The following is a 45,316-nucleotide window of genomic DNA, read 5'->3' on the forward strand; positions in this document are numbered from 1 at the left end:
TTGGCGAGAGGCGACCACCCCGACGAAATCCCGGGCCGCGAGTGCGGCCGGTATGGAGCGCTGGTGGATCCGTGCTCGGCTCCCCTCAGCCCCGCTCGTACGAGACGAGCGGAGGAGGCAACCGGCCGCCGTACCGAAGTGCGGCGGCGAGGTGAGGCTGTGCATGGTCTCCTTCGGGAACACGGGCTCCCGTTTCAGGCGTATGGAGACGTGACCTTTCGGTCTAAGCCCTCCGGTTGACCAGGGGTCCGGGTCCCTCGGCCCGCTCTGTCCCGGGCCCCTTGTCGTGCGCTCGCCCGGTTCGCTGAAGCGACCCGAACGAGAGGAACATGTATTACGTGTCCCTCATCTTGCAGAGAGGAGTTCGCCCCGTCAAGCCCTTCGGCTGTTTGAGTTCTGCGAGCCCCTCGCGCTCGATGTACCTACAGACTGGCGTCGGCGCGGACGACGATCGACTTCGCGGATGTACGACCCAGGTCGTCCTTGGCTACCGTGAAGTCGTACCAAGTCGTCCCACGGAGTCGGAGGTTGGACGTGGCGAACGAGCGACTGCGCGGCGCGATAGTGGACTTGGGCCTGACGCTCGACGAGGTCGCCCAACGGCTCGGGGTCGCGTTCAAGACGGTCGAACGATGGATCAACGAGCCTGAGCGCAAGCCATATCGCCGCTTCCAGTACGCGACGGCCTCGCTGTTGAAGTGCGAGGTGTCCTACCTGTGGCCCGACGAACGCACGTCAGCAGAGGTCACCGCCTCCGGCAACGCGGAGTTGGTCAGGCTCTATCCACACCGCTCCGTGGTGATGCAGACCCTCTGGACAGACCTCTACTCCAAGGCGCGGCGGCAGTTCGACGTGTTGGTGTACTCCGGCTTCTGGCTGACCGAAGATGCGACGTTCCACCGCATCGTGAAGGAGAAGTCAGCCGAAGGCGTGTCCATCCGCTTCCTGATGGGAGAGCCCACGTCGCCGGCGGTGGCCATGCGCGGGGACGACGAGGGGATCGGCGCGGCCATGGCAGCGAAGATCCGGAACGCCCTGGTCAACTACAGTCCGCTCTTCGGCCTTCCTGGCGTTGAGTTCCGGCTGCACAACACGACCCTCTACAACTCGATCTATCGAGCCGATGACGAGATGCTGGCCAACGGCCACATCTACGGCGTCGGCGCCTACATGGCCCCTGTGCTGCACCTGCGACGCGTGCCCGGCGGTGAACTCTTCGACGCCTACGCTGAGAGCGTGGAACGGGTCTGGGAATCAGCCCGCCCGATCTCCTCACCTACCGAATGGGAAGGCGTGCACTGATGAGCCGGATCGACTACTTCCGCGACCCAAGCGCCCCTAAGGCCAACTCGGTAGTCCCCTCGGTCACGGCCGTTGTCCGGGACGACTCGGGGCGGTTGCTGCTCATCCACAAGACCGACAACGACCTGTGGGCACTGCCCGGCGGCGGCCACGACATCGGCGAACGCATCGCTGACACCGTCGTCCGTGAGGTCTTGGAAGAGACCGGCATCGACGTTGAGGTAGACAGCATCGTCGGTCTCTACACCGACCCTGAACATGTGCTGGCGTACGACGACGGAGAGGTCCGGCAACAGTTCTCCATCTGCTTCCGAGCCCACCCCATCGGCGGTTCCCTGCGTACGAGCAGCGAGTCAAAAGAGGTCCGCTGGGTCAACCCAGCGGACCTTGACGGACTGGAGATCCACCCGTCGATGATGCTGCGCATCCGCCACGGTCTCGACGACTCGCGGCGAGAGCCCTACATCGGCTGATCGTCGGCAGAGACCTGCGCCAACCGGCCCTCAACACGCTTCGACGCTGCGTGGATCTCGGGAGCCGCGCGCTGAATGAACCGCCCGACGATCGTGTCCGGACCGTATCGCTGCACGATCTCGTCCAGCCGCTCGGCCGGCGTGGTCTGCGTCCCGTCGGGCGTCGTCGTCATGTCGCAGTACAGCAGGGCGTCAACAAGGTCCGGACGCTCTAGCTCGAACTCCCCTTCAAGCTCCTGCCTCAGTCCGCGCTCTTCGGCTTCCAGCAGGGCGCAAGAGTGGTGAGCCACGAGACGAACGACCCGCTCGTCTGCCTTTTCCTGGTCCCGGAGGAACCGCGCGCCGTCCAGCGGGTGAAAGCCGGTGGTCGCGATCGTCGGCGAGTATCCGATGTCATGCAGCACCGCGGCAGCTTCCAGCAACTCGGCATCGTCGCCCATGATCGGGCCCAAGGAGCGAGCGCGCTTGGCGACCCCCAACGAGTGCGCCCACCGACGCGGGAGCGGATCGGACAGCAGCGATTCGGAGAGCGAGTACGCCCACTCAGTCAGTCCCATGGCGGCCAAGACTACGGCCGGACGGTGGGCGTCGGGAGAGCGCGCACGGTTCGCCCCTTGCCGTGAACCGTGGCGAGCAGGCCGTTTCCCTCCATCTGGGCAAGGACACGACGCACGGCCGTACGAGACGCGCCGAACCGCTCACAGAGCTTCGCTTCGGACGGGTACGTGTCGCCCACCGACAGCGAGTCCTCCGCGATCACGTCGGTCATACGCTCGGCGAGAGACCGGCGGTCCTCACCCCGAGCGACGCGCCACCCAATCCCGGGGGCCGACTCAACAAGGCCGTCGGCTTCGAGGACCTTGAGGGCGCGACGGATCGTGTTGCGGCCGACACCGTGCGACCGCATCATGTCGGCTTCCGACGGCAGGGTCTCGATGCCCTCCCCCTCTTCGATCTCGGTTCGCAGTGCCTCTGCGATGACCAGGTAGGTTCCGCGCGGACTGGCCTCCGGCACTTCCGCTCCTCTCGCGTCGCTCCATCGCTCAACGCCAAGGGTCCCACGGCCGATGGTGCGCAACCGGCCCATCTGCGGGCAACGGCTCCTGCACTCGGGGCATCAAAGCCCTCGCTTCTGCATGTCCGCCCACCTCAGTTTGATGGGAACCATGGTGTTCATCCCAGCCTCGAAACTAACGTCCATTGGTTCAGCGCAGCGCGTTTCTCCATTCTCTCCGCGCTCAACCATTGAAACCAGTTCCGCGTGACGCCCGTCCCGAGTAACCGCGTAGACAGTAAGGCATTCCATCCTGTCAAGACGGTCGCGCGCCGGAAAGAAAACGGTATTCAACTCCTTTTCTTTTGCTGTTTGATTTGCAATCCAAGACTCCCCGATGATCACAATCCCATCCGCCCGCGTCGATTCGACAAGGTCGGCGAGTCTTTCGAAAGTGAGAATCTTTTGTTGCTGGTCATGGAATTCTAGGGCTTGCACTGCCACTTGCTGCTGTCCGCGATAGAGGAGAGCGAAGGTGCCATGAAAACCATCCCGCTCCATCACGGTGCGAGCCATCGCCATAAATCCGGGGACATTCTCGATCGCCCCAGACTCCGGGTATGCAAGCTCTCCGTAGCGGGCGGCCGCAACTTCCAACTTCTCTGGATCAAGCTCAAACGGCTCGGTCTCTTCCTCAATGAAACCGCCCGACATAGAGACATGCGTCTGCAAATCTGACTGCGCGACGTGCATGCAGGGGAGACGCATTGAGCTATCTGTGAGTTTCGACGTAACGCATTCCAAGGACCGATCGGGAAGGTCGCATCGTTCAATACCAAACGCCTCATGAGCGGTCCACAAGAGCCGCTCCAGACGGGAATAGGCCTCAGACGTTGCGGCCAGTAGCTCCCAATCAGGAAGCGCTTTGTCAACCCATCGCCGCTTGAGCGTGACGGTACCCACGGGCGGAACGCCATTACGGTGGAGAGTCATGAGAATCTCGGGCGTGGTCTTCCGCGGAGGAAATGAGGCCGTGCCTTCCGCGCGTTGAAGCCAGTCTCTAATCCAGATCACCCGACAGCTACTAAGGAGCTCTAGATCCGATTCTTTAGTGATCCTATTGCGAGACTTGACGACCCACTTCATGATTTCACTACTTCCTGCGGACTGCTGGAACTGCGGATACCAAGTTCCAAAATCAGGGATGACCGCCTTCTGCTTTTGAAGCAGCCACGTAACGTTCCTCAGATTGGGCACGAGAGAGTTCAAGTTGAGCCTGAACTCGTCCGGGTCGTAATACGACTCATGCAGCAAATGCCACTGCGCGTGGCAATCCATCAGCCGTCTGTGGGCGTCGGGCACCGGGCAGGGTTGAACGGAGTCCTCAGTCATGAATGGAGTATAGGCCCATATTAATGGACCACGAGGGTGATTTGACATTTGCGGCAGATGATCCATGAAACGGTGCATCCGACTCACGCGTTCCGGTCGTCAGGGCAAGGCAGAGCGGCAGCCGTCGCCCCTCGATCGGGCATGAAGGGCACAACAGCAAGAGGCCCGGACAAGATGCCCGGGCCCTCACAGTTCACCTACCTAAACGACTAGCATCTACGCGCGTCGCTCCCCCTGCTGAAGAAACGGCCTCACAAAGAGAGAGACCGTCACCCTCGGCACAGTGCGTAACTTATTGCACCATTCGGGGACTCTCTTGATTTAAGCGAAGCTTCCGTGAGCGAAAGTCGAGGACATTCGCTTGTCCGGCTCCCCCATGTGAAGCAGAAGGCGGTGGAGAGTCCGCCTTCACCTTCTCAGGCGTAGGCGCAATTGAGCGAAGAACCGTAGGAGGAATAGCCAGTTTCTCGGCAGCAGGGACATACGGCTTAACCCCGAATTGATGGGTCAACAGCGTCCACAGGAGAAGTGGCTCTTCCTGGCCAACATGAACAGGCTCTTGCTTGCGCCAGCCACGCTGAGAAAGCTGTACATAAAGTGAACGCTTTCTCGTTTCGTCGATAACGCCGACGGCCGCACCTCGCATAATCAAGGACTGAATAGACACACCCCAATTGGCCTTGAGGCGCGCATATTCAGTCAGTGTCATGCGTTCCGAGATTGCCTCTATTGCGCGCTCACGTGGCACCAGCAACGCTGAGGCGAATTTGTTGGCTTCGCCCTCGGGGTCTCGCACCCGGGGGCGGAAAGTATGAAGCACTAGGTGCCCGACCTCGTGAGCCAGCGTGAAGCGGTCACGGTCACCGTGACTACCTGGGAAATACCCGATGAGAGCCACATCTCCAAGACCGCCCCAATACGAGACGCCGAAATGGTTACTCGTGGTCTGCTCTTCCCCTCCGGCCGGATCGTTCAGCACAATTGGAGCGACCGCAATGCCGCCTCGCTCCAACGCCCGAGTCAGGTGGGGGATAGGTAGGTCTGGCGCCAAGCGAAGCGCTTGCCGCGTCTCATTGGCTAGTTCTTCAATCTCCTCGTCAGTTACTTCGTCTGCCGTAGCGTACGGCAGAGGTGGGGTTGGATACCTCTCAGAGGTCAACATGTCCTCGGAGACTCGATAGCTCTCGCTGTAGAACGCGTGCACGCGCTTGGTCACCGTCCGCTTGGCAGAGGCCAGCTTCCGGAACCGAAGTGAGTCGAGGGGGACAGACTTCGGCTGAACGTAAAAGAATCCGAAGGGCGTCTCAGTCGCGTCGGCGATCATCTGAAGCTTGGTGTCGTCGTGGTCCTTGTAGCCGTTCTCGACCTCAGAAATCCACGACGCGCCAACTCCGGACATCTTCGACAGTTGGGCCTGAGTCAGGCCCAGTAGTTCTCGAAGCGTGCGTAGGCGTTCACCCGGAGATGCCGCCAGCACCGTAGGCATTGCCCTCCTCCTTGCTCGCAGGGATGTCCAGGTGGATACCTGCATCCGTAGGCCGGAACTCCAGATCACTCATGGCAGAGGCAGTCTGGGGCAACGGGAAGTCAATGTCGATCTTCTCCTTCCGACCGTACTTCCACTCGCCGATCGGGCGCACCACGCGGAACGCCGGCGCACCCGTCTCGGCGTCGAGGCGCCACAGGACGAGCAGGCGATCGTTGGCGGGACCCCAGAGGGGTTCCATGCCCTCGAAGATGGACAACGGGTCGTTGGCGTAGAAGGCACGCCGTTCGGCGTTGCGCCCCGGCGGAGGCACGTCCTTCTCCGAAGGAGCGTGCAGGACGCGAGCCCTGTAGCTGCCGTCCGACACCCACAGCTCTCCGTTGCGACGGTGCTTGCCGGTGAGCTTCCAAACTCCGAGTTCCGCCCTGCTCAGGTACAGATGGGCGCGGCCACGGACGTTGTGCGTGGTGAGCCAGACGTAGTCACGGCCGGTCAGATCGTCGTTGCGCTTCTTGTTCTCTTCGCCTGCGCGCGCGAACGCGTCGTGCAGGGGCTCGCACAGATCCGTCATGGCACCGCGGATCCGCTCCACCTCGGCATTAACCATGTCCGCGAAAATATCACGTAGAAAATTAAGGGTCTAGCGGTCGTGGCGCACATCACCACAGGAGCTACCGGGTCCAGTGGAGCAGACGGCACTGACAACGCCGCCCGAGCTGGACGAGCCGACAATGCAACCGCCTGCGGACGCCCCGTGAGCCCCGCCCACGTCCTGCGGTGACGTGCTCGCTGTGTGACTAACTGCGTGACAACGCCCCCGCACATCCACGTACGTCCACGCACGCCGAGGCACTGTCGCAGCAGGTCACTGACACAGTCCCTGCTAGCCCCGAGACCAAGATTGCTTCGGGACGAAGAGGTCGTGGGTTCAAATCCCGCCACCCCGACGCTGTACAGAGGGCCTGGTGTGTAGGTTGCGCCGGGTCCTTTGTCGTGTTCTGGGGGCCGATGAGTTTGGGTGGGGTGGGGAGTCTCTTCTTCGGTGACGCCGTTTCGGCTCGACTGGAGAGGTTCGATATGACCGCCGTTGTGAAGGGTCCCGCCAGTTACTTTCCGTCCATCGAGAAGAAGTACGGGCGGCCGATCCCGGAGTGGATGGGGCTGATCCGGGGGGCTGGGCTCAGTAAGCACATGGAGCTGGTGGGGTGGCTCAAGGCGGAGCACGGGGTGGGGCACGGGCATGCCAATGCTCTGGTGGCGTACGCCCTTGCCGACGGGGACAAGCAGGGTTAGGGGGCTCACGTTTCGTCGTACGGGTCCTCCGGGAGTGGTGTCGGGGTTGCCCTCGTCACCTTCAGGTAGGGGATGGGGGCGCCGTTCACCGGGTCTTTCGTGGTGCGGGGGGTGTAGGTGCCCGTCACGCGTAGCCAGGTGTCCGGGCGGAGTACCGGGGGGACCTGGCCCGTCAGGGCGACCTTGATCGGCTGGGCGTCCGCCGCGCAGCAGTTCAGGGTCATGCGGACCAGGTAGGGGGTGCCGGAGGGAGACAGGGCTACGAAGCCGGTGATCTCCACGCGGCGGTTCTGCAGGGTGCGGCCCTGGTCGTAGACCGCTCTCGCCGCGTAGTCCGGCAGGGAGAGGGGGGTGGGGTCGTGCGGCGGCAACTGTTCGTAGCCGTACGGCTCTTGCAGGGCCGTGCCGGTGCGGAGCGCGCTGTACGAGCCCAGGGCCGGTGGGGCCACCAGGATCAGGGCCAGGACCGGAAGGGTCAGCAGCCAGCTGATGCGGGGTTCCGGGTGGGTGGGCGGCGTGGGGGCCTTGCGTTCGTACCAGACCGTGGCCAGGGCCGCCGCGATCAGGATGGCCGCGGAGAGCAGGAGCAGCGGGCGCAGGCCGGATTTCACGTAACGGAGGTACAGGTCCGTCGTCCCGGCGTGCAGCAGTGACGCGCCCAGCAGGAACAGGAGGGCCGCCTGGGCCTGGCGCTTCACAGGAGCACCGCGCCGGTCGCCGTCGAGACCGCCACCGCCACCACGAAGGTGGTCGGAGCGAAGCGCAGGGCGAAGGCGCGGCCGAAGGTGCCCGCCTGCATCACGAAGAGCTTCAGGTCGATCATGGGGCCCACGACCAGGAAGGTGAGCCTGGCCGTCAGGGAGAAGTGGGTCAGGGACGCCGCCACGAACGCGTCCGCCTCCGAGCAGAGGGAGAGCAGTACGGCCAGCACCGCCAGGGCGAGGATCGCCAGCGGTGGGTTGGACGCCAGCTGCCGCAGCCATGTCTCCGGTGCCGCCGCCTTCAAGGTCGCCGCCGCCATCGCGCCCACCACCAAAAAGCCGCCGGCGTGCATCACGTCGTGCCGGACCGAGCCCCAGAAGGCGGCTCCCCTGGTCTGCCCCTCGTGGGACGAGCGGGTCGGTGGGCGCAGCCAGTCCGTGCGGCCCAGGCGCAGCCACAGCCAGCCCATCGCGCAGGCCGTCACCAGGCTCGCCAGCAGACGGGCCAGGACCATTTCCGGGGTGCCGGGGAAGGCCACCGCCGTCGAGGTCAGGACGATCGGGTTGATCGCGGGCGCCGAGAGGAGGAAGGCCAGGGCGGCGGCCGGGGTCACTCCCCGGCGGACCAGTGCGCCCGCCACGGGGACCGACGCGCACTCGCAACCCGGCAGCACCGCTCCCGCCGCTCCCGCCACCGGGACCGCCAGGGCCGGGCGGGCGGGGAGGGCCCGGGCGAAGAACGCCGGGGGGACGAACACCGCGATCACCGCCGAAAGCAGCACGCCCAGCACCAGGAAGGGCAGGGCCTGGACCATGACCGCCACGAAGACCGTCGTCCAGCTCTGCATCACCGGGGCGGACAGGGCTCCGCGCAGGGGGTTCTGCAGGAGGACGGCGAGCAGCAGCAGCGTGATGAGGAGCAGGGGCGCGGACTGGCGGCCTTCGTCCTGGTCGGGGGGTCGGGGGCGGGTGGTGGTCGCCACGGGCGGTCGCGTCCCTCCGGTGGGCTCTTGCTCGTCTTCCTCCCCTCTTCTACGGGGAGTTGGCGTTCTTTGTTCAGGTGGATGCTGGAACCACCTGTCCCGGTGAGGCAGTCTTTCCCCTCGTGGTGAGCGTTCCGAGTCAGGGTCAGCCGGGTGGTGCGCCGGCCGCGCACATGGTGGTGTGCGGTGACGACGGGCTCGCGCATCGGCTCGCCGCCGAACTGCGGGGCGTCTACGGCGAACAGGTCACGCTCGTCGTACCGCCCTCCGAGCGGGAGGTGCGGCCGCCGGTGGTCGGGCGGGCGCGGGCCGCTTCGGCCGCGCTGCTCGACCGGGTGGTCAGCGCCGCGGTGAGCCGGGCGGCGGGGAACGGGACTGCGGGGAACGGGACTGCGGGGGGCGGGACTGCGGGGAACGGGGCGCCGGTCGGCAGCGCGCGGGTCGTGGAGGCCGCCGAGGTCACGGAGGCGGTGCTGGCGGACATCGGGGTGGAGCGGGCCGCCGCGCTCGCGCTCGTCTTCGACGACGACGAGACCAACATTCGCGCCGCCCTGACCGCGCGGCGGCTCAATCCCCGGCTGCGGCTCGTTCTACGGCTCTACAACCGGCGGTTGGGGCAGCACATCGAGGAACTCCTCGATCAGGCGGCCGCGTTGGCCACGGGGGACGGTGTCTCCGACGCCTCCACCGTCGTACTGTCGGACGCCGACACCGCCGCTCCCGCGCTGGTCGCGACCGCGCTCGTCGGGACCAGCAAGGTGGTGCAGACCGACGGGTTACTGCTGCGGGCGGTCGAGCGGCAGCCGGGCGGGGACGGGCGGGTGGCGGCGGGCGGGCTGGCCACCTTGGCGTTGCTCTCCGGGCCGGGGAACGATGCCGGTGGTGCCGAGAGCGGGGAGCAGGGGCCGCTGTTGCTGCCCGACGGGGCGGCGGTGCGGGAGGCGCGGGGGCGGGGGGCCGTCGTGCTGGAGCAGGTGTCGTACTCGGGGCCTTCCATGTCGGGCGGGCGGGGGGTGGTGCCGGCGTTCGGGTCGCTGTTCTCGCGGCGGCTGCGGTGGTCGTTGGCGGGGCTGGTGGGGTGTGTGTTCGCGCTGGCCGGGGCGTTGACCGTGGCCACGGGGGATCATCCGCTGCACGCCACGTACGAGACGCTGCTCGATCTCTTCGCCATCAATGAGCCGGCGCTGCAGGAGTCGACGGGGCGGCAGGTGCTGCAACTCCTTTCCGGGTTGCTGGGGTTGCTGTTGTTGCCGGTGTTGTTGGCGGCGGTGCTGGAGGCGCTCGGGACCTTTCGGAGTGCCTCCGCGCTGCGGAAGCCGCCACGGGGGCTGAGCGGGCATGTGGTGCTGCTCGGGCTGGGGAAGATCGGGACGCGGGTGCTGACGCGGCTGCGGGAGCTGCATGTTCCGGTGGTGTGCGTCGAGGCCGATCCGGAGGCTCGGGGGATGGCTACGGCTCGGCGGTTGCGGGTGCCTGTGGTGCTGGGGGATGTCACGCAGGAGGGGGTGCTGGAGGCGGCGAAGGTTCATCGGGCGCATGCGTTGCTGGCGGTGACCAGTGCGGATACGACGAACCTGGAGGCTGTGCTGGCGGCGCGGTCGGTCCGGCCCGACTTGCGGGTGGTGCTGCGGCTGTACGACGACGACTTCGCGACCGCCGTGTACCGGACGCTGCGGGCGGCGCATCCGTCCGCCTCCACTCGGAGCCGGAGCGTGACGCATCTGGCGGCGCCCGCCTTTGCCGGGGCGATGATGGGGCGGCAGATTCTGGGCGCGATTCCGGTCGAGCGGCGGGTGTTGCTGTTCGCGGCCGTGGAGGTGGGCGGGCTTCCGCAGTTGGAGGGGCGGACTGTGGGGGAGGCGTTTCGGGCGGGGGCCTGGCGGGTGTTGGCGTTGGATACGGCGGTGGGGGGTGCGGAGGGATCGGGGCCGGGGTCGGGTTCGGGGCCGGGTTCTGGTCCTGTTTCGGGTGCCCGTTCTGGTCCTGTTTCGGGTGCCGGTTCTCAGGGTGGGGGCGGGGATTGGGGTGGGTGGGGGTCTGGGGGGATCGGACGGGCTGGGGGGTCCGGGGGGACCGGGGGGTCTGGGCTGGTGTGGGATCTGCCTGACACGTATGTCCTGCGTGGGGAGGACCGGGTGGTGCTGGCTGCTACGCGGAGGGGGCTGGCGGAGTTGCTGGGGCCGAGGCGGTGGGAGTCGGCGGGGGCGTGAGCGGGGGGTCGGGGCTGGTGGGTTCGGTCGCTTTGTAGGTGCGGTGCGTGCCGGGTGCGTGCGGGTGGCCGCCGGGTGGGACGCGCGGTCGGGTGCTGGCGAGGTGCCGCTGCGTCGGGGGCACCGGCGGGTGGGACGCGCGGCCCGGCGCTGACGGGGTGCCGCTGCGCCCACCCGTGCCGCCCCAGCGGCACGACTGCCCGCAGCTGGGCGGGTAGGGCTGGGCTGCGGCAGCGGCGGGCGGGTGTGGGTGGTCCGCAGCACCGCAGGCCATACGGCGGCGGCTCCCGGGTGCGCCCTCGATGCGGCGGTACGACTGCCCGCGCGGTACGACTGCCCGCAGCTGGGCAGGTACGGCTGGCCTGCGGCTGCGGCGGGTGCGGGCAATGCGCACCGGCGGCGAGTGTGGCTGGTCCGCAGCCCCAGGCCATACGGTGGCCGCTCTCGGGTGCGCCCCGACGCGGCGGCACGACTGCCCGCAGCTAGGGGGGTACCGCTGGCCTGCGGCAGCGGCGGGTGCGGGCGACGCGCAGCCGCAGACGGCCTGGGTGGTCCGCGGCCGCGCAGGTCGTACGGCGGGCGTTGCCGGGTGGGTTCCGCGCAGGGGCATCGCTGAGTGCAGTTACGCGGGTGCGGGCAATGCGCAGTGCGGCGGGTTGGCTGCCCGCGCAGTCCCGCAAGCCGTGCGGCGGCCGCTCTCGGATGAGCGTCGGCGCAGGTTGCTGCCGGGTGGGCGTGGCCTCAGCTTTGCTACTGCCTGCAGGGGTGGCCGGCGCAGGTGGCGGGTGGCGTGGCTGCCTGCGGGCCTCGTGGTGGCCCCGCCCCAGCGGCAGCTCTGGCCGTGGGGCGGGGTGGGGTTGTCAGGGGGTCAGGTGGCGGGCTGCGAAGTCGAGTTCCAGGCGTACTTGTTTGATGCGTTCGTCGACTACGAGGGAGCCGTGGCCGGCGTCGTAGCGGTAGACCTCGTGGGGTGCGCCGCGGGATGCCAGGCGTTGTACGTAGTTGTCGATCTGGCGGATCGGGCAGCGGGGGTCGTTCACGCCTGCGGAGATGTAGACGGGGGCCTTTACGTTGTCCACGTAGGTGAGGGGGGAGGATGCCTCGAAGCGGTCCGGGACCTCCTCGGGGGTGCCGCCCAGGAGGGTGCGGTCCAGGGCCTTCAGCGCTTCCATCTCGTCGTGGTAGGCCGTGACGTAGTCCGCCACCGGGACCGCCGCGATGCCCAGGGCCCAGGCGTCCGGCTGGGTGCCCAGGCCGAGCAGGGTGAGGTAGCCGCCCCAGGAGCCGCCGGTGAGGATCAGGCGGGCGGGGTCGGCCAGGCCGGAGGAGACCGCCCACTGCCGGACCGCCTCGATGTCCTCCAGTTCGATCAGGCCCACCCGGTGCTTCAGGGCGTCCGTCCAGGCCCGGCCGTAGCCCGTCGAGCCCCGGTAGTTGACCCTGATGACCGCGTAGCCGTGGTCGACCCAGGCCGCCGGGCCCGCGGCGAAGGAGTCGCTGTCGTGCCAGGTCGGGCCGCCGTGGATGTCGAAGACCGTGGGGAGGGGGCCGCCGGTGTGGTTGGCCGGCTTCTGGATCAGGGCGTGGATCCGGCCGCCGGGGCCCTCCACCCAGACGTCCTCCACCGGCACCGAGCCCGGCGACTTCATTCCCGGCGGGTCCAGGACCACCTCGCCGGTCGTCGAGCGGACCGTCGACGGCTCGGCCGCCGAGGACCACAGGAACTCGACGGTGCCGTCGGGGCGGGCCGTCGCGCCCGAGACCGTGCCCTGGGGCGTGGGGATCCTGGCCAGCTCGTGGGTGGTGAGGTCGTAGCGGAAGAGCTCGCTGCGGGCCTCGTGGCTGTGCGCCACCAGCAGGCCCGAGCCGTCCGGGTACCACTCGGCGCTCACATCGCCGGGGAGGTCCAGGGACAGGTCCGTCTCCTCGCCCGTCGCCACGTCCCACACCAGCGGTTCCCAGCGGCCGCGGCGCTGGTGGCCGACGAGGAGACGGGTGTCGCCGTCGACCGGGGCGAAGCCCAGCACCTCCAGGCCCAGCTCCACGGTGCCGCCCCGGGTGTCGTCCAGTTCGGCGACCGCGGAGCCGTCCGGGCGCAGGACGCGCAGGGCGGAGTGCATCGCGTCGCCGTGCTCCGTGTGCTCGACGGCGATCAGCGAACCGTCGTGGGAGAGGTCGCCGACGCCCGCGGACTCGCGGTGGCGGTAGATCTCCGCCGGGGGTTCGCCGGTGCGGGCGACATGGATCGTGGTGCCCTCGTCGTCCGTCGAGCGGCCCACGATCGCCGTACGACCGTCTCGGCCGAGGGCCAGGCCCGCCGGGTAGGAGGCGTCCAGGCCCGGGGTCGCCAGCTCGTCCTCGCCACCCGTGAAGGCCTGGCGGCGCCACACGCCGAACTCGTCGCCGTCCTTGTCGTCGAACCACCAGATCCAGGCGCCGTCCGGGGAGAGCACGCCGTCCGTCGTGCCGTTCGGGCGGTTGGTCACCTGGCGCTGCTCGCCCGTGGCGCGGTCCCAGGCGTACAGCTCGTACGTCCCCGTCGCGTTCGACACGAACAGGGAACGGTCCGGGGCGTCCTCCGCCCAGTCCGGCAGGGACACCCTGGGCGCCCGGAAGCGCTTCTCCCAGTCCGGCATGTCCCGGTTCTGCTGCTGATCCGGCGCGGCGGACCCGTTGCTCTCAGTCATGGCCCCATAGTGCCTGGCCGGACCGACAGCGCGCTGGCCCGGTCCTCAGCCTGTGGATAACTTCCGTGGACGGCGCCCGCCGCGGCGTTGTCAGTGGTGGGGTGCACACTGCGGGACATGACCGAATTGCGGAAGACCGTCGAGGGGCTCTGGGCGGCGGCGGAGCGAGCGCGGGCTGATCCCGGGGTCACGGACTTCTGGCCCGAGCCGTACGAGCCGCCCGCGGGCCGGGGTCATCTCGCCGAGCGGTTCTGACCCCGCGGCTCGGGGGGTGGGGTGGTGCCCGTACCGTGGTGGCGTGTACCGGTTTCTGCTGACGCCCCGTTGGTGGGGGATCAACGTCTTCGTGCTGCTCGCCATCCCCTTCTGCATCTTCATGGGGTCCTGGCAGCTCAGCCGGTTCGAGGAACGGGTGGCGGACCACCAGGGGGCCGAGGCGCGGGCCGCGTCGGACAAGCGGGAGGCTGCTCGGCCCCTTGCCGAGATGCTGCCTGTGGACAAGTCGACGGTGGGGAAGCAGGTCACGGCGACCGGGCGGTACGGGACGCAGCTGCTGGTGCCGGATCGGGAGCTGGACGAGCGGCGGGGGTTCTACGTCGTGACGCTGCTGCGGACCTCCGGGGGCTCGGCTCTGCCGGTGGTTCGGGGGTGGCTGCCCGGGGATGCCGATGCTGCGAAGGTGCCGGCCGCGCCGTCAGGAGTGGTGACGGTGACGGGGGCCTTGCAGGCGTCCGAGCAGCCTGGGGAGAACGGGGTGCCTGGGCAGGGCGGGTTGCCTGCGGGGCAGGCCGGGGCGATCAGTGCGGCGTCCTTGGTGAACCTTGTGCCCTACGACGTGTACGACGCGTGGGTGACCCTGAATGAGGGCGACGGGGGGATGAAGGCCGTGCCGGTGAGTGCGCCGGGGGGCTCCGGGTTGGATCTGAAGGCGTTCCAGAACCTCGGGTATACCGGGGAGTGGTTTGTCTTCGCCGGGTTCGTGGTCTTCATGTGGTTCCGGTTGTTCCGGCGTGAGGTGGAGTTCGCGCGGGATGCGGAACTCGGGCTGGTGCCGCGGGAGGATGAGGAGCGGGTAGGCGTGTGAGCGGCCCCGGGGGGCGCTCGCCCTCGCTGGTGGAGTGCCGCTGCGTAAGGGGGACCGCGGGGGAGAACGCGCGGCCCGGCGCTGACGGGGTGCCGCTGCGCCCACCCGTGCCGCCCCAGCGGCACGACTGCCCGCAGCTAGGCGGACACGGCTGGCCCGCAGCGGCGGCAGGTACGGAAACCGAAGTCCCACCGCTAGGCGGATACGGCTGTGAGCGGCAGCGGTGGCCGGTACGGCCGTCCGGCCGGCCTACGAGTCCGCTGCCTGGCGACCCCGCCCCCGGTGGCCACACCGCAAGAACAGCACGGCGGCCGGCTCGGTCGGCCAAGCGAGTGCGGCTCCCTCGCCGCAGCCGCACACCGCAACCCGCCCCGCCCCGCCCCGCCCCGCCGTGAATCCTGCCGCCCCGCCGGAGGCCTACGCCCCGGCCAGTACCCCGGTCCAGTACACCGTCCCCGCGCAGGCCCCCGTGATGGTTGCCTGGGCGGTGGGGGCGCCCGGTTCCGCCGTGTTGGTGACCGTCACCGTGCCGTCCGTCGTGCCGTCCTCGGTGAGGAGCTGGGTGGACATGCCTCCGTCGGTGCCGGTCGCGGTGCCCTCGGTCGTGCCCGTGCCGGTGGACGGGCTGGGGTCCGGGGTCGGGTCGCCGCCCCCTCCGACCGTGCCGCCCGAGTTCTCGCCCGTGGTGGAGCAGGCCTCCGAGGCGACCCAGGCGAACTTGACCTCGTACGACGCACCCGGCTTGAGCAGCAGGGAGGTCAGTTCGAGGGAGGGGTCGGGCAGGGCCGTGGCCGGGTCGCCGGAGATGTGCCGGGCCGTGGAGATCTTCGTCGGGTCCGCCGCGCCGCCCGCCACCGCGCTCAGCGAGCCGGGGTTGGTGACCGTGCAGTCCACGAGGGAGGAGTTGGTGAAGCGGAACGTGCCGTAGACCGTGCCCGCGCCGTCCGGCGCGTCCGCGCCCGCCGCGGCGACCGCCAGCTGCTCCGCCGTACAGAGGGCCGCGCCCGTGCCGGTGGTCACCGCCGGGTCGGCCGAGCCGCCGGAGTCGGCGCCGCCGTCGTCGCCCTTGCCCTCGTTCTCCTTCTCCTCGTTCTCCTTGCCCTTGTCCTCGGTCTTCTCCGAGGAGCCGCCGGCCGAGTCTTTGCCGGTGTCGGGGTCCACGCCCTGGCTGGCGCCGCCCTGTGTCTGGGTGCCGTGGCCCGCCACGGAGGGGTTGGCGCCCGGGCCGGTCGTCTGCGAGACGTGCACCAGCGCCGGGACCGCCGTCCCCACGAAGAGGGCCGCCGCGGCCATGCCGACGAGGGCCTGCCGCTTGCGGGCCCGCCGGGCGGGCACCGCCCGCCGCAGATGGTCCAGTGTGCCGTCGCGCGGCTCGATCTCCTGCACCGCGTCGTGCAGCAGCCTGCGCAGGTCCAGATCGTCCGAGTCGAGCCCGGGCGGGCTCTGGCCGTCGGGGCCGTGGTTCACAGTTCCGTTCCCAGCGTGCGATTGCTTCGGCGTCCGGTCCCCGTCCGGGACGCCCGGGTGACGCCGTCGTTCGTCATGGTCGCCGCTCATGCCGGCGCCTCCATCGCGACCCGCAGCGCCGCGATGCCGCGCGAGCCGTACGCCTTGACCGAGCCCAGCGATATGCCGAGCGTCTCGGCGACCTGTGCCTCGGTCATGTCCGCGAAGTAGCGCAGGACGAGGACCTCGCGCTGGCGGCGCTGCAGGCCCTTCATCGCCTTGATCAGGGAGTCGCGCTCCAGCTGGTCGTAGGCCCCTTCCTCCGCGCTCGCCATGTCCGGCATCGGCTTGGACAGGAGCTTCAGGCCGAGGATGCGCCGGCGCAGGGCCGAGCGGGAGAGGTTCACGACCGTCTGGCGCAGGTACGCCAGGGTCTTCTCCGGGTCTCTGACCCGCTTGCGCGCCGAGTGGACGCGGATGAACGCCTCCTGGACGACGTCCTCGCAGGAGGCGGTGTCGTCGAGGAGGAGCGCCGCGAGGCCCAGCAGCGACCGGTAGTGGGCGCGGTAGGTCTCGGTGAGATGGTCGACCGTCGTACCGGCGGCCGCCGCGTCCTCGCCGTACTCGGCGCCGTCACGCTGACTGGGGATGCGGGTCGGCCGCGCTGCGGGCATGGGCGCGATCACCGGCATGCCGCCGGGCGTGCCGGGCATGCGGGTGCGACGGGAAGGGCGCGGGGGCCGTAGGGCCGTGCCGCGCGTCGCCGCATGAAAGTCGAGTACCTCTGCCACGCCTGTTGGACACGCTTCCCCCCAAGAGGGTTGTACGTGCCGGACGTCACGTTTGTGTCAGGCAGCACGACTGACGGCGCCTCAGATGCACTCATGCGTCCCGCTCTTCCCCTATGTCCCATATGAACGGACGTCCCCACGCCCTGCTCATGGCGTCCCCACGCCAGAAAAAACGCGTCCACACACCCGCCGAAGGGCGACCGCAAAGACGCTCCCCGCCCTCCGCGCGGTTGCGGAGGGCGGGGAGGAAATCCTCGAACGCCGAAGAGGTCCAGTTCAAGTGGTACGGACCATCATCCGGCTCACATCACTCACGCAGATCCTACAAACGATTCGTGGCAGGCCCCGGAGTTTTTCGGCCGGCGGCCTCCGTCACGAAAACTCCGCCGCCACCAGCTCGGCGATCTGCGCGGTGTTCAGCGCCGCTCCCTTGCGCAGATTGTCCCCGCACACGAAGAGTTCGAGCGCGGTCGGATCGTCCAGCGCCCGGCGTACCCGCCCCACCCAGGTGGGGTCGGTGCCGACGACGTCGGCCGGGGTGGGGAACTCCCCCGCCTCCGGGTTGTCGAAGAGGACGACTCCGGGGGCCGTGGCGAGGATCTCGCGGGCCCGGGCGACCGTGACCTCGCCCTCGAAGCGGGCGTGCACGGTCAGCGAGTGCGTGGTGATCACGGGGACCCGGACGCAGGTGACGGCCACGGGGAGCCGGGGCAGTCCGAGGATCTTGCGGGACTCGTCCCGGACCTTCATCTCCTCCGAGGACCAGCCGTCGGCACGCGGCGTCCCGGCCCACGGGACGACGTTCAGCGCGACCGGCTCCGGGAAGGGGCCGGTGTTGTCGCCCACGGCCCGCCGTACGTCGCCGGGGCTGGTCCCCAGTTCGGTGCCGGCGACCAGGGAGAGCTGCTGCCGGAGCGTCTCGACGCCCGCCCGGCCCGCGCCGCTCACGGCCTGGTACGACGACACCACCAGCTCGCGCAGGCCGAACTCGGCGTGCAGCGCGCCCAGGGCGACGATCATCGAGAGGGTGGTGCAGTTCGGGTTGGCGATGATGCCACGCGGCCGCATCCGGGCGGCGTGCGCATTGACCTCGGGGACGACGAGGGGCACCTCCGGGTCCATCCGGAAGGCGCCCGAGTTGTCGACGACCACGGCCCCGCGCGCGGCGGCGACCGGCGCCCACCGCTCCGCGACCTCGTCCGGTACGTCGAACATGGCGATGTCGACCCCGTCGAAGGCATCCTCCGACAGGGCCACCACCTCGACCTGCTCCCCGCGCACGGCCAGCTTGCGGCCGGCCGAGCGCGGCGAGGCGATCAGCCGGATCTCGCCCCAGATGTCGGCGTGCTGCGACAGGATCTGCAGCATGACCGTGCCGACGGCCCCGGTCGCCCCCACGACCGCGAGCGTCGGTCGTCGGGTCATCGCCCGGTGCCGCCGTACACCACGGCCTCGTCGCTGTCGGAGTCCAGGCCGAAGGCCGTGTGGACGGCCCGGACGGCCTCGTTGACGTCGTCGGCCCGGGTGACGACCGAGATGCGGATCTCGGAGGTCGAGATCAGCTCGATGTTCACGCCGGCGTCGGACAGCGCGGTGAAGAAGTCGGCGGTGACGCCGGGGTTGGTCTTCATACCCGCGCCGACCAGGGAGATCTTGCCGATCTGGTCGTCGTAGCGCAGCGAGTCGAAGCCGATGCCGTGCTTGTTCTTCTCCAGGGCGTCGATGGCCTTGCGGCCCTCGGACTTGGGGAGGGTGAAGGAGATGTCCGTCAGGCCGGTGGAGGCGGCGGACACGTTCTGCACGATCATGTCGATGTTGATCTCGGAGTCCGAGATCGTACGGAAGATCGCGGCGGCCTCGCCCGGCTTGTCCGGCACACCGACGACCGTGATCTTGGCCTCGGAGGTGTCGTGCGCGACACCGGAGATGATGGCCTGCTCCACCTTCTTGTCCCCTTGCTTGATCGGCTCACTGCTGACCCAGGTGCCCTGGAGTCCGCTGAAGCTGGACCGGACGTGGATCGGGATGTTGTAGCGGCGGGCGTACTCCACACAGCGGTGGAGCAGCACCTTCGACCCGGAGCTGGCCAGCTCCAGCATGTCCTCGAAGGAGATCCAGTCGATCTTCTTCGCCTTCTTCACCACACGCGGGTCGGCGGTGAACACGCCGTCGACGTCGGTGTAGATCTCGCAGACCTCGGCGTCGAGGGCGGCGGCCAGGGCGACGGCCGTGGTGTCGGAACCACCCCGGCCGAGCGTGGTGATGTCCTTCTTGTCCTGGCTCACGCCCTGGAATCCGGCGACGATGGCGATGTTGCCCTTGTCCAGGGACTCCCGGATACGGCCCGGCGTGACATCGATGATCCGGGCTTTGTTGTGGACCGAGTCGGTGATGACCCCTGCCTGGCTGCCGGTGAAGGACTGGGCCTCGTGGCCCAGGTTTTTGATCGCCATCGCCAGCAGGGCCATGGAGATCCGCTCTCCGGCGGTCAGCAGCATGTCGAACTCACGCCCGGCAGGCATCGGGGATACCTGCTCGGCGAGATCGATCAGCTCGTCCGTCGTGTCGCCCATCGCGGAAACGACGACGACCACCTGGTGGCCGTTCTTCTTCGCTTCCACGATCCGCTTGGCGACGCGCTTGATGCCCTCGGCATCGGCTACGGAGGAGCCTCCGTACTTCTGCACGACAAGGCCCACGTGCGCTCCTCGCTCAGTCCGTGTGTATCGGCTCAGTTTAACGAGCGCGTGAATTTCGCCTTCGCGGTATCGCATGGTGAGATCCGGCGCCCAGGTCAGCGCATGCCCGGAGAAACACCCCGGGAAAAGTGCCGAGCGTCACAGGAGGCCCCTGTGGATCAACGTTCAAGCACCGAGGGGCGGCTATTTGACCTCGCGCAGGCCCAGCGGCCCCGCGATCTCCTCCACCATGACGCGGCCGGCCTCGAACTCCAGGGTGTCGTCGCCCACGGACTGGTCGGTGTCCAGGCCGTCCAGCTCCTCCAGGGGCTGGTTCAGGCGGACGTGGGCGAGCACGGACTGCAGCGCGCGCAGGGTCGCGGACGCGGTGGAGCCCCAGTTGGAGAAGTAGGAGAACTGCCACCACCACAGCGCTTCCGTGGTGCGGCCCGCGCGGTAGTGGGCCATGCCGTGGCGCAGGTCGGTGATGACGTCGGCGAGGTCGTCGGAGATACGGGCCGGGACGGGCGCCTTGCGGGGCTCGTAGGGGTCGAAGACCTCCGAGTAGACGTCCACCGGGTCCAGCATCCGGGCCAGGTTCTCGCGCAGCCCGTCCACGTCCGGCTCCGGGCCCAGGTCGGGCTCGTAGCGCTCGTCGGGGACGATGTCCTCGTGCGCGCCGAGCCGGCCGCCGGCGAGCAGCAGCTGGGAGACCTCAAGCAGCAGGAAGGGGATCGCCGATTCCGGCTCGTCGCCCTTCGCCACCTCGGTCACCGCTACGAGGAAGCTCTCGACCTGGTCCGCGATCTGGACCGCGAAGTCGTCCGGGTCCTGGTTCGTCGCGTGCAGCGTGGCGTCAGACATCTAGGAGTCGTCTCCCCTCGAAGGCGCGGCCGAGGGTCACCTCGTCCGCGTATTCCAGGTCGCCACCCACCGGGAGGCCGCTGGCCAGGCGGGTGACCTTGAGGCCCATGGGCTTGATCATGCGGGCGAGGTACGTGGCCGTGGCCTCGCCTTCCAGATTGGGGTCCGTGGCCAGGATCAGCTCCGTGACCGTACCGTCGGCCAACCGCGCGAGAAGTTCTCGTATACGCAGGTCGTCCGGACCGACACCCTCGATCGGGCTGATCGCTCCGCCGAGGACGTGGTAGCGGCCGCGGAACTCGCGGGTGCGCTCGATGGCGACGACGTCCTTCGGCTCCTCCACCACGCAGATGACCGCGAGGTCGCGGCGGGCGTCGCGGCAGATGTTGCACAGCTCTTCCTGCGCCACGTTCCCGCAGGTCGCGCAGAAGCGGACCTTCGCCTTGACCTCCAGGAGGGCATGCGCGAGGCGCCGTACGTCGGTCGGTTCCGCCTGGAGGATGTGGAAGGCGATCCGCTGCGCGCTCTTGGGACCGACGCCGGGCAGCCGCCCCAGCTCGTCGATCAGATCCTGGACCACGCCTTCGTACAACGGACTGCCGCCCTTCCTGGGGGTTCCTTCACTACGTACGGTAGAGGGCCCGGGGCCGTCTTAGAAAGGCAGGCCGGGGATGCCGCCGCCGAGGCCCTGCGCCAGCGGGCCGAGCTTCTGCTGCTGGAGCGTCTGGGCGTTCTCGTTGGCCGCGTGCACCGCCGCGACGATCAGGTCGGCGAGGGTCTCGGTGTCCTCGGGGTCCACCGCCTTCGGGTCGATCTTGAGGGCGCGCAGTTCGCCGGCGCCGGTGACGGTCGCCTTCACCAGACCGCCGCCGGCCTGGCCGTCGACCTCGGTCCTCGCCAGTTCCTCCTGAGCGTTCGCCAGGTCCTGCTGCATCTTCTGGGCCTGCTGGAGCAGCTGCTGCATGTTGGGCTGGCCACCACCGGGGATCACGATCAGCTCCTTGTCGTACGGCTACTGGAACGAGCCTACGTGGTCTGCCCAGCCATCGCCCCGGCACTCTTTCGAGTGAGTCGAATGTGGGGTCTATACCTGATCAAGGGCCACTTCCGAGCGGAAAAGCGGCGAAAGCCGTCCCTTCGCCACCCATTGGGCGGTAGGAAGTGTCTGCGCATGAGGAACCAGGTAGGGACCACGTAGGGACCAGGTAGGGAGTGCCGGGTGGGTCAGCCGGAGATGCAGCCCGAGTATCCGCCGGGCGATCTGACGGGGCGGGCGTTCCCGCTGGGCGACTGGGGTGAGCCCGCGGTACGGCTGGACGAGCTCTACCAGTGGGTGGAGCGCGGGGCGCTGGAGACGGCGGCCTGGTACCTCGCGGACCGGGTGTGGAAGCGGCGCGGGGCGCGGGTGCTGCGCGCGGGGGCGGCGACCGGCGCGGTGGCGGGGGCCGCGCTGCCGTTGCTGGACCTGACGGGGGCGATGGGCGGGGTGGCGCCGTGGGGGTATCTCGCGCTGCTGCTCGCGGTGGCCTGTGTGGCGGTGGACCGGTTCTTCGGGGTGACGTCCGGGTGGATAAGGGACGTGGCCACGGCGCAGGCGGTGCAGCGGCGGCTGCAGGTGCTCCAGTTCGACTGGGCGTCGGAGAGCGTGCGGGAGGTGCTGGGGCCGACGGACGGGACGGCGAGCGAGGCCGCGGAGCGGTGTCTCGGGGTGCTCCGGCGGTTCTCGGAGGATGTGACGGAGCTGGTGCGCACGGAGACGGCGGACTGGATGGTCGAGTTCCGCACGGGATCGGCGCCGATGGGGATCCAGGGGACCGTGGCGGGGGGTGGCCGGACGGACGGGACGGTGCTCCAGGGACGGTTCCCGCTGCCGCCGGGAGGTCCCGCGCGGCCGAACATGCCGCGGCAGCGACCGCCCGAGGCCAGGTGACGCCCGCGGCCCGGGGTTCCGCCCGCTACGCGGACTCCCGGCAGAGCCGCTCGCCCTCCGGGGTCGAGCACGGGACGTGGTCGTGGGCGCGGATCAGGCTCTCGCCGCTGTTGCGGACGTAGTCGAGGAAGCTGCCGGCCAGGGAGCCGCCGGGCGGGTCGCCGTGGGTGTACGCGTACTCGACGCCGAAGTACGGGTACGGGGTCGGCTCCTCCACCGCCGCCACCGAGGCCGTGGCGCCGTCCAGCGGGACCCTCGTGATGTTCCGCTGGGCCGTGGCGAGGTTCAGCTCGCTGTAGCCGATCGCGCCCCTGATCTCCGCCACCTTCTTCAACACCTCCTGCGTGGAGTCCAGTTCGCAGCGGACGGGGGCCGAGCGGTCGGTGCGGATGTCGCAGTCCAGCGAGGTGCTCGGTACGCCCTCCCAGGTGCCGTCCAGGACCTGGTCCTGGAAGACCTGGCGGGTGCCGGAGTCCGCGTCCCGGCTCACCAGGACGATCCGCCAGTGCGGCAGCTTCGGGTCCAGCTGGTCCCAGTGCGTGAGGTCGCCCGAGTAGATGCGCCGCACGCTGGCCAGGGACAGTCCGCCGGGGAGCTCCAGGGCGTCGTTCACCACCACGGCGAAGACGGAGAGGGCGATCGGCAGGGGGGTCAGTGAGCCGTCGGCCCGCTTGCTCGGTCCGTCGTGGAACGCGATCATCGACGCCCGCTCGCTCCTCGACTCGCCCTCCAGCGCGGCCAGTTCGCCGACGCCCGCCGAGCTGCCGCGGGCCTCCACCGTGATGGTCGAGCCCTCGCAGTCCTTCTCGTACTCCTCGGCGAGGTCGCGGACCACCGGTGCGAAGGCCGTCGAGCCCGTGATCGTGAGGCTGCCCTGCTCGCAGCCGAGCGGGGGCGGGCTGTCGTCGCGGATCACGACCATCGTGGAGAGGGTGAGGACGGAGACCGTGAGCATGATGGTGATCAGCCGGGCCGCCCGGCTGAACAGCGGCGGCTTGTCGTCCGGGGTGGCGCTGCGGTTGGGGTGCACCTCGCCGTCCCGGATGCCGCCGATGAGGCGGATGTCGCAGCCCACGTCGCCGCCCGAGAGCAGGACGAGCAGCTTGAAGTGCTCGCCCCGGTTGAGGGGGACGCGCGGGATGCGGAGGGTGTTGCCGCCGGTGTCGTAGCCGAAGCCGGCGTGCGGGGTGAAGTGGCTCATCAGGTGGTCGGTGCCGGGGGGCTGGGTGACCGAGACGCCGCGGATGCTGCGGTTCGTGAACACCGCGGTCAGGCCGTGCAGTTCGCGGCTGGTGTAGTCGTCGTGGCCGATGCCCTGGGAGCCGTCGTTCTCGATGCGCAGCAGGACCAGGGTCGCCTGGTGCATGCCGGGGGCCTCGTCGAAGAGGCCCATGCGGACGTTGGCACGGCCGGATGCCACGTCGTCGCCGATGGGGTTGTCCATCTGTACGCGGTAGCCGATCCGCTTGCGGCGCGGTACCCGGCGTTCGTACCAGACCATGACGGCCGAGGCCGCGATGCCGGCCAGGGCCGTCGCCACGGCCACGACGTTCTCTGCGCTCAGCAACTCCATCGGGTGCCCCCGCAACTCCCTGGAGCCGGACACGTGTGCGGACACCATATGTTCGACGGGGGCGGAATTCCGGACGCGTCCGCAGACGTTCGCGCAGCGTTCAACTAGCGCGGTACTCCGGCCTGTTGGGTCACTCCTTGACGTACGTCAGTTTCTCGCCGGTGTTCGGGTTGAGCCGTTCCAGGCTGCCGTCTTCGAGGAGGGTGAGTTGCGTCGCGGCGCCCGGGGTGCAGGAGGAGGCCGGTTCGCCGACGGTGACGGTGGAGGGGCCGATCGCCAACGGGCCCTGTTCGGTGGGTTCCCCGGCGAGCTTCGCCTGGAAGACGCAGTGGTAGCCCGCGCCGTCCGCGACGAGCGAGAGCACGGTGTCGCCCACCTCGCCCTGCCGGAGGGTGAGCCGACGGGTGTGGTGACCGGCGTCGTTGTCGAGGGCGGTGGACCAGGTGCCGAGGTAGTCGGAGGGGATGGCTCCGTCCGACGCCCGCGATGCCGTCGGGGACGGTTCCTCGGTCGAGGGCCCCGGTGTGACGGGCCCGCTCACCCGAGGCGTGGACGTACCGCCCACCCCCTCCTCGCCCCCGTCCATGAGCGCATACACCGACCCACCGGCCGCCACCGCGACGACGACGGCAACGGCGAGAAGCAGAACGGTGGAACGCCGCCGGCCGGGCTCCGCCGGGGGCGGGCCGTAGGAGTAGGAGTGGGGTGGGGTGGAGTAGGCGGGTGGCGGGGACGGATAGGCGGAGAGCGGGTGAACGGAAGGCCGCCGACCGGGCTGGGGGTGGCCGTGAGCGGGGTGCGAGGGGCCCGGATGCGCGGGGGCCGAATGGACGGGGGTCGGCTCTTCCACCACTGGGTGCGGCGGTGTGGGGTGGCCGGGCGGTGGGGGGTTCGAAGGGGGGTGGACGGGCGCCGGGGGGCCGGGTGCGGGGTGGACGGGTGCCGGGGGGTCCGAAGGGGAGTGGCCGAGTGCCGGGAGACCAGAAGCGGAGTGGCCGGGCGCCGGGAGACTGGAAGCGGAGTGTCCGGGTGCCGGGGGGACCGGAGTGGGATGGCCGGGCGCCCTGTGCGCAGGAGCCTGATCGGCAGGGCCCGGTTTCCCCAGGGCTGGATGCGCAGGAGCCTGATGACCAGCGCTCGGATGGCTGGGGGGCGGGAGCGCCGCCGCCGGGAGCGTAGGAGCCTCATGGACCGCGCCCTGCCGGCTGGAGGCCGGGAACCCCGCCGCCGGAAGCGTAGGGGCCTCATGGCCGGGGGCCGGGAGCCCTGACGCCGGGGGTACGGGACCCGCTGGGCCAGGAGAGGGCCGCCCGGATGCCGGGGAACCGGGGGCCGGATGGCTGGCGCTCGGGAGCCCCGGCCCGGGATGCGGAGGAGCCGGGTTGTCAGGACCGGGCTCGCCCGACACGGGAAGCGCAGGGCCCTGCTGGGCGGGGTGGGGTTGGCCCGACGCCGGATGCGCCGAGCCCGAACGACCTGGATCCGCCTGGCCGGAGGCCGGAAGCCCGGCGCCCGGGAGCTGCGGAACCGTAGGCCAGGGTGCCGAACTGCCTGCCGCCGGATGCGCGGGACCCTGACGACCCGACTCCCCCGACGCCGGAAGTGCAGGCCCCTCATCGGCGGGACCCGGTTGTCCCGGCGCCGGATCCTGGCGACCCGGTTCTCCCGGCACCCGTGGCCCAGGCGCCTGCTGCTGCCACGGCGCCGGCCGCTCGTCCAGCGAAGGAGGGGCCTCCGTTTCCAGGAGGTGTACCGCGTGGCGGCCGAGTTGGGCCACCAGGGCGCTCGGGAGCCAGGGGTCGTGGGAGCGGCCGTCCGTGACGGTGTCCTCGGCACCCGTACGTTCCAGGATCCGGGCCAGGGACGGGCGCGCCGCGGGGTCCTTGCGCAGGCAGTCGCGGACCAGGTCGGCGATGCCCTCCGGCATGCCCTCCAGGTCGGGCTCCTCCTGGGCGATGCGGAACATCAGCGCGTGGACGCCGCTTCCGCCCGCGCCGAAGGGAAGGCGGCCGGTCGCGGCGTAGGCCAGGACCGACCCCAGGCAGAAGACGTCGCACGCGGGCGTGATGCGGTCGCCCCGGACCTGCTCGGGGGCCATGAAGCCCGGTGAGCCGACGAGCACGCCGGTGCCGGTGAGGCCGGGCTCGGCGATCGTCTCCAGGGCCCGGGCGATGCCGAAGTCGATGACGCGGGGCCCGTCGAGGGTGACGAGGACGTTGGAGGGCTTGAGGTCGCGGTGGACGATTCCGGCCGCGTGGATGTCGCCGAGCGCGTGCGCGAGCCCGGCGGCGAGGATCCGTACCGACCGCTCGGGCAGCGCCCCGTGGTCGTGCCCGACCGCCTGCTGGAGGCTCGGCCCGGCGACATACCCGGTGGCCACCCACGGCACCGCCGCCTCGGTGTCTGCGTCGAGGACCGGCGCCGTCCAGTACCCGCCGACCCGCCGCGCGGCCCGCACCTCCTGCCGGAACCGCGCCCGGAACTCCTCCCGCGCGGCGAGTTCCTCGCGCACCAGCTTCACCGCGACCGTACGCCCGCGCTCGGACCGGGCGAGATAGACGCGTCCCATCCCCCCGGCGCCGAGCCGGGCGATCAGCCGGTACGCCCCGATCCGCCGCGGATCCCCCGGACCCAGCTGGTCCATGCAGGCCCCTCCCCCGAAACGCCCCGTACGACGAACCCACGATAGTGCGGGCATACGGGACGATGAGCGCGCCCGCGTCTACGGTTCCGTAACAGCCGGGGCCGTCTCCTCCAGCACCTTCGACAGCCGTTCCAGCAGCCGTACCGCGTCCGCGAGTTCGGCCTCGCCGAACGCCTGCGCGAGCCGGTCGGCGAACGCCGCGTGCCCGGGGTCGATCCGGCGGACGGCCGCCAGCCCCTCCTCGGTCGGCGCGAGCAGTTTGGCGCGCCGGTGGGCGGGGTTGGGCCGGTACTCCGCGAGCCCCCGCTCCACCAGCAGATCCGCGATCCGCTGCACGCTCTGCCGGGTGATCCCCATCGCGCGGGCGATCCCGGCGACCGGCAACGGCTCCCGCAGCACCGCGCCGAGCACCTGCCACCAGGCCGCGGTGATCCCGGCCGGTTTCGCCAACTCCTCCGCCACGGCGAGGAATTGCCCGTTGAGCCGGAAGACCCCGAGCGCACCCCGGCTCAGCAGGTCCTGCCGCTCCCGGCTCACTGCGCCCCGGCCTTCTCCAGTACGGCGTACGCCTCCGGGTCGGAGTCGTGGAACAGCCGGTACCAGGCGTCCAGCACCTCACCCTCGTACACCCCGAGGAGCCGGAGGACCTCGCGGGCGAAGGCGACGGGTTCGGTGGGCCCCGCGGTGATCAGACGGCCGTCGGTGACGGCATCGGCGTCGACGTAGCGCTCACCGCCGCCGTACCCCGTCGCGGCGAGGTAGAAGGAGACGGCGCTGGTGTGGTCCCGGTCGTCGAGCAGCCCCTCCCGCGCGAGCCCCGCGGTGGCTCCGCAGATCGCGGCGACGGGCACCCCCGCGGCCAGGAACTCCCGCGCCTTGCGGGCGAAGGGCGCGAGGTCGTGGGAGGTGTCCCACAGGTCCGCGCCCGGGAGGATCAGCAGCGCGCTGTCCTCGGGCCGTACGTCGTCCAGGGCGAGGTCGGGCCGGACGCCCAGTCCGCCGATGCTGCGCACGGGTGCGGTGGTGGGGCCGACGGTGCGGATGTCGTGGCCGGCGCGGGCGAGGAAGGCGGTGGCGTACCCGGTCTCCCAGTCGGCGAAGGTGTCGTAGACGGCGAGGTGGACGGGGTTGGGGCTCATGGTGCCTCCTCAGGACCTCGACTGATATGACAGTATCCTGCCGTAACGACAGCACACTGTCAACGACAGATCCCCGCCGCGGAACCCGGCCCCCGCCCCGACCTCACCCCCGCCCCCGCCACGCGACAACCTGTCGCGGAAACCCCCGTCCCGCAGACAGGACGCCGATACCGCTTCCGCATCGCGGACATTTACCCTCGGGCGCATGACCCCTCAGCCAAACCCCGAGGTCGGCGCCGCCGTGAAGGCCGCGGACCGTGCCCATGTGTTCCACTCCTGGTCCGCGCAGGAGCTCATCGACCCGCTCGCCGTCGCCGGCGCGGAGGGGTCGTACTTCTGGGACTACGACGGCAACCGCTACCTCGACTTCACCAGCGGACTCGTCTACACGAACATCGGCTACCAGCACCCGAAGGTCGTCGCCGCGATCCAGGAACAGGCGGCGCGGATGACGACGTTCGCGCCCGCGTTCGCGGTCGAGGCGCGGTCGGAGGCGGCCCGGCTGATCGCCGAGCGGACCCCGGGCGACCTGGACAAGATCTTCTTCACCAACGGCGGCGCCGACGCCGTCGAGCACGCCGTACGGATGGCCCGGCTGCACACCGGGCGGACGAAGGTGCTGTCGGCGTACCGCTCGTACCACGGCGGCACCCAGCAGGCCGTGAACCTCACCGGCGACCCCCGCCGCTGGGCGTCCGACAGCGCCTCCGCCGGCGTCGTCCACTTCTGGGCGCCCTTCCTCTACCGGTCCCGCTTCTACGCCGAGACCGAGGAGCAGGAGTGCGCGCGGGCGCTGGAGCACCTGGAGACGACGATCGCCTTCGAGGGGCCGTCGACCGTCGCCGCGATCGTGCTGGAGACCGTGCCGGGCACGGCGGGGATCATGGTGCCGCCGCCGGGCTATCTCGCCGGAGTGCGTGAGATATGCGACAAGTACGGCATCGTCTTCGTCCTGGACGAGGTCATGGCCGGGTTCGGGCGGACCGGTGAGTGGTTCGCGGCGGACCTGGCCGGCGTGGTGCCGGACCTGATGACCTTCGCCAAGGGCGTGAACTCCGGGTATGTGCCGCTGGGCGGTGTCGCGATCTCGGGCGCCATCGCGGAGACCTTCGGCAAGCGGCCGTACCCGGGCGGCCTGACGTACTCCGGGCATCCGCTGGCCTGTGCCGCCGCCGTCGCGACGATCAACGTCATGGCGGAGGAGGGTGTCGTCGCGAACGCGGCCGGGCTGGGCGCGTCCGTGGTCGGGCCGGCGCTCCGGGAACTGGCGGAGCGGCATCCGTCGGTGGGCGAGGTACGCGGGGTCGGGATGTTCTGGGCGCTGGAGCTGGTGAAGGACCGGGAGACGCGCGAGCCGCTGGTGCCGTACAACGCGGCGGGCGAGGCCAACGCGCCGATGGCGGCCTTCGGCGCCGCCGCCAAGAAGCACGGCCTGTGGCCCTTCGTGAACATGAACCGGACCCATGTCGTGCCGCCGTGCAACGTCTCCGAAGCCGAGCTCAAGGAAGGGCTGGCGGCGCTGGACGCGGCGCTGTCGGTCGCCGACGAGCACACGCGGTAGACGAGTACAGGCGGTAGCCGTCAAGAGCCGGTCCGGTGGCCGGGGTCGCGCCACAGCGGCCCCGGAGCCCGAACGCGTAAGGTGGCGTGCTCGCAGATATGCGTGCATGCCACCCCGCGCGAAGAAGGAGACGTTCCGACCATGCCCGGCTCCAGCGGCAACGCCGCCGTGACCCGTAGCACCCTGCGGCAGCAGATCGCGGACGCGTTGCGGGACGAGGTGCTGGCCGGGCGGCTCCAGCCGGGGCAGGCGTTCACGGTCAAGGAGATAGCCGAGCAGTACGGCGTCTCCGCCACCCCCGTGCGCGAGGCGCTGGTCGACCTGTCCGCGCAGGGGCTGCTGGAGGCGGACCAGCACCGCGGCTTCCGGGTGCACGAGTACTCCGCCGACGACTACCGCGGGATGATCGAGGCCCGCGCCCTGGTCACCGACGGCATGTTCCAGGCGCTCGACGAGGGCCGCAAGGGGTACCGGCAGGCCGGGGACCCCCGGGTCGCCGCCGCCCTGGCCGGCGTCCGCCGCCGCGGCGAGGAGGCGCAGCGGGCCGCCGGCGCCGGTGACCTCACCGTCCTCATTGGCTATGACCTGCGCTTCTGGCGCGAGCTGGCCTCCCTCTTCGGCAATGCCTACCTCGCCGACTTCCTGCACCGCCTGCGCGTCCAGTCCTGGGTGTGCGCCGTGCAGCATCTGCGTCTGCTGACCGACCTGCGCGGCGAGCTGTGGTCCGGCCACACCGAACTCGTCGACGCGCTGTCCGCGCGCGACACGGGCGCCGCGCGCTCGATCATCGCCGCGTACAACAGCCACTCCCTCGCCCTGATCGAGCGACTCGCGCCCTGAGGGAGGGGTAGGGGATCAGGGATGGGTATGGGATCTGCACAGCCCGTGCCCGCGACCGGTACTGGGGGGTTTCACCCCGGGCCGCACCCACTACTCTTCCTTGACCACCGCACTACACCGCCCCGCACCGCGCTACGCGAGGAGTCCTCTTTTGGCCTGTGACCTGTGGCTGGTACCGCTCGTCGACGTGTTGTGCCACACCCCCGACAACCCGTTCGCCGAGGAACTCGCGCAATACAACAAGGTGCTCGCCGAGGCCGGCCTCCCGCCGGTGCCGGTGTACCAGTACATGCCGGGCCTGACCGGCGAGGTCGCCCCGGTGGCCGGATTCGACTACGACGCCCTGCACTTCCTGCGCCGGGCGTATCTCCTCCAGGTGTGCGGCCTGCCGGTGACGCCGGTGGACGAACTCGGCGGCGACTACGAGCAGCTGCTGGAGATGTTCGAGGCCACGGCCCAGCAGGCGCACCTGGTCTGGCACTACGACCACGCCGGGGCGTATGTGCCCGTGGACTTCCCGCACCCCCTGTCGAGCGACGAACTCCTCGCCGGGGGCGGCCCCCTGGGCTCCTCCCAGGCCCTGCTGCGGGAGCTGGAGTTCGTGGCCCCGTCGATCGGCATCGACCCGGCGAACCCCCCGGCGGCCCCGCAACCGCCGTCGGCTCCTACGGAGTTGGAGGAACCGGCCGTCCCGGCCCCGTACGATCCCAGTCCCTTCGCCCGGGAACGCCATGTCTGGCTGGGCCTGCACGCGGCGGCGACCCGCAGCCTGGCACAGGGCTCGATGATCATTTTCAGCTGAGGCGGGAGAGGATCAGCCGCCCAGCTGGGAGAGGCCCTTCTGCAGATCCTCGGCGTTCATGATCGGGGTGAAGGTGACCTCGGCGTTGAGTTCGGTGAAGAACGGTTCGGCCGTCGGCGGGAGTTGGGAGCTGTCCTGGAGGTCCAGGACCAGCCAGCAGGTACGGCGCCCGCCCTCCGGACCGAAGTACGCGGCCTCCGGCCTGAACTTCTCCAGCACGTTCTTCATCACCTCGGGCATCCTGCCGCTGCGGATGGCCTCGTTGCCCTTCTCGGTGTCCATGGTCGCTTTGAGCATCACTCGCATCGCAGCCTCCTCGACCGTGTCCCCGCTTCAGGATATGCCCGATATATCCAGGGTGGCAGGGGGGAAGAGAGCAGTCGGGGCGAGCGCTGCGGACGGCGTGAGCGGACACGGAGGAGGGGCGCCCCCGACGGGGACGCCCCTCCTCACCGCTCTACCGCTCTACCGCTCTACCGCTCTGCCGGTCCGGGTCAGATGAACGAGTTGATCTCGATCGTCTCGTCCCGGCCCGGACCCACGCCGATCGCGGAGATCGGGGCGCCGGACATCTCCTCCAGCGCCTTGACGTACGCCTGGGCGTTCTTCGGCAGGTCGGAGAAGGACTTCGCCTTGCTGATGTCCTCGTTCCAGCCCGGCAGCATCTCGTAGACCGGCTTCGCGTGGTGGAAGTCGGACTGCGAGTACGGCAGCTCCTCGACCCGCTTGCCGTCGATCTCGTAGGCCACGCAGACCGGGATCTGCTCCCAGCCGGTGAGCACGTCGAGCTTGGTCAGGAAGAAGTCGGTCAGGCCGTTGACCCGGGTCGCGTACCGGGCGATGACCGCGTCGAACCAGCCGCAGCGCCGGTCGCGGCCGGTGGTGACACCGCGCTCGCCGCCGATCCTGCGCAGCGCCTCGCCGTCCTCGTCGAGCAGCTCGGTCGGGAACGGACCGGCGCCGACGCGGGTGGTGTACGCCTTCAGGATGCCGATGACCCGGCTGATCTTCGTCGGACCCACGCCGGCGCCGGTGCAGGCGCCGCCCGCGGTCGGGTTCGACGAGGTGACGAAGGGGTACGTGCCGTGGTCGATGTCCAGCAGCGTGCCCTGGCCGCCCTCGAAGAGCACGACCTTGTCGTCCTCCAGGGCCTGGTTCAGGACCAGCACCGTGTCGGCGACGTACGGCCTGAGCTGCTCGGCGTAGGCCAGCAGCTCCTCGACCACCTGGTCCACGGCGATCGCGCGCCGGTTGTACAGCTTGGTCAGCAGCTGGTTCTTGACGTCGAGCGCCGCCTCGACCTTCTGCTGGAGGATGGACTCGTCATAGAGGTCCTGCACCCGGATACCGACGCGGTTGATCTTGTCCGCGTAGGTGGGTCCGATGCCGCGCCCGGTCGTGCCGATCTTCCGCTTGCCGAGGAAGCGTTCCGTCACCTTGTCGACCGTGACGTTGTACGGCGTGATGATGTGCGCGTTACCGCTGATGAGGAGCTTGGACGTGTCGACGCCTCGCTCGTTCAGCCCGCTCAGCTCGGAGAGCAGGACCGACGGGTCGACGACGACGCCGTTGCCGATGACCGGGGTACACCCCGGGGACAGGATTCCGGAAGGGAGAAGGTGCAGGGCGTACTTCTGATCGCCCACGACCACCGTATGGCCGGCGTTGTTGCCGCCCTGGTAGCGCACCACATAATCGACCGAGCCACCGAGCAGGTCGGTGGCCTTTCCCTTGCCTTCGTCACCCCACTGAGCACCGAGCAGCACAAGTGCGGGCACGCGCGTACACCCCTTCCGGGCGGGGCATGTCCAAGGTCGAGGCGTACGGCATACGTACACCGGCGACCTGTGTCGGCCGCGACCCGTCGGACCGGATGCCCCGGAATAGACGAAGCCCCTGGCGCAATAGCGCAAGGGGCTCTTGCACAAAGATGCTACCCGAGGAAGCGAGGCATGGCCGAGGTGGCGACTTTCGCGACGTCCGATCAGCTGCTGGTGGTCATCGACCCGGTCGCCCGGAACACGGACGGGGAGGCCGTGCGGATCGCGAAAGACGTGCTCAGCGCGGGTGCCGCGACGAAGGTGTGCCTGCCGGAGGGGCCCGAGGAATTCGCCCGGATGCTGGCGCGCCGCGGGTCGCGCCGGCCCGTCGTGGTGGGCGACGACCGGGCGCTGATGCGCGCGGTGTCCCTGCTGCACCGCCGGCGGGAGCTGGCCGGATGTGCGCTGTCGGTGGTCCCGGTGGGCGCCGCGCTCTCCCTGGCCGGCGCCCTGGGCGTGCCCACGGGCACGGTGGCGGCCGCCCGGGCGGTCCTGGACGGGGTGGAGCGGCGCCTGGACCTGCTGGTGGACGACAGCGACGGGGTGGTGCTGGGGGCGCTGCGGATTCCCGCCCTGCCGCCGACGGGGAGCGCCGAGACCGTGGACGGCCGCCCCTGGCTGCGCACGTACCAGTCCCTGGTCCGCACCCTCGTCCCGGCCCGCCCGGCCCCGGTGCCGTCGGGCCCGGGTCCCACCCGGCTCCGGGTGGAGGTGGACGGGGTGACCCTGGTGGACCTGGACCAGCCGGTGGAGGGCGTCGCGGTGACCCCGCACGGCTCCGGTACGGCGTCGGTGGAGGTCCGCCCGGTGTCGGTGGGCGCGGAGGCGGCACCGCTGCTGGCGAGGGGCCGCCGGGTGACGGTCTCCGGCGCGGACTTCAGGTACCGGGCGGACGCGACGGAGGCGGGCCCGGTCCGCAGACGCACCTGGACGGTGTGGGAGGGGGCACTGGGCCTGGTGGTACCGGGCTGAGAGATCCCGCCAGGGGCGGCCGAACGGACTGGCAGACCCCCTGCCCGGGGCGGCCGGGGCTGGCAGACCCCTGTTCGGGACCGCCGACGGGCTGGGGCACCCCCCACTCGGGGCGGCCGAACGGGCTGGAACACCCCCTGCCCGAGGCGACCGAACGAGCTGGCAGACCCCCTGCCCGGGGCGGCCGAACGGACTGGCAGGCCCCCTGCCCGGGGCGGCCGAACGCGCTGGCAGGCCCCCTGCCCGGGGCGGCCGAACGGGCAGGAACACCCCCTATTCGGGGCGGCCGAAGCGCTCCTCGCGCTGCCGCCTCCAGCGCTCCATCATCGCCGCCAGCTCGCCGTCGAGGAATTCGAAGAAGGCCAGGGTCTCGGCCATGCGGCGGCCTGCCCGCGTCTCCGGGCCGAGGCTCGCCACGCCCTCGCGCAGGGCGGCCTCCCAGCGCCTGATGATGGCCTCGCGGCTGGTCAGGGCCTCGTACCACTGGTCCCCGTGGACCCGGTAGCGCTCGCGGCGGGAGCCGGGCTCGCGTTCCCGGGAGACCATGTGGGTCTGGGCCAGGTACCGGACCGCGCCGGAGACCGCCGCCGGGCTGATCCGTAGCTGTTCTGCCAGTTCGGCCGAGGTCATCAGGCCCTCGTCGGAGGCGAGCAGCGCGGCGAAGACGCGGGCCGCCATGCGCTGCATCCCGGCCTCCACCAGCTGCGCCGCGAACGACTCGACAAACCTCGACACGGCCTCCGTGTCCCGCCCCGCCTCGGCTGCTTCCGTCATGCGCACATCCTACGGGGCTTCATACGCTTCCTTAACTTCACAAAGTTCTGAAAGAAGCGTACGTTCTGAATCATGACCCACGCCATCACCGTCTCCGGGCTCCACAAGGCGTTCGGCACGACGCACGCGCTCGACGGCCTCGACCTGGAGGTGGCGTCCGGCGAGGTGCACGGTTTCCTCGGCCCCAACGGCGCCGGGAAGTCCACCGCCATCCGCGTCCTGCTCGGCCTGGTGCGCGCCGACTCGGGCGCCGCCCGGATCCTCGGCCGGGACCCGTGGGCGGACGCCGTGGAGGCGCACCGCCGGATCGCCTACGTCCCCGGCGACGTCACGCTCTGGCGGAACCTGTCGGGCGGGGAGGTGATCGACCTGTACGGCCGGCTGCGCGGCGGACTCGACCAGCGGCGCCGCGCCGAGCTGGTCGAACGCTTCGAGCTGGACCCCACCAAGAAGGGCCGCACCTACTCCAAGGGCAACCGGCAGAAGGTCGCGCTGGTCGCCGCCTTCGCCTCGGACGTGGATCTGCTGATCCTGGACGAGCCGACCTCGGGCCTGGACCCGCTGATGGAGGGGGTCTTCCAGCGGTGCGTGGCCGAGGAGCGGGACCGCGGCCGGACGATCCTGCTGTCCTCGCACCTCCTCAGCGAGGTCGAGGAGCTGTGCGACCGGGTCACCATCATCCGCAAGGGGCGGACCGTGGAGACGGGCTCGCTGGCGGACCTGCGGCACCTCACCCGGACCAGCGTCACGGCCGAGCTGGTCGCCGAGCCCAACGGGCTGGCGCGGCTGCCGGGCGTGCACGACCTGGACGTGCAGGGGCGCCGGGTGCGGCTCCAGGTGGACACCGACGAGCTGGACGCCGTACTGAAGTCGCTGGCCGCGGCCGGGGTGCGGTCGCTGACCTCGACTCCGCCGACGTTGGAGGAGCTCTTCCTGCGCCACTACCAGGAGGCGGCCCGGTGACCACGGCCGCCGCCGAACTGGCGGGCACCGGAACCCTGGTGCGGTTCGCCCTGCGCCGGGACCGGCTGATGATCCCGGTGTGGGTCGCGGTGAACGCGCTGATGATCCTGTCGATGCCGAGCACCCTGGAGGGGGTCTACGGCACCCCCGCGGACCGGGCGAACCTGGTGGCGGACACGGCCGCCAACGCCTCCTTCCGCGCCCTGATCGGCCCGGCCTTCGGCGACTCCCTCGGCGCGCTGACGGCCTGGCGGGCCGGGGTGTACGCGGGTGCGCTCGCGGCCGCGGTCAGCCTGCTGGTCGTCGTACGGCACACCCGGGACGAGGAGGAGAGCGGGCGTCAGGAGCTGGTGGCGTCCGGGGCGGTGGGGCGCAGGGCGTCCCTGACGGCGGCGCTGCTGACGGCCGCGGTCGCGAACGGTGTGCTGGCGGTGCTGGTGGCGGCGGGGCTCGCGGGGCAGGGGGCGGCGGGAGCGCTGGCCTTCGGTCTGGGGCTGGCCGGGGTCGGCATGGTGTTCGCGACGCTGGCGGCGATCGTCGCGCAGTTCACGCAGAGCGCGCGGCTGGCGCGGGGCCTGACGGCGGGGCTGCTGGGCGCGGCGTTCGGGCTGCGCGCGGCGGGCGACTCGGTGGCGGACGACGGCTCCTCCGTGCTGACCTGGGTCTCGCCGCTGGGCTGGCTGACGAACCTGCGGTCGTTCGCGGACGAACGGTGGTGGGTGCTGCTGCTGTTCCTGGCGGCGGTGGTGGTCCAGGGCGCGGTGGCCTATGCGCTCGCCGGGCGCCGGGACGTCGGCATGAGCTTCCTGCCCGCCCGTCCGGGACCGGCCCTCGGCCGCCTCGGGTCGGCGGGCGCGCTGGCCTGGCGGCTGCAGCGCGGGGCGCTCCTCGGCTGGTCGGCCGGCTTCTTCCTGGCGGGCGTCGTCTACGGCGGCCTGACGGACGGGGTGGCGGACCTGGTCGGCGACAACGACGACGCGCGGGAGATCTTCGAGCGGATGGGCGGGCAGAGCGGTCTGACGGACGCGTTCCTGGCGTCGACGGTCGGGATGCTGGGCCTGGTCGCCGCGCTGTACGTCGTCGCCTCGACGCTTCGGCTGCACGGCGAGGAGACCTCGATGCGGGCGGAACCGGTCCTGGCGAACGCCGTGGGCCGCCTGCGCTGGGCCGCCGGGCACCTGGTGATCGCCTTCGCGGGCTCCGCCCTGATCATGCTGCTGGCGGGGGCGGGCTTCGCGGTGGGCCACCGCGAGGAAGTCGTCGACGTCCTGGGCGCCTGCCTCGTCCAGCTCCCGGCGGTCTGGGTCGTCGGCGGCCTGGCGGTCCTGCTGTACGGCGTGCTGCCCCGGGCGGCCCTTGCGGCCTGGGCGGTGGCCGGGGCGGTCCTGCTGATCGGCTGGGTGGGCCCGGCGCTGGACGCTCCGCAGGCGGTCCTGGACCTCTCCCCCTTCGCCCACCTCCCGAAGCTGCCGGGCGGACCGATGGAGTGGGGCCCGGTCCTGCTCCTGTCGGCACTGGCCGCGCTCCTGACCGCCGCCGGGCTGGCCGGACTGCGGCGGCGCGACATGACGACCTGACGGAACCCGTGGGCGGTCCGCACGCGTCCGTAGCGGGCATGGGACAACGCACGCAGGCCGCCGGCGGCTGTCTGACCGCGGCGCTGGGGGCGGGCGCCGGATTCGCGGTGTGGTCGGCCGGCGCCCAGGGCCGGTTCCAACGCTTCGAACAGGCCCCCGACTGGAGCGTGCTCTACGCCGAACTGCCGCTGGCGGTGCTCGCCGGCACCGCCGCCGCCCTCGGCGTGTGGGCCCTGGTCCGGCGCCTCAGACCGACACGCTGAGCCCCTCCAGCCCCCGGATCACGAAGTTCGGCTTCCGCTCCGGCTCCGCCGCCAGGCTCAGCGTCGGCGCCCGCTCCAGCAGCGCCGTCATCGAGGCCGCCAGTTCGATGCGGGCCAGCGGCGCGCCGATGCAGTAGTGGATGCCGGCGCTGAAGGAGATGTGCGGGTTGTCGGTGCGGGTGAGGTCCAGCCGCTCGGGGTGCGCGAACACCTCGGGGTCGTGGTTGGCGGAGCCGAAGAGCATGGCGATCTCCGCGCCCCGGGGGATCGTCGTCCCGTCGATCTCGATCTCGTCCAGCACCCAGCGCTCGAAGAGCTGCAGCGGCGTGTCGTAGCGCATCAGCTCCTCCACGGCGGACGGGACGAGGGAGTGGTCGGCGCGCAGGGCCCCGAGCTGGTCGGGGTTGCGGAAGAGCGCGAACCAGCCGTTGACGGTGGAGTTGACGGTCGCCTCGTGCCCGGCGTTCAGCAGCAGGACGGCCGTGGAGATCATCTCCTGCTCGGTGAGCCGGTCGCCCTCGTCGTGGGCGGCGATCAGCCCGGAGATCAGGTCGTCGCCGGGCTCCTTGCGCCGCAGGGCGATCAGTTCCCGCAGGTACTCCGTGAACTCGACGGACGCCCGCACCGCCTTCGTGGCCGTCTCCTCGGACGGGTTCAGCTCGTACATCCCGCAGATGTCGGCCGACCAGGGCCGCAGCGCAGCCCGGTCCGCCTCCGGGATGCCCAGCATCTCGGCGATCACCGCGACCGGCAGCGGCTCGGCGACATCGGCGAGCAGATCGCCGCCGCCCGCCGCGACCAGCCGGTCGACGAGCTCCCCGGCGAGCCGCGTCACGTACGGCTTGAGCCGCTCGACCGTCCTCGGGGTGAACGCCTTCGACACCAGGCGCCGGATCCGGGTGTGGTCCGGCGGCTCCAGATCGAGCATCCCGTGGTCGTTGAGGGTGTGGAACGGCTCGTGCTCGGCGGGCGGAGCGGTCCGCCCGAACTCCTCGTGACTGAACCGGTGCTGGTACGTCCGCCCCAGCCGCCGGTCGCGCAGCAGCGCCGACACATCGGCGTGCCGCGGCACCAGCCACTGGTTCGTGGGCTCGAAGTACTGCACACGGCCCCGGGCGCGCAGCTCGGCGTAAGCGGGGTACGGGTCGGCGAGAAACGCCGGGTCCCACGGATCGAAGGCTCCCATGACCGGACGCTAGCCCGGCGGACCCTCCCCTGACCAGGGGGTCGAGGTCATACTGACCGCACCTCCCGGGAGCCGGCCGGTCACCGGCTGGCTCTGGTCACCGTCCGGACCCTGGACGACGAGCGCCGCAAGGTCCGGCTGCCACGACGGGATGCACGTGTCCGCCTTCACCGACCTGAGCGGCGAGAAGTACGGGCTGACCCCGCTGATCGTCTTCGGTGGCCTCGGCGGCCTGATGCTCCCGCTCGTCCTCACGATGATCCCCGCCGCCCTGTTCGGCTGATCACCCCGGCGTCACCAGCCGCGCCTCGTACGCGAACACCGCCGCCTGGGTGCGGTCCCTGAGGCCGAGCTTCACCAGGACGCGGCTCACATGCGTCTTGATCGTCGACTCGGCCACGACCAGCCGCTCGGCGATCTCCGCGTTGGACAGGCCCTGGGCGATCAGCACCAGGACCTCCGTCTCGCGTTCGGTGAGGTCGCCGTAGGCCGCCCGGGCGCCGGAGAAGGACCGCGGGGTCTCGGAGAGCTTGGAGAACTCCGTGATCAGACGGCGGGTGACCGAGGGGGCCAGCAGGGCCTCGCCGGAGGCCACCACCCTTACCCCGTCGGCGAGTTGGCGGGCGGAGGCGTCCTTCAGCAGGAAGCCCGAGGCACCGGCCCGCAGGGCCTGGTAGACGTACTCGTCGAGATCGAAGGTGGTCAGCACCAGCACCTTCGCCGCCCCGTCGGCCGCCACGATCTCCCGGGTCGCCTCGATGCCGTTCAGTTCGGGCATGCGGATGTCCATCAGGACGATGTCGGGGGCGAGTTCGCGGACCTTGGCCACGGCCTCCCTGCCGTTCACCGCCTCGCCGACGACCTCGATGTCCGGCATCGCGTTCAGCAGGACCGAGAAGCCCTCGCGCACCATCATCTGGTCGTCCGCGATCAGCACGCGGATCGTCATGCGGCACCCTCGTCCGGGGTCACGACCGGCAGGAACACGGTCACTTCGTAGCCTCCGTCGTCCGTCGGGCCGGCCGTCATCCCGCCGTTCAGCATCGTCACCCGCTCACGCATGCCGGTGATGCCGTGTCCGGCCCCGGGCGACGGCTTGACCAGGGCGGGCGCCGGGGGCGGGGTGTTCACCACGCGCAGGCCCAGACCGCCGAGGACGTAACCGATCTCGACCTTCGCACGCGCGCCGGGCGCGTGCCGCAGGGTGTTGCTCAGCGCCTCCTGCACTATTCGGTACGCCGACAGCTCGACGCCCTGCGGCAGTTCCCGCACCGCCCCGGTCACCGTCTTCTCGACGCCGAGCCCGGCGTCGCGCACATTGGCGAGCAGGGCGTCGAGGTCGCCGAGGGTGGGCTGCGGGGCGTCGGGGGCCTCGTAGTCCTCGGCGCGTACGACGCCCAGGACGCGGCGCAGTTCGGTCAGGGCCGCCACCGCGTTCTCCCGGATGGTGGCGAAGGCGCGCTCCAGCTCCGGCGGCGGGTTCTGCACCCGGTAGGGGGCGGCCTCGGCCTGGATGGCGACGACCGACATGTGGTGGGCGACCACGTCGTGCAGCTCGCGGGCGATCGTGGTGCGCTCCTCCAGCAGGGTGCGCCGGGAGCGCTCCTGCGCGGTCTCGGTCTGCTGCGCGGTGACCTCCTGCTCGGCGTCGCGGCGGATGTGCCAGACGGAGACACAGAGCAGCACCAGCGCGGAGACGACCAGCATGGGGCCGGTGTTGGTGCTGTAGTAGTAGTAACTCGGCCCGAAGCCGGAGGCCTCCGCCATCAGGCCGTACGCCGCCGTCAGCACCCACATCCACCCCGCCGTGCGCGGCCTGGTGCGCACGGCCACCACCGTCAGCACCGCCAGATGACTGGCGAAGGCCCCGGCCGTCCACGGCCAGTCGGCCCAGCTGCCGCCCAGCACCCCGACGACCGGGGTGGCGGCCATGGACAGCCAGAACGCCCCGACGGGCCGCACCATGGTCAGCAGCACGGGGAGCGCGCAGAGCGGACCGGCCAGCAGCCACGGACTGCCCGTGTCGATGGTGCCGAGGGGCAGGGTGAGCAGGGCCGCCGCGACGATCACGGCGTGCGGGAGCCAGGCCGCGTACTCCCGCAGCGGGCCGGGCAGCCGCCGGGTCAGCGGGCCGTCGACGCGCATCCGGGGCAGCGGACGGTAGGCGAAGGCGTCGTGGAACAGGTCCCGCCGCAGCCCGCGCAGGGCGTCCGCGGCCAGCCGGAACTCCGGGCTGTGGGTCTTGCTGGTCGTCTCGGTCACGTGCAGCACGGTAGGCGGCTGCCCATGTCGCCGTCGTCACCTGCGAGAAGGGTCTCGCGGGGTCCGTCTCAAGTACTACGGCCGTCCCCCGCGCTCACCAGGCGAGCTGGGCGATCTCCTCCGCCACCACCGCGCACGCGTCCGCCGCCGGGTCGATCAGCGGGAAGTGGCCCACGTCCTCCAGCAGCGTGAGCCCGACCACCTCGCCCGCCTTCGCCGCGGCGTCCGCGTAGGACTCGGCGACCAGCTGGGGGACGTCCGTGTCCGTACGGCCCTGGACGAGGGTGGTGGCGATGCCGGTGGGCAGCAGCAGCGCGGGGTCGGCGTACGGCCGCCGCTCGGCGAACCCCTCGTCGCCGCCGAGGAGTTGGCGGGCCGCGCCGCCGCAGACGCCGAGCTTGTCGGCGACCGCGAAGTCGGCGATGGGGGCGAGGGCCACCACACCGCGCAGGTGGGGCGGGCCCGCGGTGCGCCAGGGGGCGTCGGCGGGCAGGAGGTGCCGGGCCGCCGCCCACAGCGCGAGATGGCCGCCGGCGGAGTGGCCGGTGACGACGGTACGGCGGGGGTCGGCCCCCGGGATGGCCTCACGGACCAGGTCCGGGAGGGCGTCCAGGGCGGCGGCCACGTCGTCGAAGGTGTCGGGCCAGCGGCCGGCCAGCTCGCCGGCGCCCTCCGCTCCCTTGCGGTACTCCACGTTGGCCACGGCGAAGCCCCGGCGGGCCAGGAAGGCGGAGAACGGCGTGATGTGGCGGCGGTCGTAGGGAGCCCGCCAGGCGCCCCCGTGCAGGACGACCACCAGCGGGGCGAGGGGGCTCTCGGTGCGCGGGGCGTAGAAGTCGATCACCTGGTCGGGGTGGTCGCCGTACGCGGCGGTGGTGTCCGGGTCGACAGGCGGATGCGAGAAGGCCGACTGCTCCTCTGCGGCGGACCGGGCTGCGGCAGCGTCGTCCGGCATGCTCCACCCTCTCAGCGGCGAAATGAAGTTGGCGGACCAGGTGATGTCCTCGGCCGTTGGCGGGGACGGTATCAGGCCCGTGACGTGCGCGGACACCGGGATGTGACGCTGGGTGAGGGGCAAACGGTTCTGTCGGGGGCGGGGTGGGCGCCGCGCCGCCCCGCCCCCCGGGTCAGGCGAGCAGCTCGCCCAGCGTCCGCGCCGCCTTCTCCACGTCCGCGAACCCGACGTACAGCGGCGTGAAGCCGAAGCGCAGGACGTCCGGGGCCCGGAAGTCGCCCACCACGCCCCGCTCGATCAGGCGCTCCATCACCGTGCCCGCGTCCGCGCAGCGCAGGGCGACCTGGCTGCCGCGCTCCGCGTGGGCGGCCGGGGTCAGGGACTCCACGCGCCCCTGCGGCACGTACTCCGCCACGCACTCCAGGAAGAAGTCCGTCAGCGCCAGCGACTTGGCCCGTACCGACGCGATCGACACGTCCCGCCAGACGTCCAGTGCCGCCTCCAGGGCGAGCATGGAGAGGATGTCCGGGGTGCCGACCCGGCCGCGCAGGGCGCCCGCGGCCGGTGCGTAGTCGCCGCGCATGCCAAAGGGCTCCGCGTGGGAGTTCCAGCCCGGCAGCGGGGAGTCGAAGCGGGGCTGCAGGTCACGCCGTACGTACAGGTAGGCCGGTGAACCCGGGCCGCCGTTGAGGTACTTGTACGTGCAGCCCACCGCCAGGTCGACGCCGTGCGCGTCCAGGTCCACCGGCAGCGCGCCCGCGCTGTGGCACAGGTCCCAGACCGCCACGGCGCCCGCCGCCCGCACCGCCGCCGTCAGCGACGGCAGGTCGTGCAGCCGGCCCGTGCGGTAGTCGACGTGGTTCAGCAGCACCGCGGCGGTCCGGGGACCGAGCGCCCCCGGCACCTGCGACGGCCGTACCGGGCGCAGTGTGCGGCCGGTCAGCCGGGCCGCCGACTCGGCGATGTAGCCGTCCGTGGGGAAGGTCGTGGCGTCCACGAGGATCTCGTCGCGGCCCTCCCCCGCCATCCGCACGGCCGCCACCAGCGCCTTGAAGACGTTGACGCTGGTGGAGTCGCCGACCACGATCTGCCCCGGCGCCGCCCCGACCAGCGGAGCGATCCGGTCGCCGATCCGCTCGGGCGCGGTCCACCAGCCGCTCTCCTCCCAGGACCGGATGCGCAGGGCGCCCCACTGCCGCGCGACCACGTCCGCGACCTTCTCCGGCACGTTCACCGGCAGGGCACCCAGCGAGTTGCCGTCCAGGTAGACGGCCTCGTCGAGCACGAACTCGGCGCGCTTGGGGGCGAGTTCGTCCGCCGCGTCCAGCTTCTCCGCCCGTGCGGACAGCTCAGACATGGGACCTCGCCGTCCACAGCTCGGGGAAGACGTTCTTGCGGGCCCGCTTCTCCAGCCAGGCCACCCCGGCCGAGCCGCCGGTCCCGGCCTTCGCGCCCATCGCGCGCCGGGTGGCGACCAGGTGGTCGTTGCGCCAGCGCCACACCAGCTCGGCGACGTCCGTCAACGCCTCGCCCAGCCGGGCGACTTCGTCACCGGCGTCGCCGGAGTAGACGGCGGTCCAGGCGGCCTCGACCGCGTCGGAGGGCTCGTAGCGCTGCGAGACGTCCCGCTTCAGCACCTCCTCGGGGATGGCGTGCCCGCGCCGCGCCAGCAGCCGCAGCACCTCGTCGTACAGGCTCGGCTCGTGCAGCGCCTTCTCCAGTTCCGCGTGGACGCGGGGCGCGCCGCGGTGCGGGACGAGCATGGACGCGGACTTGTCGCCGAGCAGGAACTCCATCCGGCGGTACATGGCCGACTGGAAGCCGGAACCCTCGCCGAGGGCGGAGCGGTAGGAGTTGAACTGGGCCGGGGTGAGCTGGCCCAGCGGCTTCCAGGAGGCGTTGAGCGCCTCCAGCTCCCGCACCGAGCGCTTCAGCGCGTCGATCGCGACCGGCACCCGGTCCTCGCGCAGGGCGTGCGCGGCGGTCTCCCACTCATGGACCACGACGGTGAACCACAGCTCCATGACCTGGGTGGTGACCAGGAAGACCATCTCTCCGGGATCGTCGGAGAGGGTGTGCTGGAGGTGGGTGAGCACATCCGCCTTGACGTAGTCCTCGTACGGCGTCGTGCCGGCGAAGTCGAGATGCGGGGTCTCGGGCTCGTGGGTTTCGTGAGCCTCTTGGGACATCGCTGTCTCCTGTGGTAACTCCGGGTAGCGGTCCGCCCCTGCCGTTACCGACACGGGGGCCCCGGTCCCCACCCGAATCCTCCGGTGTGTCCCCCGGAAAGTGCAAGGCCCGACCGGATCACAGCCGGACCCGCACTCAAGGCGCCGTCCCGCCTGCGGGCTAGCCCAGCGTCTGGGCGGCCGTCGGCGAGGAGTCCTTCAGGAACTGCGTGCAGCGCTCGTACTCCTCCTGCTCGCCGATGGAACCGGCGGCCCGGGCGAGGGCGTGCAGGGCGCGCAGGAAGCCGCGGTTCGGCTCGTGCTCCCACGGCACCGGGCCGTGGCCCTTCCAGCCGTTGCGGCGCAGGGCGTCCAGACCGCGGTGGTAGCCCGTACGGGCGTAGGCGTACGACTCCACGACGCTGCCCCGCTCGAACGCCTCGTCGGCCAGCTGGGCCCAGGCCAGGCAGGACATCGGGTACTGCGCGGCGACGTCCGCGGGGGCCGTGCCGGACGCGAGGAGCTCACGGGGCTCCGGGTCGTCGGGGAGGTGGGTCGGGGGCGGTCCCCCGAGGAGGTTCTCGTGAATCGTCATGGGCTCCAGTCTGAGGCATCCGCTATTCGATGCGCCCCTTGGCCCGTTCCCCTTCCAGGGGCGGCGCGGTGATCGAGCCATGGGTGAGGCACTCCGGCCGCCGGCAGTCCGGCGGCAGCCGCCGTACGGTCGCGAAGGCCACGGCGGAGCCCACCAGCATCACCCCGGCGCACAGCAGCATGGCCCGGCCGAAGGAGTCGTCGAAGGCGTCCGGGGAGCGGTAGGCGTCCTCCCCCATCCCGGTCAGCAACGGCAGCGCGGCGACCGCCACCAGACCGGCGGCGCGGGCCGCCGCGTTGTTGATCCCGCTGGCCAGACCCGCCCGCGCGACATCCACGGAGGCGAGGACGGTGGAGGTGAGCGGGGCGACCAGGGTGACCAGGCCGGCCCCGAAGACGAGGACGGCGGGCAGCACGTCGGCCGCGTACGAGGCGTCCGGGCCGACCCGCAGCATCAGCAGCAGCCCGGCCGCGCACACCAGCGGCCCCACGGTGAGCGGGATCCGCGGCCCGATCCGGTCGGCCAGCTCGCCGGACCGGGCGGAGAGCAGCAGCATCAGGACCGTCGTCGGCAGCAGGGCCGTACCCGCGGCGAGGGCCGAGTAGCCGGAGACGACCTGGAGCTGGAGCGCGGCGAGGAAGAAGAACCCGCCGAGGGCCGCGTACACGCACAGGGTGACCAGGTTGACGGCGGTGAACTGGCGGGAGGCGAAGACGCCGAGCGGCATCATCGGGTCGGCGCGCCGCTTCTCGACGCGGACGAAGGCGATCCCCAGGGCGACGCCCAGGGCCGCGCTGATCCAGTCCGACTCGATCAGCGCGTACGTCACCAGCGCGAGCGCCAGCGCGCCGAGGGCGGCACCGAGCACGTCGAAGCGGCCGTGTTTGCTGCCGTCGCCCGATTCCGGC

The 45,316-nt window shown here is 70.9% G+C and carries 45 protein-coding genes; 15 read left to right on the top strand and 30 right to left on the bottom strand.

Features of this window, described 5'->3' with window-relative positions:
• Nucleotides 1–534 precede the first annotated feature (534 nt).
• Both ACWD1Z_RS14025 and ACWD1Z_RS14030 read left to right on the top strand, forming a co-directional pair.
• Entirely contained in the window at nt 535–1,302 is a 768-nt protein-coding gene (locus tag ACWD1Z_RS14025; protein WP_451118484.1) for a helix-turn-helix domain-containing protein, read from the top strand.
• Nucleotides 1,302–1,775, top strand: a complete 474-nt coding sequence (locus ACWD1Z_RS14030) for an NUDIX domain-containing protein (RefSeq protein WP_451118486.1) — start codon at nt 1,302–1,304, stop codon at nt 1,773–1,775. The genes ACWD1Z_RS14025 and ACWD1Z_RS14030 overlap by 1 nt, the downstream gene beginning before the upstream one ends.
• Here ACWD1Z_RS14030 and ACWD1Z_RS14035 read toward each other — a convergent pair.
• The 5 genes from ACWD1Z_RS14035 to ACWD1Z_RS14055 form a co-directional block, all read right to left on the bottom strand.
• On the bottom strand, nt 1,763–2,332 hold the full coding sequence (locus ACWD1Z_RS14035) for an HD domain-containing protein (RefSeq protein WP_451118487.1): 570 nt from the start codon (nt 2,330–2,332) through the stop codon (nt 1,763–1,765). The two genes, ACWD1Z_RS14030 and ACWD1Z_RS14035, sit on opposite strands and share 13 nt — an antisense overlap.
• A gap of 11 nt (nt 2,333–2,343) precedes the next feature.
• On the bottom strand, nt 2,344–2,790 hold the full coding sequence (locus ACWD1Z_RS14040) for a GntR family transcriptional regulator (RefSeq protein ID WP_125528105.1): 447 nt from the start codon (nt 2,788–2,790) through the stop codon (nt 2,344–2,346).
• 102 nt (nt 2,791–2,892) lie between these two features.
• A complete protein-coding gene (locus ACWD1Z_RS14045; protein WP_451118489.1) occupies nt 2,893–4,161 on the bottom strand; it encodes a hypothetical protein in 1,269 nt (422 codons plus the stop codon).
• Nucleotides 4,162–4,453: 292 nt separating this feature from the next.
• Nucleotides 4,454–5,647: a helix-turn-helix domain-containing protein gene (locus ACWD1Z_RS14050; RefSeq protein ID WP_451118491.1), complete on the bottom strand. Its 1,194-nt coding sequence runs from the start codon at nt 5,645–5,647 to the stop codon at nt 4,454–4,456.
• Nucleotides 5,616–6,254, bottom strand: a complete 639-nt coding sequence (locus tag ACWD1Z_RS14055) for a hypothetical protein (protein WP_451118492.1) — start codon at nt 6,252–6,254, stop codon at nt 5,616–5,618. The genes ACWD1Z_RS14050 and ACWD1Z_RS14055 overlap by 32 nt, the downstream gene beginning before the upstream one ends.
• A 470-nt stretch (nt 6,255–6,724) precedes the next feature.
• Here ACWD1Z_RS14055 and ACWD1Z_RS14060 point away from each other — a divergent pair, with 470 nt between their 5' ends.
• Nucleotides 6,725–6,940 carry a DUF4287 domain-containing protein gene (locus ACWD1Z_RS14060; RefSeq protein ID WP_451118493.1) on the top strand — a complete coding sequence of 72 codons (216 nt, stop codon included), beginning with the start codon at nt 6,725–6,727 and terminating at the stop codon, nt 6,938–6,940.
• A 5-nt stretch (nt 6,941–6,945) separates the two neighbouring features.
• Here ACWD1Z_RS14060 and ACWD1Z_RS14065 read toward each other — a convergent pair whose 3' ends face one another.
• Together ACWD1Z_RS14065 and ACWD1Z_RS14070 are read right to left on the bottom strand one after the other, a co-directional pair.
• Nucleotides 6,946–7,638 carry a TIGR03943 family putative permease subunit gene (locus ACWD1Z_RS14065; protein ID WP_451118495.1) on the bottom strand — a complete coding sequence of 231 codons (693 nt, stop codon included), beginning with the start codon at nt 7,636–7,638 and terminating at the stop codon, nt 6,946–6,948.
• The gene (locus ACWD1Z_RS14070) at nt 7,635–8,624 is read right to left on the bottom strand and encodes a permease (protein WP_451118496.1); all 990 of its coding nucleotides are present in this window, start codon (nt 8,622–8,624) and stop codon (nt 7,635–7,637) included. Before ACWD1Z_RS14070 ends, ACWD1Z_RS14065 begins: the two co-directional genes overlap by 4 nt.
• A 173-nt stretch (nt 8,625–8,797) precedes the next feature.
• On the opposite strand from ACWD1Z_RS14070, the gene ACWD1Z_RS14075 reads away from it, so the two are divergent.
• Nucleotides 8,798–10,834 (top strand): NAD-binding protein, encoded by a 2,037-nt coding sequence (locus ACWD1Z_RS14075; RefSeq protein WP_451118918.1) that lies wholly within the window; start codon nt 8,798–8,800, stop codon nt 10,832–10,834.
• A gap of 860 nt (nt 10,835–11,694) precedes the next feature.
• On the opposite strand, the gene ACWD1Z_RS14080 is transcribed toward ACWD1Z_RS14075, so the two are convergent.
• The gene (locus ACWD1Z_RS14080) at nt 11,695–13,521 is read right to left on the bottom strand and encodes a prolyl oligopeptidase family serine peptidase (RefSeq protein WP_451118497.1); all 1,827 of its coding nucleotides are present in this window, start codon (nt 13,519–13,521) and stop codon (nt 11,695–11,697) included.
• A gap of 117 nt (nt 13,522–13,638) precedes the next feature.
• Between ACWD1Z_RS14080 and ACWD1Z_RS14085 the strand changes: the two genes are divergently transcribed.
• Nucleotides 13,639–13,776, top strand: a complete 138-nt coding sequence (locus tag ACWD1Z_RS14085; RefSeq protein ID WP_451118499.1) for a hypothetical protein — start codon at nt 13,639–13,641, stop codon at nt 13,774–13,776.
• A 43-nt stretch (nt 13,777–13,819) separates the two neighbouring features.
• Nucleotides 13,820–14,605 (top strand): SURF1 family protein, encoded by a 786-nt coding sequence (locus ACWD1Z_RS14090; protein ID WP_451118501.1) that lies wholly within the window; start codon nt 13,820–13,822, stop codon nt 14,603–14,605.
• Between the two features lie 417 nt (nt 14,606–15,022).
• Here ACWD1Z_RS14090 and ACWD1Z_RS14095 read toward each other — a convergent pair whose 3' ends face one another.
• The 7 genes from ACWD1Z_RS14095 to ACWD1Z_RS14125 form a co-directional block, all read right to left on the bottom strand.
• Nucleotides 15,023–16,072, bottom strand: a complete 1,050-nt coding sequence (locus tag ACWD1Z_RS14095) for a hypothetical protein (protein ID WP_451118502.1) — start codon at nt 16,070–16,072, stop codon at nt 15,023–15,025.
• Nucleotides 16,073–16,158: 86 nt separating this feature from the next.
• Nucleotides 16,159–16,764, bottom strand: coding sequence for a SigE family RNA polymerase sigma factor (locus tag ACWD1Z_RS14100; RefSeq protein WP_451118504.1), 606 nt, complete (start codon nt 16,762–16,764; stop codon nt 16,159–16,161).
• A gap of 450 nt (nt 16,765–17,214) precedes the next feature.
• Nucleotides 17,215–18,267 carry an aspartate-semialdehyde dehydrogenase gene (locus ACWD1Z_RS14105; protein ID WP_451118506.1) on the bottom strand — a complete coding sequence of 351 codons (1,053 nt, stop codon included), beginning with the start codon at nt 18,265–18,267 and terminating at the stop codon, nt 17,215–17,217.
• Nucleotides 18,264–19,541, bottom strand: coding sequence for an aspartate kinase (locus ACWD1Z_RS14110; protein WP_389416816.1), 1,278 nt, complete (start codon nt 19,539–19,541; stop codon nt 18,264–18,266). Before ACWD1Z_RS14110 ends, ACWD1Z_RS14105 begins: the two co-directional genes overlap by 4 nt.
• 183 nt (nt 19,542–19,724) lie before the next feature.
• Nucleotides 19,725–20,384 carry a DUF5063 domain-containing protein gene (locus ACWD1Z_RS14115; protein ID WP_451118508.1) on the bottom strand — a complete coding sequence of 220 codons (660 nt, stop codon included), beginning with the start codon at nt 20,382–20,384 and terminating at the stop codon, nt 19,725–19,727.
• Nucleotides 20,377–20,976 carry a recombination mediator RecR gene (gene recR / locus ACWD1Z_RS14120; RefSeq protein WP_389416814.1) on the bottom strand — a complete coding sequence of 200 codons (600 nt, stop codon included), beginning with the start codon at nt 20,974–20,976 and terminating at the stop codon, nt 20,377–20,379. Before recR ends, ACWD1Z_RS14115 begins: the two co-directional genes overlap by 8 nt.
• 60 nt (nt 20,977–21,036) lie before the next feature.
• Nucleotides 21,037–21,375 (bottom strand): YbaB/EbfC family nucleoid-associated protein, encoded by a 339-nt coding sequence (locus tag ACWD1Z_RS14125; RefSeq protein ID WP_328876602.1) that lies wholly within the window; start codon nt 21,373–21,375, stop codon nt 21,037–21,039.
• Nucleotides 21,376–21,603: 228 nt separating this feature from the next.
• On the opposite strand from ACWD1Z_RS14125, the gene ACWD1Z_RS14130 reads away from it, so the two are divergent.
• A complete protein-coding gene (locus ACWD1Z_RS14130) occupies nt 21,604–22,314 on the top strand; it encodes an SLATT domain-containing protein (protein WP_451118511.1) in 711 nt (236 codons plus the stop codon).
• 25 nt (nt 22,315–22,339) lie between these two features.
• On the opposite strand, the gene ACWD1Z_RS14135 is transcribed toward ACWD1Z_RS14130, so the two are convergent.
• The 4 genes from ACWD1Z_RS14135 to ACWD1Z_RS14150 all read right to left on the bottom strand — a co-directional run bounded on the left by ACWD1Z_RS14135 (nt 22,340) and on the right by ACWD1Z_RS14150 (nt 27,670).
• Nucleotides 22,340–23,887: a PstS family phosphate ABC transporter substrate-binding protein gene (locus tag ACWD1Z_RS14135; RefSeq protein WP_451118920.1), complete on the bottom strand. Its 1,548-nt coding sequence runs from the start codon at nt 23,885–23,887 to the stop codon at nt 22,340–22,342.
• Nucleotides 23,888–24,017: 130 nt separating this feature from the next.
• The gene (locus ACWD1Z_RS14140) at nt 24,018–26,531 is read right to left on the bottom strand and encodes a protein kinase domain-containing protein (protein WP_451118512.1); all 2,514 of its coding nucleotides are present in this window, start codon (nt 26,529–26,531) and stop codon (nt 24,018–24,020) included.
• Between the two features lie 78 nt (nt 26,532–26,609).
• Nucleotides 26,610–27,068: a MarR family winged helix-turn-helix transcriptional regulator gene (locus ACWD1Z_RS14145; RefSeq protein WP_451118514.1), complete on the bottom strand. Its 459-nt coding sequence runs from the start codon at nt 27,066–27,068 to the stop codon at nt 26,610–26,612.
• Nucleotides 27,065–27,670 (bottom strand): type 1 glutamine amidotransferase family protein, encoded by a 606-nt coding sequence (locus ACWD1Z_RS14150; RefSeq protein WP_451118516.1) that lies wholly within the window; start codon nt 27,668–27,670, stop codon nt 27,065–27,067. Before ACWD1Z_RS14150 ends, ACWD1Z_RS14145 begins: the two co-directional genes overlap by 4 nt.
• Nucleotides 27,671–27,875: 205 nt before the next feature.
• On the opposite strand from ACWD1Z_RS14150, the gene ACWD1Z_RS14155 reads away from it, so the two are divergent.
• The 3 genes from ACWD1Z_RS14155 (at nt 27,876) to ACWD1Z_RS14165 (ending at nt 30,873) form a co-directional block, all read left to right on the top strand.
• Nucleotides 27,876–29,231, top strand: coding sequence for an aminotransferase class III-fold pyridoxal phosphate-dependent enzyme (locus ACWD1Z_RS14155; protein WP_451118518.1), 1,356 nt, complete (start codon nt 27,876–27,878; stop codon nt 29,229–29,231).
• Nucleotides 29,232–29,372: 141 nt separating this feature from the next.
• On the top strand, nt 29,373–30,071 hold the full coding sequence (locus ACWD1Z_RS14160; protein ID WP_451118519.1) for a GntR family transcriptional regulator: 699 nt from the start codon (nt 29,373–29,375) through the stop codon (nt 30,069–30,071).
• Nucleotides 30,072–30,222: 151 nt separating this feature from the next.
• Nucleotides 30,223–30,873 (top strand): hypothetical protein, encoded by a 651-nt coding sequence (locus tag ACWD1Z_RS14165; RefSeq protein ID WP_451118521.1) that lies wholly within the window; start codon nt 30,223–30,225, stop codon nt 30,871–30,873.
• 12 nt (nt 30,874–30,885) lie between these two features.
• On the opposite strand, the gene ACWD1Z_RS14170 is transcribed toward ACWD1Z_RS14165, so the two are convergent.
• Both ACWD1Z_RS14170 and ACWD1Z_RS14175 read right to left on the bottom strand, forming a co-directional pair.
• A complete protein-coding gene (locus ACWD1Z_RS14170) occupies nt 30,886–31,179 on the bottom strand; it encodes a DUF3303 family protein (protein WP_451118523.1) in 294 nt (97 codons plus the stop codon).
• Between the two features lie 188 nt (nt 31,180–31,367).
• The gene (locus ACWD1Z_RS14175; protein WP_250077718.1) at nt 31,368–32,651 is read right to left on the bottom strand and encodes an adenylosuccinate synthase; all 1,284 of its coding nucleotides are present in this window, start codon (nt 32,649–32,651) and stop codon (nt 31,368–31,370) included.
• 174 nt (nt 32,652–32,825) lie between these two features.
• Here ACWD1Z_RS14175 and ACWD1Z_RS14180 point away from each other — a divergent pair, with 174 nt between their 5' ends.
• Nucleotides 32,826–33,665: a diacylglycerol kinase gene (locus tag ACWD1Z_RS14180; RefSeq protein ID WP_451118525.1), complete on the top strand. Its 840-nt coding sequence runs from the start codon at nt 32,826–32,828 to the stop codon at nt 33,663–33,665.
• Between the two features lie 273 nt (nt 33,666–33,938).
• Here ACWD1Z_RS14180 and ACWD1Z_RS14185 read toward each other — a convergent pair whose 3' ends face one another.
• On the bottom strand, nt 33,939–34,439 hold the full coding sequence (locus tag ACWD1Z_RS14185) for a GbsR/MarR family transcriptional regulator (protein WP_451118527.1): 501 nt from the start codon (nt 34,437–34,439) through the stop codon (nt 33,939–33,941).
• A gap of 72 nt (nt 34,440–34,511) precedes the next feature.
• On the opposite strand from ACWD1Z_RS14185, the gene ACWD1Z_RS14190 reads away from it, so the two are divergent.
• The 3 genes from ACWD1Z_RS14190 to ACWD1Z_RS14200 all read left to right on the top strand — a co-directional run bounded on the left by ACWD1Z_RS14190 (nt 34,512) and on the right by ACWD1Z_RS14200 (nt 37,242).
• Nucleotides 34,512–35,402 carry an ABC transporter ATP-binding protein gene (locus tag ACWD1Z_RS14190; RefSeq protein WP_451118529.1) on the top strand — a complete coding sequence of 297 codons (891 nt, stop codon included), beginning with the start codon at nt 34,512–34,514 and terminating at the stop codon, nt 35,400–35,402.
• 68 nt (nt 35,403–35,470) lie between these two features.
• Entirely contained in the window at nt 35,471–36,979 is a 1,509-nt protein-coding gene (locus ACWD1Z_RS14195; protein WP_451118922.1) for an ABC transporter permease, read from the top strand.
• Between the two features lie 38 nt (nt 36,980–37,017).
• A complete protein-coding gene (locus tag ACWD1Z_RS14200; RefSeq protein WP_451118530.1) occupies nt 37,018–37,242 on the top strand; it encodes a hypothetical protein in 225 nt (74 codons plus the stop codon).
• Here the strand turns inward: ACWD1Z_RS14200 and ACWD1Z_RS14205 are convergent.
• Nucleotides 37,226–38,428, bottom strand: coding sequence for a cytochrome P450 (locus tag ACWD1Z_RS14205; RefSeq protein WP_451118531.1), 1,203 nt, complete (start codon nt 38,426–38,428; stop codon nt 37,226–37,228). The two genes, ACWD1Z_RS14200 and ACWD1Z_RS14205, sit on opposite strands and share 17 nt — an antisense overlap.
• A gap of 157 nt (nt 38,429–38,585) precedes the next feature.
• On the opposite strand from ACWD1Z_RS14205, the gene ACWD1Z_RS14210 reads away from it, so the two are divergent.
• Nucleotides 38,586–38,711: a hypothetical protein gene (locus ACWD1Z_RS14210; RefSeq protein WP_451118533.1), complete on the top strand. Its 126-nt coding sequence runs from the start codon at nt 38,586–38,588 to the stop codon at nt 38,709–38,711.
• Here the strand turns inward: ACWD1Z_RS14210 and ACWD1Z_RS14215 are convergent, their stop codons facing one another.
• The 7 genes from ACWD1Z_RS14215 to ACWD1Z_RS14245 form a co-directional block, all read right to left on the bottom strand.
• Nucleotides 38,712–39,377 (bottom strand): response regulator, encoded by a 666-nt coding sequence (locus ACWD1Z_RS14215; RefSeq protein ID WP_389416801.1) that lies wholly within the window; start codon nt 39,375–39,377, stop codon nt 38,712–38,714.
• A complete protein-coding gene (locus tag ACWD1Z_RS14220; protein ID WP_451118534.1) occupies nt 39,374–40,699 on the bottom strand; it encodes a sensor histidine kinase in 1,326 nt (441 codons plus the stop codon). The genes ACWD1Z_RS14215 and ACWD1Z_RS14220 overlap by 4 nt, the downstream gene beginning before the upstream one ends.
• Before the next feature lie 85 nt (nt 40,700–40,784).
• On the bottom strand, nt 40,785–41,645 hold the full coding sequence (locus tag ACWD1Z_RS14225) for an alpha/beta hydrolase (protein WP_451118536.1): 861 nt from the start codon (nt 41,643–41,645) through the stop codon (nt 40,785–40,787).
• Between the two features lie 172 nt (nt 41,646–41,817).
• Nucleotides 41,818–43,002: a kynureninase gene (gene kynU, locus ACWD1Z_RS14230; protein WP_451118538.1), complete on the bottom strand. Its 1,185-nt coding sequence runs from the start codon at nt 43,000–43,002 to the stop codon at nt 41,818–41,820.
• On the bottom strand, nt 42,995–43,834 hold the full coding sequence (locus tag ACWD1Z_RS14235; protein ID WP_451118539.1) for a tryptophan 2,3-dioxygenase family protein: 840 nt from the start codon (nt 43,832–43,834) through the stop codon (nt 42,995–42,997). The genes kynU and ACWD1Z_RS14235 overlap by 8 nt, the downstream gene beginning before the upstream one ends.
• A 160-nt stretch (nt 43,835–43,994) precedes the next feature.
• Nucleotides 43,995–44,408 carry a DUF3151 domain-containing protein gene (locus ACWD1Z_RS14240; protein WP_451118541.1) on the bottom strand — a complete coding sequence of 138 codons (414 nt, stop codon included), beginning with the start codon at nt 44,406–44,408 and terminating at the stop codon, nt 43,995–43,997.
• Nucleotides 44,409–44,430: 22 nt separating this feature from the next.
• On the bottom strand, nt 44,431–45,316 hold an 886-nt coding region (locus ACWD1Z_RS14245), incomplete at its 5' end, for an MFS transporter (protein ID WP_451118543.1).

This window comes from Streptomyces sp. NPDC002784 (assembly GCF_053592135.1).

What these genes read in the sequence shown, in the direction of transcription:
- ACWD1Z_RS14225 (WP_451118536.1), bottom strand. Translation starts at nt 41,645, where the DNA reads ATGCCGGACGACGCTGCCGCAGCCCGGTCCGCCGCAGAGGAGCAGTCG.
- ACWD1Z_RS14180 (WP_451118525.1), top strand. Translation starts at nt 32,826, where the DNA reads ATGGCCGAGGTGGCGACTTTCGCGACGTCCGATCAGCTGCTGGTGGTC.
- ACWD1Z_RS14035 (WP_451118487.1), bottom strand. Translation starts at nt 2,332, where the DNA reads ATGGGACTGACTGAGTGGGCGTACTCGCTCTCCGAATCGCTGCTGTCC.
- ACWD1Z_RS14160 (WP_451118519.1), top strand. Translation starts at nt 29,373, where the DNA reads ATGCCCGGCTCCAGCGGCAACGCCGCCGTGACCCGTAGCACCCTGCGG.
- ACWD1Z_RS14085 (WP_451118499.1), top strand. Translation starts at nt 13,639, where the DNA reads ATGACCGAATTGCGGAAGACCGTCGAGGGGCTCTGGGCGGCGGCGGAG.
- ACWD1Z_RS14105 (WP_451118506.1), bottom strand. Translation starts at nt 18,267, where the DNA reads ATGACCCGACGACCGACGCTCGCGGTCGTGGGGGCGACCGGGGCCGTC.
- ACWD1Z_RS14215 (WP_389416801.1), bottom strand. Translation starts at nt 39,377, where the DNA reads ATGACGATCCGCGTGCTGATCGCGGACGACCAGATGATGGTGCGCGAG.
- ACWD1Z_RS14200 (WP_451118530.1), top strand. Translation starts at nt 37,018, where the DNA reads ATGGGACAACGCACGCAGGCCGCCGGCGGCTGTCTGACCGCGGCGCTG.
- ACWD1Z_RS14055 (WP_451118492.1), bottom strand. Translation starts at nt 6,254, where the DNA reads ATGGTTAATGCCGAGGTGGAGCGGATCCGCGGTGCCATGACGGATCTG.
- ACWD1Z_RS14235 (WP_451118539.1), bottom strand. Translation starts at nt 43,834, where the DNA reads ATGTCCCAAGAGGCTCACGAAACCCACGAGCCCGAGACCCCGCATCTC.
- ACWD1Z_RS14060 (WP_451118493.1), top strand. Translation starts at nt 6,725, where the DNA reads ATGACCGCCGTTGTGAAGGGTCCCGCCAGTTACTTTCCGTCCATCGAG.
- ACWD1Z_RS14135 (WP_451118920.1), bottom strand. Translation starts at nt 23,887, where the DNA reads ATGGAGTTGCTGAGCGCAGAGAACGTCGTGGCCGTGGCGACGGCCCTG.
- ACWD1Z_RS14150 (WP_451118516.1), bottom strand. Translation starts at nt 27,670, where the DNA reads ATGAGCCCCAACCCCGTCCACCTCGCCGTCTACGACACCTTCGCCGAC.
- ACWD1Z_RS14190 (WP_451118529.1), top strand. Translation starts at nt 34,512, where the DNA reads ATGACCCACGCCATCACCGTCTCCGGGCTCCACAAGGCGTTCGGCACG.
- ACWD1Z_RS14050 (WP_451118491.1), bottom strand. Translation starts at nt 5,647, where the DNA reads ATGCCTACGGTGCTGGCGGCATCTCCGGGTGAACGCCTACGCACGCTT.
- ACWD1Z_RS14080 (WP_451118497.1), bottom strand. Translation starts at nt 13,521, where the DNA reads ATGACTGAGAGCAACGGGTCCGCCGCGCCGGATCAGCAGCAGAACCGG.
- ACWD1Z_RS14030 (WP_451118486.1), top strand. Translation starts at nt 1,302, where the DNA reads ATGAGCCGGATCGACTACTTCCGCGACCCAAGCGCCCCTAAGGCCAAC.
- ACWD1Z_RS14115 (WP_451118508.1), bottom strand. Translation starts at nt 20,384, where the DNA reads ATGTCTGACGCCACGCTGCACGCGACGAACCAGGACCCGGACGACTTC.
- ACWD1Z_RS14045 (WP_451118489.1), bottom strand. Translation starts at nt 4,161, where the DNA reads ATGACTGAGGACTCCGTTCAACCCTGCCCGGTGCCCGACGCCCACAGA.
- ACWD1Z_RS14170 (WP_451118523.1), bottom strand. Translation starts at nt 31,179, where the DNA reads ATGCGAGTGATGCTCAAAGCGACCATGGACACCGAGAAGGGCAACGAG.
- kynU (WP_451118538.1), bottom strand. Translation starts at nt 43,002, where the DNA reads ATGTCTGAGCTGTCCGCACGGGCGGAGAAGCTGGACGCGGCGGACGAA.
- ACWD1Z_RS14240 (WP_451118541.1), bottom strand. Translation starts at nt 44,408, where the DNA reads ATGACGATTCACGAGAACCTCCTCGGGGGACCGCCCCCGACCCACCTC.
- ACWD1Z_RS14140 (WP_451118512.1), bottom strand. Translation starts at nt 26,531, where the DNA reads ATGGACCAGCTGGGTCCGGGGGATCCGCGGCGGATCGGGGCGTACCGG.
- ACWD1Z_RS14195 (WP_451118922.1), top strand. Translation starts at nt 35,471, where the DNA reads ATGATCCCGGTGTGGGTCGCGGTGAACGCGCTGATGATCCTGTCGATG.
- ACWD1Z_RS14075 (WP_451118918.1), top strand. Translation starts at nt 8,798, where the DNA reads ATGGTGGTGTGCGGTGACGACGGGCTCGCGCATCGGCTCGCCGCCGAA.
- ACWD1Z_RS14185 (WP_451118527.1), bottom strand. Translation starts at nt 34,439, where the DNA reads ATGACGGAAGCAGCCGAGGCGGGGCGGGACACGGAGGCCGTGTCGAGG.
- ACWD1Z_RS14205 (WP_451118531.1), bottom strand. Translation starts at nt 38,428, where the DNA reads ATGGGAGCCTTCGATCCGTGGGACCCGGCGTTTCTCGCCGACCCGTAC.
- ACWD1Z_RS14100 (WP_451118504.1), bottom strand. Translation starts at nt 16,764, where the DNA reads ATGCCCGGCACGCCCGGCGGCATGCCGGTGATCGCGCCCATGCCCGCA.
- ACWD1Z_RS14155 (WP_451118518.1), top strand. Translation starts at nt 27,876, where the DNA reads ATGACCCCTCAGCCAAACCCCGAGGTCGGCGCCGCCGTGAAGGCCGCG.